The organism is Gottfriedia sp. NPDC057948, assembly GCF_042887255.1.
Lineage (GTDB): Bacteria > Bacillota > Bacilli > Bacillales > Bacillaceae_G > Gottfriedia.
In genome coordinates this window covers 428,114-485,784 of the sequence record NZ_JBHVPN010000001.1, presented here as the reverse complement: position 1 = coordinate 485,784, position 57,671 = coordinate 428,114, and the positions used below count along the sequence as shown (strand labels likewise).

The 57,671-nt window shown below is 31.8% G+C and carries 58 protein-coding genes and 4 pseudogenes (2 of these 62 running past the window's edge); 19 read left to right on the top strand and 43 right to left on the bottom strand.

The genetic code is table 11. The features are described 5' to 3' along the window. From ACFVRR_RS02235 to ACFVRR_RS02220, 4 genes are all read right to left on the bottom strand, one after another. Positions 1-81, bottom strand: the 5' end (the start) of a protein-coding gene (locus ACFVRR_RS02235; RefSeq protein WP_387324927.1) for a dihydrolipoamide acetyltransferase family protein. 1,275 nt of this gene lie to the left of the window's left edge; 81 of the gene's 1,356 nt are visible here — the first part of the coding sequence; it begins with the start codon at positions 79-81; the stop codon falls past the left edge of the window. Positions 82-208: 127 nt separating this feature from the next. Further along, positions 209-1,186 carry an alpha-ketoacid dehydrogenase subunit beta gene (locus ACFVRR_RS02230; protein WP_387324233.1) on the bottom strand — a complete coding sequence of 326 codons (978 nt, stop codon included), beginning with the start codon at positions 1,184-1,186 and terminating at the stop codon, positions 209-211. A 3-nt stretch (positions 1,187-1,189) separates the two neighbouring features. Further along, positions 1,190-2,269 carry a pyruvate dehydrogenase (acetyl-transferring) E1 component subunit alpha gene (pdhA, locus tag ACFVRR_RS02225; protein WP_387324924.1) on the bottom strand — a complete coding sequence of 360 codons (1,080 nt, stop codon included), beginning with the start codon at positions 2,267-2,269 and terminating at the stop codon, positions 1,190-1,192. Positions 2,270-2,734: 465 nt separating this feature from the next. Beyond that, positions 2,735-3,382, bottom strand: coding sequence for a YkyA family protein (locus ACFVRR_RS02220; protein WP_387324230.1), 648 nt, complete (start codon positions 3,380-3,382; stop codon positions 2,735-2,737). A gap of 163 nt (positions 3,383-3,545) precedes the next feature. Here ACFVRR_RS02220 and ACFVRR_RS02215 point away from each other — a divergent pair, with 163 nt between their 5' ends. Next, a complete protein-coding gene (locus ACFVRR_RS02215) occupies positions 3,546-3,701 on the top strand; it encodes a YjcZ family sporulation protein (protein WP_387324227.1) in 156 nt (51 codons plus the stop codon). A gap of 189 nt (positions 3,702-3,890) precedes the next feature. Continuing rightward, positions 3,891-4,448 carry a peptide deformylase gene (gene def / locus ACFVRR_RS02210; protein ID WP_097975703.1) on the top strand — a complete coding sequence of 186 codons (558 nt, stop codon included), beginning with the start codon at positions 3,891-3,893 and terminating at the stop codon, positions 4,446-4,448. 95 nt (positions 4,449-4,543) lie between these two features. Here def and ACFVRR_RS02205 read toward each other — a convergent pair whose 3' ends face one another. Further along, positions 4,544-5,317: a Cof-type HAD-IIB family hydrolase gene (locus ACFVRR_RS02205; protein ID WP_387324224.1), complete on the bottom strand. Its 774-nt coding sequence runs from the start codon at positions 5,315-5,317 to the stop codon at positions 4,544-4,546. 15 nt (positions 5,318-5,332) lie between these two features. After that, entirely contained in the window at positions 5,333-6,241 is a 909-nt protein-coding gene (locus ACFVRR_RS02200; protein ID WP_387324221.1) for a DMT family transporter, read from the bottom strand. 348 nt (positions 6,242-6,589) lie between these two features. Here ACFVRR_RS02200 and ACFVRR_RS02195 point away from each other — a divergent pair, with 348 nt between their 5' ends. After that, positions 6,590-6,802 carry a DNA-dependent RNA polymerase subunit epsilon gene (locus ACFVRR_RS02195; protein ID WP_056468578.1) on the top strand — a complete coding sequence of 71 codons (213 nt, stop codon included), beginning with the start codon at positions 6,590-6,592 and terminating at the stop codon, positions 6,800-6,802. Between the two features lie 3 nt (positions 6,803-6,805). Continuing rightward, positions 6,806-8,473, top strand: a complete 1,668-nt coding sequence (rnjA, locus tag ACFVRR_RS02190) for a ribonuclease J1 (RefSeq protein ID WP_097975708.1) — start codon at positions 6,806-6,808, stop codon at positions 8,471-8,473. A gap of 64 nt (positions 8,474-8,537) precedes the next feature. Here rnjA and ACFVRR_RS02185 read toward each other — a convergent pair whose 3' ends face one another. The 10 genes from ACFVRR_RS02185 to ACFVRR_RS02140 form a co-directional block, all read right to left on the bottom strand. Beyond that, a complete protein-coding gene (locus ACFVRR_RS02185; protein WP_387324216.1) occupies positions 8,538-9,572 on the bottom strand; it encodes a cytochrome d ubiquinol oxidase subunit II in 1,035 nt (344 codons plus the stop codon). A gap of 159 nt (positions 9,573-9,731) precedes the next feature. Next, complete coding sequence (locus ACFVRR_RS02180; protein ID WP_069035534.1) at positions 9,732-10,187, bottom strand: TlpA family protein disulfide reductase; 456 nt, start codon at positions 10,185-10,187, stop codon at positions 9,732-9,734. 204 nt (positions 10,188-10,391) lie between these two features. Further along, positions 10,392-10,934, bottom strand: coding sequence for a peroxiredoxin (locus tag ACFVRR_RS02175; RefSeq protein ID WP_098231953.1), 543 nt, complete (start codon positions 10,932-10,934; stop codon positions 10,392-10,394). A gap of 119 nt (positions 10,935-11,053) precedes the next feature. After that, a complete protein-coding gene (locus ACFVRR_RS02170; protein WP_387324212.1) occupies positions 11,054-12,163 on the bottom strand; it encodes an N-acetyldiaminopimelate deacetylase in 1,110 nt (369 codons plus the stop codon). 241 nt (positions 12,164-12,404) lie between these two features. After that, the gene (dapD, locus tag ACFVRR_RS02165; protein ID WP_387324209.1) at positions 12,405-13,121 is read right to left on the bottom strand and encodes a 2,3,4,5-tetrahydropyridine-2,6-dicarboxylate N-acetyltransferase; all 717 of its coding nucleotides are present in this window, start codon (positions 13,119-13,121) and stop codon (positions 12,405-12,407) included. An 82-nt stretch (positions 13,122-13,203) separates the two neighbouring features. Next, on the bottom strand, positions 13,204-14,073 hold the full coding sequence (locus ACFVRR_RS02160) for a transcriptional regulator CcpC (protein ID WP_387324206.1): 870 nt from the start codon (positions 14,071-14,073) through the stop codon (positions 13,204-13,206). Positions 14,074-14,162: 89 nt separating this feature from the next. Further along, positions 14,163-14,609 carry a cyclic-di-AMP-binding protein CbpB gene (gene cbpB / locus ACFVRR_RS02155; protein WP_056468606.1) on the bottom strand — a complete coding sequence of 149 codons (447 nt, stop codon included), beginning with the start codon at positions 14,607-14,609 and terminating at the stop codon, positions 14,163-14,165. A 296-nt stretch (positions 14,610-14,905) separates the two neighbouring features. Then, positions 14,906-15,097, bottom strand: coding sequence for an antirepressor AbbA (gene abbA / locus ACFVRR_RS02150; RefSeq protein ID WP_097975719.1), 192 nt, complete (start codon positions 15,095-15,097; stop codon positions 14,906-14,908). 53 nt (positions 15,098-15,150) lie between these two features. Then, positions 15,151-15,624, bottom strand: a complete 474-nt coding sequence (locus ACFVRR_RS02145) for a ribonuclease H-like YkuK family protein (protein WP_387324921.1) — start codon at positions 15,622-15,624, stop codon at positions 15,151-15,153. Between the two features lie 178 nt (positions 15,625-15,802). After that, positions 15,803-16,039, bottom strand: coding sequence for a YkuJ family protein (locus ACFVRR_RS02140; protein ID WP_056474223.1), 237 nt, complete (start codon positions 16,037-16,039; stop codon positions 15,803-15,805). Between the two features lie 252 nt (positions 16,040-16,291). On the opposite strand from ACFVRR_RS02140, the gene ACFVRR_RS02135 reads away from it, so the two are divergent. Together ACFVRR_RS02135 and ACFVRR_RS02130 are read left to right on the top strand one after the other, a co-directional pair. Then, entirely contained in the window at positions 16,292-16,525 is a 234-nt protein-coding gene (locus ACFVRR_RS02135; protein ID WP_025568652.1) for a glutaredoxin domain-containing protein, read from the top strand. 505 nt (positions 16,526-17,030) lie between these two features. After that, on the top strand, positions 17,031-17,762 hold the full coding sequence (locus ACFVRR_RS02130) for a class I SAM-dependent methyltransferase (RefSeq protein ID WP_387324200.1): 732 nt from the start codon (positions 17,031-17,033) through the stop codon (positions 17,760-17,762). Between the two features lie 178 nt (positions 17,763-17,940). On the opposite strand, the gene ACFVRR_RS02125 is transcribed toward ACFVRR_RS02130, so the two are convergent. After that, positions 17,941-19,155, bottom strand: a complete 1,215-nt coding sequence (locus ACFVRR_RS02125) for an EAL-associated domain-containing protein (protein ID WP_387324197.1) — start codon at positions 19,153-19,155, stop codon at positions 17,941-17,943. Positions 19,156-19,168: 13 nt separating this feature from the next. After that, positions 19,169-19,933, bottom strand: coding sequence for a 2,4-dienoyl-CoA reductase (gene fadH, locus ACFVRR_RS02120; protein ID WP_097975726.1), 765 nt, complete (start codon positions 19,931-19,933; stop codon positions 19,169-19,171). Between the two features lie 122 nt (positions 19,934-20,055). Between fadH and ACFVRR_RS02115 the strand changes: the two genes are divergently transcribed. From ACFVRR_RS02115 to ACFVRR_RS02095, 5 genes and pseudogenes are all read left to right on the top strand, one after another. After that, positions 20,056-20,889 carry a metallophosphoesterase gene (locus ACFVRR_RS02115; protein WP_387324193.1) on the top strand — a complete coding sequence of 278 codons (834 nt, stop codon included), beginning with the start codon at positions 20,056-20,058 and terminating at the stop codon, positions 20,887-20,889. A 131-nt stretch (positions 20,890-21,020) separates the two neighbouring features. Next, positions 21,021-21,239: pseudogene (locus ACFVRR_RS02110) on the top strand (hypothetical protein); the annotation flags it as partial. 338 nt (positions 21,240-21,577) lie between these two features. Further along, positions 21,578-22,117, top strand: a complete 540-nt coding sequence (locus ACFVRR_RS02105) for a YkyB family protein (protein ID WP_387324190.1) — start codon at positions 21,578-21,580, stop codon at positions 22,115-22,117. A gap of 198 nt (positions 22,118-22,315) precedes the next feature. After that, complete coding sequence (locus ACFVRR_RS02100; protein WP_088013908.1) at positions 22,316-22,579, top strand: phage holin; 264 nt, start codon at positions 22,316-22,318, stop codon at positions 22,577-22,579. Between the two features lie 281 nt (positions 22,580-22,860). Then, positions 22,861-24,168: a DUF3967 domain-containing protein gene (locus ACFVRR_RS02095; RefSeq protein ID WP_387324187.1), complete on the top strand. Its 1,308-nt coding sequence runs from the start codon at positions 22,861-22,863 to the stop codon at positions 24,166-24,168. Positions 24,169-24,252: 84 nt separating this feature from the next. On the opposite strand, the gene ACFVRR_RS02090 is transcribed toward ACFVRR_RS02095, so the two are convergent. Continuing rightward, a complete protein-coding gene (locus ACFVRR_RS02090) occupies positions 24,253-25,569 on the bottom strand; it encodes an ATP-binding protein (RefSeq protein WP_387324184.1) in 1,317 nt (438 codons plus the stop codon). Between the two features lie 164 nt (positions 25,570-25,733). Beyond that, positions 25,734-26,678 carry a magnesium/cobalt transporter CorA gene (gene corA, locus ACFVRR_RS02085; RefSeq protein ID WP_097975733.1) on the bottom strand — a complete coding sequence of 315 codons (945 nt, stop codon included), beginning with the start codon at positions 26,676-26,678 and terminating at the stop codon, positions 25,734-25,736. Positions 26,679-26,823: 145 nt separating this feature from the next. On the opposite strand from corA, the gene ACFVRR_RS02080 reads away from it, so the two are divergent. Continuing rightward, the gene (locus tag ACFVRR_RS02080; RefSeq protein WP_387324181.1) at positions 26,824-27,984 is read left to right on the top strand and encodes an aminotransferase A; all 1,161 of its coding nucleotides are present in this window, start codon (positions 26,824-26,826) and stop codon (positions 27,982-27,984) included. Positions 27,985-28,028: 44 nt separating this feature from the next. On the opposite strand, the gene ACFVRR_RS02075 is transcribed toward ACFVRR_RS02080, so the two are convergent. After that, positions 28,029-28,478, bottom strand: coding sequence for an RDD family protein (locus tag ACFVRR_RS02075; RefSeq protein ID WP_025568640.1), 450 nt, complete (start codon positions 28,476-28,478; stop codon positions 28,029-28,031). A 22-nt stretch (positions 28,479-28,500) separates the two neighbouring features. Next, positions 28,501-29,391, bottom strand: coding sequence for an NAD(P)-dependent oxidoreductase (locus ACFVRR_RS02070; RefSeq protein ID WP_387324918.1), 891 nt, complete (start codon positions 29,389-29,391; stop codon positions 28,501-28,503). 232 nt (positions 29,392-29,623) lie between these two features. Here ACFVRR_RS02070 and ACFVRR_RS02065 point away from each other — a divergent pair, with 232 nt between their 5' ends. Then, on the top strand, positions 29,624-30,238 hold the full coding sequence (locus ACFVRR_RS02065; protein WP_387324177.1) for a nitroreductase family protein: 615 nt from the start codon (positions 29,624-29,626) through the stop codon (positions 30,236-30,238). Between the two features lie 59 nt (positions 30,239-30,297). Here ACFVRR_RS02065 and ACFVRR_RS02060 read toward each other — a convergent pair whose 3' ends face one another. The 5 genes from ACFVRR_RS02060 to glcT form a co-directional block, all read right to left on the bottom strand. Next, complete coding sequence (locus tag ACFVRR_RS02060) at positions 30,298-30,597, bottom strand: ArsR/SmtB family transcription factor (protein WP_387324174.1); 300 nt, start codon at positions 30,595-30,597, stop codon at positions 30,298-30,300. 174 nt (positions 30,598-30,771) lie between these two features. Further along, the gene (gene ptsP, locus ACFVRR_RS02055) at positions 30,772-32,481 is read right to left on the bottom strand and encodes a phosphoenolpyruvate--protein phosphotransferase (protein ID WP_335480572.1); all 1,710 of its coding nucleotides are present in this window, start codon (positions 32,479-32,481) and stop codon (positions 30,772-30,774) included. After that, positions 32,481-32,744, bottom strand: a complete 264-nt coding sequence (locus tag ACFVRR_RS02050; RefSeq protein WP_387324171.1) for a phosphocarrier protein HPr — start codon at positions 32,742-32,744, stop codon at positions 32,481-32,483. Before ACFVRR_RS02050 ends, ptsP begins: the two co-directional genes overlap by 1 nt. Before the next feature lie 142 nt (positions 32,745-32,886). Next, positions 32,887-34,938, bottom strand: a complete 2,052-nt coding sequence (gene ptsG / locus ACFVRR_RS02045; RefSeq protein WP_387324168.1) for a glucose-specific PTS transporter subunit IIBC — start codon at positions 34,936-34,938, stop codon at positions 32,887-32,889. 290 nt (positions 34,939-35,228) lie between these two features. Next, positions 35,229-36,080: a glucose PTS transporter transcription antiterminator GlcT gene (gene glcT / locus ACFVRR_RS02040; protein ID WP_097976180.1), complete on the bottom strand. Its 852-nt coding sequence runs from the start codon at positions 36,078-36,080 to the stop codon at positions 35,229-35,231. Positions 36,081-36,260: 180 nt separating this feature from the next. Between glcT and ACFVRR_RS02035 the strand changes: the two genes are divergently transcribed. Beyond that, a complete protein-coding gene (locus ACFVRR_RS02035; protein WP_387324165.1) occupies positions 36,261-37,043 on the top strand; it encodes a Cof-type HAD-IIB family hydrolase in 783 nt (260 codons plus the stop codon). A 488-nt stretch (positions 37,044-37,531) separates the two neighbouring features. Here the strand turns inward: ACFVRR_RS02035 and ACFVRR_RS02030 are convergent, their stop codons facing one another. The 6 genes from ACFVRR_RS02030 to ACFVRR_RS02005 form a co-directional block, all read right to left on the bottom strand. Beyond that, complete coding sequence (locus tag ACFVRR_RS02030; RefSeq protein WP_098429933.1) at positions 37,532-38,269, bottom strand: GntR family transcriptional regulator; 738 nt, start codon at positions 38,267-38,269, stop codon at positions 37,532-37,534. Beyond that, complete coding sequence (gene nagB, locus ACFVRR_RS02025) at positions 38,269-38,979, bottom strand: glucosamine-6-phosphate deaminase (RefSeq protein WP_387324162.1); 711 nt, start codon at positions 38,977-38,979, stop codon at positions 38,269-38,271. Before nagB ends, ACFVRR_RS02030 begins: the two co-directional genes overlap by 1 nt. Beyond that, the gene (nagA, locus tag ACFVRR_RS02020) at positions 38,976-40,112 is read right to left on the bottom strand and encodes an N-acetylglucosamine-6-phosphate deacetylase (protein ID WP_387324159.1); all 1,137 of its coding nucleotides are present in this window, start codon (positions 40,110-40,112) and stop codon (positions 38,976-38,978) included. The genes nagB and nagA overlap by 4 nt, the downstream gene beginning before the upstream one ends. 247 nt (positions 40,113-40,359) lie before the next feature. Continuing rightward, the gene (locus ACFVRR_RS02015) at positions 40,360-41,247 is read right to left on the bottom strand and encodes a ComEC/Rec2 family competence protein (RefSeq protein ID WP_387324156.1); all 888 of its coding nucleotides are present in this window, start codon (positions 41,245-41,247) and stop codon (positions 40,360-40,362) included. A 180-nt stretch (positions 41,248-41,427) separates the two neighbouring features. Then, positions 41,428-42,249: an HAD family hydrolase gene (locus ACFVRR_RS02010; protein ID WP_387324153.1), complete on the bottom strand. Its 822-nt coding sequence runs from the start codon at positions 42,247-42,249 to the stop codon at positions 41,428-41,430. Between the two features lie 10 nt (positions 42,250-42,259). Next, the gene (locus ACFVRR_RS02005; protein ID WP_387324150.1) at positions 42,260-42,988 is read right to left on the bottom strand and encodes a hypothetical protein; all 729 of its coding nucleotides are present in this window, start codon (positions 42,986-42,988) and stop codon (positions 42,260-42,262) included. Between the two features lie 299 nt (positions 42,989-43,287). On the opposite strand from ACFVRR_RS02005, the gene deoD reads away from it, so the two are divergent. Together deoD and ACFVRR_RS01995 are read left to right on the top strand one after the other, a co-directional pair. Further along, positions 43,288-43,992: a purine-nucleoside phosphorylase gene (gene deoD / locus ACFVRR_RS02000; protein ID WP_097975756.1), complete on the top strand. Its 705-nt coding sequence runs from the start codon at positions 43,288-43,290 to the stop codon at positions 43,990-43,992. A gap of 221 nt (positions 43,993-44,213) precedes the next feature. Further along, positions 44,214-44,627 (top strand): disulfide oxidoreductase, encoded by a 414-nt coding sequence (locus tag ACFVRR_RS01995; RefSeq protein WP_097975758.1) that lies wholly within the window; start codon positions 44,214-44,216, stop codon positions 44,625-44,627. On the opposite strand, the gene ACFVRR_RS01990 is transcribed toward ACFVRR_RS01995, so the two are convergent. Beyond that, on the bottom strand, positions 44,624-45,472 hold the full coding sequence (locus tag ACFVRR_RS01990) for a DUF72 domain-containing protein (protein WP_387324146.1): 849 nt from the start codon (positions 45,470-45,472) through the stop codon (positions 44,624-44,626). The genes ACFVRR_RS01995 and ACFVRR_RS01990 overlap by 4 nt on opposite strands. A gap of 127 nt (positions 45,473-45,599) precedes the next feature. On the opposite strand from ACFVRR_RS01990, the gene ACFVRR_RS01985 reads away from it, so the two are divergent. Next, complete coding sequence (locus tag ACFVRR_RS01985) at positions 45,600-46,823, top strand: two-component system sensor histidine kinase NtrB (protein WP_387324143.1); 1,224 nt, start codon at positions 45,600-45,602, stop codon at positions 46,821-46,823. Between the two features lie 46 nt (positions 46,824-46,869). Here ACFVRR_RS01985 and ACFVRR_RS01980 read toward each other — a convergent pair whose 3' ends face one another. From ACFVRR_RS01980 to ACFVRR_RS01950, 7 genes and pseudogenes are all read right to left on the bottom strand, one after another. Then, positions 46,870-47,838: a quinone oxidoreductase family protein gene (locus ACFVRR_RS01980; protein ID WP_387324140.1), complete on the bottom strand. Its 969-nt coding sequence runs from the start codon at positions 47,836-47,838 to the stop codon at positions 46,870-46,872. 18 nt (positions 47,839-47,856) lie between these two features. Next, positions 47,857-48,825, bottom strand: coding sequence for a class 1b ribonucleoside-diphosphate reductase subunit beta (nrdF, locus tag ACFVRR_RS01975; protein WP_387324137.1), 969 nt, complete (start codon positions 48,823-48,825; stop codon positions 47,857-47,859). 148 nt (positions 48,826-48,973) lie between these two features. Continuing rightward, positions 48,974-49,930, bottom strand: a pseudogene (locus ACFVRR_RS01970) (ribonucleotide reductase large subunit); the annotation flags it as partial. A 452-nt stretch (positions 49,931-50,382) separates the two neighbouring features. Further along, positions 50,383-51,510: pseudogene (locus ACFVRR_RS01965) on the bottom strand (ribonucleotide reductase N-terminal alpha domain-containing protein); the annotation flags it as partial. Next, entirely contained in the window at positions 51,497-51,856 is a 360-nt protein-coding gene (gene nrdI / locus ACFVRR_RS01960) for a class Ib ribonucleoside-diphosphate reductase assembly flavoprotein NrdI (RefSeq protein WP_387324134.1), read from the bottom strand. The gene nrdI and the pseudogene ACFVRR_RS01965, both read right to left, overlap by 14 nt. A 358-nt stretch (positions 51,857-52,214) precedes the next feature. Then, the gene (locus ACFVRR_RS01955) at positions 52,215-52,409 is read right to left on the bottom strand and encodes a hypothetical protein (protein WP_056474133.1); all 195 of its coding nucleotides are present in this window, start codon (positions 52,407-52,409) and stop codon (positions 52,215-52,217) included. A 92-nt stretch (positions 52,410-52,501) separates the two neighbouring features. Further along, the gene (locus tag ACFVRR_RS01950) at positions 52,502-52,810 is read right to left on the bottom strand and encodes a spore germination protein GerW family protein (RefSeq protein ID WP_387324131.1); all 309 of its coding nucleotides are present in this window, start codon (positions 52,808-52,810) and stop codon (positions 52,502-52,504) included. 175 nt (positions 52,811-52,985) lie between these two features. Between ACFVRR_RS01950 and ACFVRR_RS01945 the strand changes: the two genes are divergently transcribed. Beyond that, a complete protein-coding gene (locus ACFVRR_RS01945; protein WP_387324128.1) occupies positions 52,986-53,171 on the top strand; it encodes a YkvS family protein in 186 nt (61 codons plus the stop codon). 214 nt (positions 53,172-53,385) lie between these two features. Here the strand turns inward: ACFVRR_RS01945 and ACFVRR_RS01940 are convergent, their stop codons facing one another. Then, positions 53,386-53,496 (bottom strand): DUF6254 family protein, encoded by a 111-nt coding sequence (locus ACFVRR_RS01940; protein ID WP_286133526.1) that lies wholly within the window; start codon positions 53,494-53,496, stop codon positions 53,386-53,388. Positions 53,497-53,661: 165 nt separating this feature from the next. Here ACFVRR_RS01940 and ACFVRR_RS01935 point away from each other — a divergent pair. After that, a pseudogene (locus tag ACFVRR_RS01935) lies at positions 53,662-56,658 on the top strand (efflux RND transporter permease subunit); the annotation flags it as partial. Positions 56,659-56,806: 148 nt separating this feature from the next. On the opposite strand, the gene ACFVRR_RS01930 reads toward ACFVRR_RS01935, so the two are convergent. Continuing rightward, a protein-coding gene (locus ACFVRR_RS01930) for a M3 family oligoendopeptidase (protein ID WP_387324125.1) crosses the window boundary here: on the bottom strand, positions 56,807-57,671 show its 3' portion. It continues 830 nt past the right edge of the window; 865 of the gene's 1,695 nt are visible here — the last part of the coding sequence; its start codon lies beyond the right edge, outside the window; its stop codon occupies positions 56,807-56,809.

The following is a 57,671-nucleotide window of genomic DNA, read 5'->3' as shown; positions in this document are numbered from 1 at the left end:
TTTAATAAACCATTTTACAATTTCACCTTCGTGAATACCTTCACCGATATCTGGTAATCTAAATTCAAATAGACTTGCCACTGAGTTTGACACAGATTTCTACCTCCGAACAAAGTTAAATTAATTTTTTAATATATTTTATCTAATAATGTAAGAAAGGTATTGATGAATTCATCAAATACCTTTCTCTATTTTTGTTATAAACTGATTAGAAGTTTAAAACTTTTTGAATACCTTCAACTATATCTTTATGGTTTGGTAACCAAACTGTTTCCGCTTCAGGGAATGGGTAAACAGTATCAGCTGCAGTAATACGTACAACTGGTGCTTCTAATGAAAGGATACAACGATCATTAATTTCAGCAACTACATTTGCAGCAATACCAGCTTGTTTTTGTGCTTCTTGTACAACTACTGCACGTCCAGTTTTCTCAACAGACGCAACGATTGCTTCGATATCTAATGGGTGAACAGTACGTAAGTCAACAACTTCTACTGATACGCCATCTTTTTCTAACTCTTCAGCAGCTTTTAATGCAGCGTGAACCATTGCACCGTAAGCAAATACTGATACATCTTTACCTTCACGTTTAACATCCGCTTTACCTAATTCGATAGTGTACTCACCTTCAGGTACATCTTCACGGAATGAACGGTATAATTTCATGTGCTCTAAATAGATAACAGGGTCATTATCACGAATAGATGAAATTAAAAGACCTTTAGCATCTTTAGGTGTTGATGGAATAACTACTTTTAAACCAGGAGTTTGAGCCATTAATCCTTCTAAACTATCCGCGTGCATTTCTGGTGTATGAACACCACCACCAAATGGTGAACGGAAAGTAATTGGTGAAGTAAAACGACCACTTGTACGGTAACGCATACGTGCTGCTTGACCAGCGATTGAGTCCATGATTTCGAATAAGAATCCGAAGAATTGGATTTCTGCTACTGGACGGAAACCTTCAATTCCAAGACCGATTGCTAATCCACCGATACCTGATTCAGCAAGCGGTGTATCGAATATACGTTGCTCACCGAATTCTGCTTGTAAACCTTCAGTTGCACGGAATACACCACCGTTTACTCCAACGTCCTCACCAAATACTACTACAGTAGGATCGTTCTTCATTTCAACGCGTAATGCATCTGTGATAGCTTGAATCATTGTCATTTGCGCCATGACTTACTTCGACTCCTTCTCTTTATAAATTGCATATTGCTCTTCTATATTACTTGTTTTAGTTTCGAACATATTAGCCATTAAATCAGTAACTTTTTGTTTTGGCTCTTGGTCAGCAAGTTTGATCGCATCTTTAATTGCTTCTTTTGCTTCTTCGATAATTGCATTTTCTTCTTCTTCAGTCCAAAGACCTTTTTTCTCTAAAAACTTACGGAAACGAACGATTGGATCTTTTGCTTCCCACTCGTTTTCAGTATCTTTTGTACGGTAACGAGTTGGGTCATCACCAGCCATTGTATGTGGTCCATAACGGAATGTTAATGTTTCAATTAATGTTGGACCTTCGCCATTTACTGCACGTTTACGAGCTTCTGATGTAGCTGCATAAACTGCTAATGGATCCATTCCATCAACTTGAATACCAGCAATACCTACTGCGATTGCTTTTTGAGCAATTGTTCTAGCTTTTGATTGCTTAGAAACTGGAGTTGAGATTGCGTATCTGTTATTTTGAACAACGAAAATCGCAGGAGCATTATAAGCACCAGCAAAGTTCATACCCTCATAGAAATCACCTTGAGAAGATCCACCGTCACCTGTATATGTAATGGCAACAGATTTTTGGCCTTTCAACTTCATACCAAGTGCAACACCTGCAGCTTGAATAATTTGAGCACCAATAATAATTTGTGGGAAGATTGTATTTACATCTTCAGGAATTTGGCTTCCTACTAAATGTCCACGTGACCATAAAAATGCTTTATATAATGGTAGACCGTGCCAGATCATTTGAGGTACATCACGGTAACCAGGTAAGATAAAGTCTTCTTTTTCAAGAGCAAATTGACTTGCTAATTGAGAAGCTTCTTGTCCTGCAGTAGGAGCATAGAAACCTAAACGACCTTGTCTGTTTAATGAAATTGAACGTTGATCAAGAACACGAGTCCATACCATACGTTTCATTAATTCTTTTAATTGCTCATCTGATAAATCAGGCATCGCTGATTCATTAACGATTTCGCCCTCTTCATTTAAAATTTGAAGAGTTCCAACTGAATCACCAAATTGAAGCATTTGATCCATTAATTCAGAAACAGTTTGTGTATTCTTCATTTCTGTTGTTTCCTTTCCAGCTACTTTCTTCGTAGTAGTTGCCACTAAAACCCACACCCTTCTTTAATTATGGAGGATTTATTTTCTTTATCCATCATGTGTATTTTCTTAAGAGTAATTACAAGTAACCATAACTTATAATTAAAATCTGTACTTATACTATTCGTGTATTACACTAGTACAACATTGAACACTAGTACAGTTTATAACACGTTCATAAACTCGTCAAATATTTTGTTGTATTATTTTATTCATGATTTTTCGGAAAATTTGCCATAAAATTTTAACCCTGTACTACCTTTGAAACAGCAACCTGTTATACAATAACAGAAACTCCGTTAAATTATGCTCAAATAGCTAATAACGGATTTTTTTTATCATAAATTCCAAACTGTACTACAACGATTTTTATTTAGTAATTCTAGTCCCAATCTGTTATTTACCATATTTTTCATATATGTCTTTTTGTAAATTATTTAATTTTTGAGTATAAAGATTTAATTGATCATTATATTTAATGACATCTTTATAAATATGATTTGTATCCTTTGTCTCACTCTTTACATTTTTTAAATCAACTTTTTTCTGGGATAATAAGTTATAAATTGAAAGATCCGTTTCCATTGCATCTTTATATTTTGAATTCAATTTATCGTATAACTCAGTTCTTTCTCTCCATGTTTTTATAAAGTTATTAACTTCATTTCGAAACTGTTCATTCTTCGTTTCAATATTTATTGTTTGAAGTTCTTTAATTTTTATGTCTATATCGTGAATTAATTTTGACTCCTCATTGACTCGTACTTTTCGTTTATTTAATAAATTAATTGCTTGTTTTGCTGAATCTTGTCTTTTGTTTACTTCGCTTATTTTATATAAATAAATTTTTTCATAATACTCCAATTCTTTTACTTCCAGTTTTTGAATACGTTCTCCAGCTTTTTGAAATTTCTGTTCCATTTTAGCAATTTCAGCTAGCTGATTTATGACTAAATTCTTTTGTTTTGCTTGAGAAGTACAACCCGAACAAAGGATAAAGAGTATGACTATTACAAGAAATAAGGAATTGAATTTTTTATACATTATTTCACCCAATTTTTTTTCATTATTATTTCCATGTTGCATCTTTTCACACTTTTTATACGTCCTAAAAAATAAAATGGTCACATACCCACACACTTTATGTAGTTTTTCATAATTTGTAGTATCCGCTATATGCGGAAACAGTTTAAAGGGAGGTTATTATATGTACGGTTACGGATACGGTGGAAAAGGTGGATACCCTGGTTATGGTTACGGCGGCGGTTACGGCGGCGGATGCGGTTGCGGTTACGGCGGTTTCGCATTAATCGTTGTTCTATTCATTTTATTAATTATCGTTGGTGCAGCTTTCGTTTTATAATTCACACTAGTAAGCCTCTATTATTAATGTATAACCACAAACTTTAAGGAGCGATATTTTATCGCTCCTTTTTCCATTCTATTGCCCCTGAGACTGACAATTTAAAAAAGATTTGTTAGACTAAATTAATAATACTAGTGAATAGTACATACTTATATTTATGAAATATTAGACAGGAGTGAAATTCATTTGATTACAATGAAAGATATAATTCGAGAAGGCGATCCTAGATTAAGGGCAGTCTCGAGTGAAGTAAGCTTACCTCCATCGGTAGAGGATATTAATTTAGCTAATTCATTATTAGAGTATGTTATAAATAGTCAGAATCCAGAAATATCTGCCGAATACGGTCTACGATCAGGTATCGGATTAGCTGCACCACAAATCGGAATTAATAAAAGAGCAATAGGTGTTCATGTAACTGATTCACAAGATAATTTATATAGTTATGCACTATTAAATCCTAAAATTGTTAGTCATTCTGTTGAACAAGTTTATTTATCAGGTGGTGAAGGTTGCTTATCTGTTGATCGTGATGTTCCTGGATATGTTCCTCGTTACGCAAGAATTACAGTCACTGGCTTCGATACAGAATTGGGAAATGTAAAAATCCGTTTAAAAGGTTTACCAGCAATTTGCTTCCAACATGAAATTGACCATCTAAATGGCGTAATGTTTTATGATCATATTAATAAAACAAATCCTTTTTCTCCTCCAGAAGGTGCTTCACCTTTAGAGAGAAAATAAAAAAGAGCGATTGGAAAACCAATCGCTCTTTTTAGACTGCTGATAAGCGCTTGCAGTCAGTCTAAAATTCATGTTTTTGTAATTTGGCTACATACTTAAAGAAGTCCGACCCATATTAAACCGTTTAAAATTCCATCTTCATCAACATTCGTTGTGATATGATTAGCTAATTTTTTTAGTGGATCCACTGCATTACCCATGGCAATTCCCGTACCAACTTTTTCAATCATTTCTAAATCATTTAATCCGTCACCAAATGCGATTACATTTTGCATATCAAACCCAAGATGGTTTACCATTTGAAGTATTCCATTCGCTTTAGATCCACCTATTGGTAAGACATCTGACGAATACTCATGCCAACGAATAAAATTAAAATCATTAAACCCATCGGTTAAAGATGGCTCTTGATGCTCTTCACAGAACAGTAAGACTTGGTAAATTTCACGATTATGATAAAAATCATGCTGAACTTCAGGGTGTTGCATTCTAATCGATGTCATTGCTTCTCTTATATGAGGATGTGAATCAATTGACGCCCTCATTGTCTCGTTATTTAAATAGATTAGCGGAATACCTAGTTCTTTTGCTTTTTGAGTAAATTGGTGAAGTTGTTCTGGATGTAGGGCATGTTTGTGAATAGCTTCACCTTCAAATTCAGCATATTGTCCATTTAAACTTACAAAACTATTTATATTTAACTCTTCACGAATTTCTTTAAACATGAATGGCGCACGACCAGTTGCAATCGCTACGTGGATCTCTTTATTTTGAAGTTCCGAAATTGCTTTCTTAGTACTTTCCGGAATTACTTTATCATGATTTAAAATCGTTCCATCAATATCAAAAAAAACGATTTGTTTAGTCATATTATTCTCTCCTCACTAAGACGCTGCATTTGCTTTTGAGTTTTTCATTTTTGACTTCTGTTTACTATTCGTAATAAATACTCCTAGAAGTACGATTAACAATCCTAAAATCATTTTGAAAGATAAAGGCTCGTTTAAAAAGAAAAATCCCCAAATAGAAGCAAATACAGGTACTATATAAGTAACCATTGTTGCAAATTCTGCACTTCCCTCTTTAACCATATAATAAAATAATAAATATGCCAACCCCGAACATACAACGCCTAGTCCAAACACACCACTAAAAACTTCAAAATTAACAAATGGTTTTAAAGTGCCCTTCCCCACAACGACCATATAAAAAAAGCCGAATACACCAGAAATACCTAAGGTTAAAAATGAAATAATCATTACATCAATTTGTTGTAAATACTTTTTAGTTAAATGTGAACCAAGCCCATAACAAAAAGTAACAAATAACATTAATATTGAATAAATTATATTATCCGAGAAAATTGTTGATGGATTAAGATTCATCATAATCATAAGTCCAATGATCCCAATCATAAGTCCAATCCATTGTTTCTTATGAATTTTTTGAGAAAAGAAAAAATAGCCAATAATGAGTGTTGCAATTGGCGTAAAAGCATTTAATACTGCCGCTTCATTACTTTGTAGATGGGTCTCACTAAAAGAAAGAAAAAGCCACGGTATAGCATGATTAAATAATGAGATGACAATAATTAAACTTATTTTCGGTAAATTTTTAAAATCAATCTTTACCTTTTTTATTAACATAATAATTAATAATGTCATAGCACCAAAGAAACAGCGATAAAAAACAATTGCTTCTGGCCCTATATCGTTTAAAAGGAGCTTAATAAATAAAAAAGATGTACTCCAAATAATACTTAATAAAAACAAAGCTCCATATAACTTCTTCACATTCTTCTCCCCTTAACTTTAAGATACCCTCTATTTTAACTGTTTTTTGGATTATATTGTATGAAAATGTTTTTTCGTTCAATACTACACATAAATATACTATGTCCGTGTTCTCTACATATAAGTTTAATTTTATGACTAGGAGGTAAAACTAGTGTTACGTAAACTAAGAAAAAAATTAAAAAAACGGCTAAAACAATTATTGAAAAAGAAGAAATATATCTCAATAATTTCAAAATTTTTTTTAAAATGACCGTATTTTAGGTAATCTTCAATAAAAAGAATGAAAATATATAGAAAATCACTTATAATATTGAGAAGATAGTGATTTGACAAGGAGAGATTTAAATGATTTTTAAAGTATACTATCAGGAATTACCTTTAGAGGTACCTGTAAGAGAAAAAACTAAAACAGTTTATGTAGAAGCAGATAGTGAAAGAGAAGTTCGTGCGAAATTATTACCTTTCAATTATAATATTGAACTTGTTCAAGCTTTAACCGGTGCTCATCTTGAATTCGAAAAACAAAGTGAAAGCTTTAAAATTTTGGAGCTAGCGTAATTTATGAAATTTCTTAAAAATGATCAAGCTGCCGTATTCGCACTAGGTGGCTTAGGGGAAATTGGTAAAAATACATACGCAGTACAATATCAAGATGAAATTATATTAATAGATGCCGGAATCAAGTTCCCTGAAGATGAGCTACTAGGGATAGACTATGTGATACCTGATTATTCCTACTTAGTTCGAAATGAGGAAAAAATTAAAGGTTTATTTATCACTCACGGACATGAAGACCACATTGGTGGTATTCCATATTTATTAAGAGAATTAAACATTCCAATTTATGGTGGTAAACTTGCCTTAGCTTTAATCAAAAATAAACTTGAAGAGCACGGTCTATTACGTAAAGCTAAATTAATAGAAATCAAAGAAGATGACATCATCAAATTCAGAAAAACTAGTGTTACATTTTACCGTACTACACATAGTATTCCTGATTGTTATGGTATCGTCGTTAAAACTCCTCAAGGACAAGTTGTCCATACAGGTGATTTTAAATTTGATTTCACACCTGTTGGAGATTCGGCTAATTTAACTAAAATGGCTGAAATAGGAAAAGAAGGTGTCTTATGCTTACTTTCAGATAGTACGAACAGTGAGGTTTCTCACTTTACGATGTCAGAAAGAAAAGTTGGTGACACGATCAGTGAAATTTTCCGTAAGGTTGATGGTCGTATCATTTTTGCTACTTTCGCTTCTAATATTCATCGTCTTCAACAAGTTGTCGAATCTGCTATGGCAACTGGACGTAAAATTGCTGTTTTTGGTAGAAGTATGGAAGCAAATATCGAGATCGGTCATGACTTAGGTTATATTAAATGTCCTAAGGATACATTTATTGATGCATCTCAAATTAATCGTATTCCGGCTAATCAATTAGTCATTTTATGTACAGGTAGTCAAGGTGAGCCAATGGCTGCATTATCACGTATAGCAAATGGTACACATCGTCAAATTCAAATTATTCCTGGAGATACTGTCGTATTTTCTTCTTCACCAATTCCAGGTAATACAATGAGCGTAAACCGTACAATCAACTTACTTTACCGTGCTGGTGCTGAAGTAATTCACGGTTCATTAAATGATATTCATACTAGTGGTCATGGTGGTCAAGAAGAGCAAAAATTAATGCTTAGACTGATGAAACCTAAGTATTTTATGCCTATTCACGGTGAATATAGAATGCAGCGCATGCATGCTAAGCTAGCTATGGACTGTGGGGTACCTGAAGAAAACTGCTTTATCATGGATAATGGTGAGGTTTTAGCTCTTCGTGCAGATGAGGCTATGGTTGCAGGTAAAGTACCTTCTGGTAATGTTTATATTGATGGAAGCGGTATCGGTGATATTGGTAATATCGTTTTAAGAGACCGTCGAATTTTATCTGAAGAAGGTCTTGTAATCGTTGTCGTAAGCATCGATATGAAGGAATTTAAAATCTCGGCAGGACCAGATATCATTTCACGCGGTTTCGTTTATATGAGAGAAAGTGGCGATTTAATAAATGAAGCACAAGCAATGATTTCTACTCATTTAAACAAAATCATGGAACGTAAAACTTCTCAATGGTCTGAGATCAAAAATGAAATTACTGATACATTATCACCTTTCTTATATGAAAAAACAAAACGTAAACCAATGATTCTCCCAATTATTATGGAAGTTTAATCATTAGTACATGATAAAAGGGCGATTTCAAAAGTCAAAATACTTTTGAAATCGCCCTTTTTTATTAATCTTGAAAGTCATTTTTTTCATTACTTTTTAAAAACACTTTCATAAAAAAAGGTTTATTAAGAACTAAAAATATAAAATACACAGTAAATAAGATAAAAAATACAACAAACAGAATAATTAGTACGATTGCTAAACTACTCTTAGCAAAACTTGTTTCGATTCTTAAATATGGATATAAGATAAATGGTAGATGACTTATACCATACCCAAAAAATGCGAAGAAATATTGTAATAATACTAATATAAACGCTAAACCATATCTTTTTCTTTTTATAACAAAATAAATTGCTATACAAAAGCAAATCAAAGAGATCAGAAAGAATTCCCATACATTATGCATTCGATCAAAATGAACTTTATTATGTAATTTCATTGATAAAAATACGATGATACTCGAAATAATAGTTGGCAATGACCAGACTAGTACGTACTTTCTTAATTTAGTTTCCGACTCCGAATCATTGATTAGTTTTGCAGAATAAATTAAAAACATTGCACTAATAAATAATACTGAACATACAGCCAATAGCATAACGGATAAAGAATAAGAATTCGTAATTAATTTAAATGGATAAAATCGTATATCTGTTCCATTCTCGATAATAAATCCACCTTCAGAAATTGTTAAAACAGTAGATAATGTAACAGGTATTAATAGACTTGTCGCGCCATACAAAATTAAAAAGAACTTACTCCTATTTTCTCCATATTGCTGAAAAGTATAAAACGATCCCCTAATTGCTAAAAAAATCATTGCTACACTACCCGGAACTAATAAAGGAACACCATAATAATATGCTACCCTTGGGAATATACCAACTACACCTATAAAGAAAAAAATGAAAAATAATGTAGCAAGTTCCCAAATAGATGAAAGATGTCGATTTATTAAGCCAATTAATTTTGGTTCTTCTTTAGTTGAAATCGCATAAAACGCATAAAATCCTGCACCAAAATCAATTGAAGCAATAATCATGTAGGCATATAAAAACAACCATAAGATAAAGATTGCGATTGTTTGAATCTCCAAACTTTTTTCCTCCTACAGAATAATTCCTTAAACTAAAGATTAGTTTACTTTAATTATACCTATAAAATACACTTTCTACTAGTTTCAAGACGAAGATTAGGAAAATACAAAAAAAGAGACTTTAAAAAAAGTCCCAAAAGTGATGATTGAATCTACAAACTATTCTACTTTTGCTGCTTCATCTAGTACTCGATTAACACGCTTTTCTAACATTGGCATTCCGCCTTCTCCAGCTTGGAAGTGGCGTAATACACCTGTTTTATCAAATACGTAATATGATGGTACATATTTGTTTTCAAAAGCATCTGTAATAGTATGTTGGTTATCAACTAGTATTGTTTGTGTAATGCCGTGTTCGTTTGCAACTTCTTTAATTTTATCAATATCTAAATCATCTTCAGATCTTGGCATATGAACACTTACTACATTTAATCGATCTTTATATTCATCTCTAAAAGCATTAATGTTTGGCATTGCTACTTTACATAAATGGCAACTAACAGACCAAAAATGAATTAATGTTGGTTTGTCACCGATTAAGTTTTCTTTTTGAATTTCTCCATTTAATACTGTTGTTGCACCATCTAATTCAGGCATTGGTGAGCGAAGTCTCATTTTATAGTCCTCCTACTTGTTTTCATTAGCTCTAAGTGAGCTTGTTCTACTTTTAGTTTTTGTCTAGTTATAGGCGTTTGGCCCTCGAGGTCCTTGCCTAATGCTTGTCGGGTCTTTAACAAACGCCTTCCACTTTTCATAATTGTGTTTAAAAAGGCCTAACTATAAGTTAGACCTTTGACATTAATTCTTAATTGTTTAGAATTATAGAGTTGCTTGACCTGGTTTCCAGTTAGCTGGGCAAAGTCCACCAGTTTGTAAAGCTTGAAGTACACGTAAAACTTCATCAACTTCACGACCGATGTTGTTGTGGTGTACTACTTGGTACATTAATTCACCCTCTGGGCTGATGATGAATAATCCACGTAATGCAATACCTTCTTCTTCAATTAATACGCCATAGTCACGAGAAATAGCGTGGTTTGTATCTGCACCTAATGCATATTTTAATTGACCTAAGCCATTATCTTTACGATCAGTGTTGATCCATGCTAAATGAGTGTGAATTGTATCCGTAGAAACACCTACAACTTCTGCATCAAGATCTTCAAACTCGTCGTAACGATCAGAGATTGCTATGATTTCAGTTGGACATACAAATGTGAAGTCCATTGGATAGAAGTATAATACTGTCCATTTATCGTTTTTCATGTTTTCTTCTAAGCTTACTTTACCAAATTCTTTATTTGCTAAAACTGCTTCCATTTCAAAGCGTGGTGCTTGTTTTCCTACTAAACGTTCTGCCATCGTTATTACCTCCAATATTTTTATGTAACTATTTATCATACAAGTGATATTATAGTAAACTGCTTATTTAAAGTCAATATTAATTTATAATTATTATTAACTGAAAATCATTTTCATTGTTATTGTTTCAAAAAGTCCGAAATAAATCGAATCATTAAAGGAATCACATTTTCATCTGGATTTAATTTTTGGTTATGGAGTCCGAATTCTGAATTTACGCCGATCCAAAACATTAGGCCTGGAATTTCTTTGGTCATATAACCAAAATCTTCACCTGTCATCGCAACATTGCAACGGACGGCCTCAATACCGTCATATTGTTTCGCAAAATTAAAGAATTCATTCGTCAACGATTCATCGTTGATTACTCCATAGTAATTACTTCCAAAATCTACTTCTATTTTACACTGAAAACTCTCTTGAAATCCATTCACAAGACTTTCAATTCTATTTTTTAATTTTAGCATTGCTTCTTCACTTAATGCTCGCATCGTACCTTCAATTCGAACATGATCTGCAATAACATTTTGAACTGTACCACCAGTTATTTTTCCAATCGTAATGACAGCACTGTCTAATGGATTAACATTTCTTGATACAACCGATTGTACTTGAGTGATAAAATGACTTGATGCAACGATCATATCGTTCGTTAAATGAGGGAAAGCTGCATGGCCGCTTAAGCCATGAAAATCAATAAAAAGCTCTGATGTATGAGCAAATAACATACCAGGTTTCGTCGCAATTGTACCAACAGGATATTCTGGAGCGATATGTAAACCATAGATTACATCCGGTTTAAATGGTTTAAATTCTTCACTTTTAAGTAAAGGTTCCGCTCCACCAGGACCTTCCTCTGCAGGTTGAAAAATAAAAACGACATCGTCATTTATTGGCTCATTAACAAGGTTAGTAAGAACACCAAGAGCAATACTCATATGTACATCATGACCACAGGCATGCATATTACCTACATGAATCGATGAAAATTCTAAACCTGTGTTTTCTTTCATTGGTAATCCATCAATGTCTGTACGGTAACCAATTGTTCTAGTAGGTTTTAGCCCTTTTACTCGAACGAAAATACCTGTTCTCCAAGTATCAATTACCATTCTTTCTTGATCTAAACTAGATAAATAATCTAGTAAATACGCTTGTGTTTTGAATTCTTGAAATCCAAGTTCGGGGATCAAATGTAAATCCCTTCTAATTTTAATAAATGAATCCATTTTAATTCCTCCAAAAAAAGCGTAGAAATATATTATTCTACGCTTCAGACTGCCCACCAAACACTCGCTTTCTTCGTTGCTTCGCCTGCTGAGCGATGCTCATTACCGTCTAAGGTAACATCACTCCTTATAGACTTCATGCCTCGTAAGTCAAATGCTGTAATCAGTTCTGAACTTATATTTTAATATAATGTCTATAAAGTAAGCGTAGAAAAATAAATTCTACGCTTACTTCTTGTTATTATTGATTTAGTTGTCTTAAAGCCTGAATGATTTCAGTTTTTGAAATTGTTTTATCATCGATATCTTTGATTTTTCTAGCAGGAACACCTGCAACTACAGTGTAAGGAGCAACGTCTTCAGTAACAATTGCACCTGCAGCTACTACTGCGCCTTCCCCTACTTTAATACCTTCTAAAACTACTGCATTAGCACCAATTAATACATTGTCTTCAAGAATAACTGGATTTGCTGATGGTGGCTCAATTACGCCAGCTAAAACAGCTCCAGCACCAACGTGACAGTTTTTACCTGTTGTAGCACGTCCACCAAGTACTGCGTTCATATCGATCATTGTTCCTTCTCCAATTACAGCACCGATGTTAATTACAGCACCCATCATAATAACTGCATTGTCTCCAATTGTAACTTGATCACGAATAAACGCACCTGGCTCGATGCGAGCTTTAATACCTTTAGCATCTAAAAGTGGAATCGCTGAATTACGACGATCTGATTCTACTACATAATCTTCTATGTATTCTTTTTGCGCTTCAAGGATTACTTTAACATCATCCCACTCACCAAATAAAACTCCAGAATTTTGAGAAATAAATGATTGAACTGATTCAGAAATAGTAAGCTTGTCTAATTGACCTTTTACGTAAACCTTTACAGGTGTTTTTTTCGTGCTATTTGCAATAAATGCAATAATTTCATTTGCGTCCATTAATTTCATAATGAATTGCCCCCTTTATTATTATCAATAAGAATACTCTATCAAATCTAGTAAGTAACTAGCAACATTTTGTCGATTAATCTTAATTTTTTTTTCGAATTGATTCTATAAATCCTTCTACTTGTTTTAATTTCAATGCATCTCGATTATAAAGTAAGTATGTATCGCGATATAAGCCTGATTGTTCTTTAGTAAATAAAGGTGTTTTTATAATATTTTCATCAATAACATCATGTAATACCGAGGAAGGTAAGATCGCAAAGCCTAGTCCATTCAATACAAATTGCTTACATGTTTCAATTTGATCGACTACAATTTCATGTTTTGGTAATGAATTAAAATGCTCATACCACCATGACTGGATCAACTGATAATAATTTGAATTACTTTTAAACTGAATAAATGGTCTTTGTATCGTTTTATATTCCTCAAGACTATGTTTTTTTGTATCAACTAATAATAATTCATCAGAAAACAGTAATTCCTTTTCTCCAAACCAATTTTGGTTTCCTCGAACAATTGCTAGATGAACTTCATTTTCATATAAGCGATTTGTGATTTCACTACTCCAACCGGTAAAAAGTGAAACTTGTACTTCTGGATAGCTTGACACATATTTTTTTAAAACTGGCGGTAACCAGTATTGCGCAACAACAGATGAAACGGCAATCTTTAAAGTCCCTGAAATATTGGATTTTAAAATCTGTAACTGCTCTAACATTGTTTGATACGTTTCTTCCATCTTTTTCGCGTAGTTTAATATGATTTCACCAGAGGCCGTAATAATCAAACCTTTTTGAGAGCGAATAAACAATTCACTACCAATCTGCTTCTCTAAATTTTGTAGTCTTTGACTTAAAGCTGGTTGAGAAACAAACAATCTCTCAGCTGCCTTCCTCATATTCCTCTCTTCAGACAAAGTAATTATTAAACGTACATCATCAATTTGCACATAAGCCCCCCTTGCCTTAAACCTATTTCGATCAGACTCTTTAACACTAAAAAAGCAAGTCAATTTGATGATGACTTACTTTTTTATCGTTAATGCTTATTATATCTTCTAACATTTTTATTCAATTGTTTTAAAATCGCTCTACGAGTTAATATACCTTCAAACGTATTATTAGCATCAACCACACATACAAAAGGATGATCAATTACAGATTCAAGCCCTTTAGCGAGTGTATCAGTCGTTTTTAATAATGGTATTTCAGTTCCCATTACCTCTTCAACTTTCATATTGCTTAAACGTTCAAATTCAATTCTTTCTAATCCAAGTATTCCATCTAATATCATAGATGTACTAATCAAACCTAGCAACTGAAACTTTGGATTTAACACTGGAATTGAAGAATATCCAGATTTTGTAAGTACTAATAAGGCATGCTCCAAACTATTACCAATTTGTACATGAGCTACTTTTTCACTTGAAATAATGACTTCTTCTACTTTATGTTCAAAAAATTGTGAACCATCGATACTAATCAAAAACATCGTCCCCCAATAGAAAAGCAAAAGTATTTAAAAAAGGTAGAAATTATCAATTCATAAATAAACATCAAATAAATACACATAAAACTTTGCTCATCATCTGTATAGAAAAAATTCTATACATTATTTTATTCGATTAAGGACTATGTCCCCATCCCTATATTATCAGATTTGTAACCCCTTTCCAATTTAACTTTTCTTAAAAATTTACTCATTTAACTATAACTATTCAAAAAAACAAAAAAACGTTTAGATATATAATTTATTATCTAAACGTTCATCTATATTTGTCTTCATAGCCCTAAATCCCTTAATTTTTGATATAAATGTATTAATCTCTCGTATTGATCCTCGCCTGCAGCCATTAAACCATTTTCTATATCAGTTATCTGTGATGAAATAAGTTCAATTGCATAATTTTGTTTCATCACTGTGTCGACCAATAAAGACAATTCATCTTCTGTGAAATTTTGTTCACTTAACATCCATCATCCCTCCTAATCCTCATTTTAATCAATGTTTATTTAGTTTAAACTTCTTATTTTGTAAATTTATTTGCATAACTAAATGCTGTATAAGAATCAGGTTTTATCTTAGGAATGATGCCCATTGCACTTACTTTAGATGTCATTTCTTGTATAAACTCTTTCGTTAGCCCCATCGTACCAATATCTAGATGAATTTCAAAACTAAAATTATTCGAATTAGCATTTTCATGAAGAGGACTAAAAATCTTTTCTAAATGAAAGGGTGATAATAAAAAAGCTATTTCCTGACTATACATAGTTTCTAGAAATATTTTCTCTTTTAAATTTCGGATTTTCTTGTGATGCCAACAAGTATGTAAACATCCCCAAGCGCCATTACCTACCCGATGCAAGTGAAGTGCTGTAATAAACTTAGTTCCATTACTATGAACTTGAGAATCTGTTCCAATGGAAAGTCGATATTGTTTATTAGGATCACTTTTTACAAAATGATATAGCCGATCAACTACATGATCAAAACTCATATTTCTTTCACTTACATTGTAAAATCGATACTGATCTTTATTCACGTATATGACCTCCCTATTCATAACAATACATAATAATGTATTCATTAAGAATTGGGATTAGCACACCCATACTATTTTGTAATAAAATATTAAAAAAAAAAGAAAAAACAAGCTAAGCTTGTTTTTTCTTTTCTTATGAAATAATTTCGTATATTTCAATTGCTACCATATCGATATTATCGAATGGGAACGTTTGTGGTTTTTCACCTTGTTGAAATACTTCTAATTCAAAAGTTTCATTTTTCTCAGAATACTTAACGCTACACTTTCTTTCACCGTTAACTTCAAAATATCTTTGAGCAACCTCACCGTTCGTAGCTTGTTGTTTTAAACTTTCTAAGCGTTCTAAAATTCCTAATAATAAAGACATATTAGAACTCCTTTCTACCATGTGTCATTCCCTAAATATAGGTTTTACTTTCTTACAATTTCTATCCAAAAAACTTCTGATAGATTTCAGCTATGTAAGTGTCCATTAATAAGAATACTTGTATTTCAAGATAAATTCAAGAAAAATAGTCGTTTCAACTAAAAAACAAATTTCTTTATATACTATATTTTTCTATGTCATAATGGTTTTATACAAATGCTTTAAGAAAAAATAAAAAAAGGATGTCGTTTTATGAAGATCGAATTATTCACACAAGATGGTTGCCCTCCTTGTGAATTTTTGAAAAATTATTTAAAAGAAATGAATGCTTCTTATATTGAATATAACGTATCACAAGATGAAAGTGCTAAAAAAAGAATGATGTTTGAGTTAGATTCATACTCAACACCTACTTTAATAATTGATGATGAAGTTATTAGAGGCGTTCAGATGGAGCAAATTGAAGCAGCATTACAAAAACGTTAATCCATTATCTATCAAATTAAAAACACCTAAATAAACATTCATTTAGGTGTTTTTTATCATTCTATACTAAATTTGTTTTTAAGATTGTTTCAACGACTTGTCCAAAAAATAGTTCCTCATTACCCAACTCCTATAAAATGAAAAACAAAAAACATGACGGACGATGCAAAAAGAACTTTCGAAATAAGTCCTCTCAAATAATATCCTCCTCAGGCTGAACTTTTACTAATCTTATCATTATTATATTGACATATACTATACGAATCGTTCTTATCTTTTTTACATTAGTTGACAGAGAAAAACACTACTTTTAATATAAATAGGCTATTATATATGAATTCGTCGATTTTTGATTAAGATCAACTAAAACCAAATTGCTCCAAATCAAAATTTTTTACTAGGTAATTTCTCCCTTTATCTAGTTCAAATTTAATGTTAAAGTTAGATAATTTGTGTCTACTTTTCAATTTTTTTTAAATTTTTTAAACGGTTAGGGAGTGTTATTATGGAGTACCGTGGTTCAACGGTTTACAATCAAGATGATTTTTTTTCAGAATATATTCGACGAAAAAATAGAGAAGATAGTCCTAATAATGCAATCGAAGGACCAATCATCAATGAACTAATTGGGAAAGTTGATCGAAAAAACATATTAGATTTAGGTTGTGGTGACGCTTCCTTCGGTAATGAACTTCTACTACTTGGAGCTAAAACCTATACAGGTATCGAGGGATCAGAGCACATGATTAAAGCAGCATTGACTAATTTAAAGGATACAGTGGGAACCATCCATCATACTTCAATCGAGGATTATCATTTTCCTACGAATTCATTTGAACTTGTCACTTCTAGATTTGCACTACACTATATTTCAAACATTGAGCTAGTATTTCAAAAAATATTTAACAGTTTAAAAGAAAACGGCCATTTTATATTTAGTGTACAGCATCCATTAACTACTGCCTCCTTTTTAAGCAAACACTCAGGAGATCGACGCGAAAATTGGATTGTAGATGATTACTTTCGAACTGGTGAAAGAAAAGAACCATGGATGAATAAAGTAGTAGTCAAATACCATCGAACAATTGAACAATATTTTAATCTTTTAAGAAAAACTGGTTTCCGGATCGACCAATTACATGAAGGTACTCCAAAACAAATACATTTTAAAAGCGAAGAAGAGTTTTTAAGAAGACAAAGAATACCCATCGTACTTGTCTTTTCTTGTTTTAAATAAAAATTATAAATTGTTGGAGATGCGGGAAGGCTCAAGTCGTCTTCCACTCCAATAAAAAAAGCATCGTGAAATCAACATGACAGTACTTATTTAATTGACAAATTTTTTTGCTATCAAAAAAAATGACTGCCTTTCTTCAAAGACAGTCATTTTCTAATTAAATCTTATAAGAGAGTCGTTAAAAAAGTAACTCATTATGTTTAAATAAAAAATCATAACTTAAGTCAATATATAAATAGCTTCCATTATTCATTGGATAAGAAAACGTTCGAATCTTTTCACCGGTTTCAATATCTCTATACATATCTGATAATTGTCCCTGATCGTTTGATTGCATTTTCAAAACGGTTTCTAAAAAATACGGCCTCCAGCTCCAGTTTCTACCTTTATACTTTTCTTGAAGCTCCCACTGTTCACCATTAATTTTAAATAAGTTAGCTGATTGCTGAAAACCATCCTCATCACAAATATACATCCTAAAACAAAAGGAATTTAATTCACTTGATATATTCATTAAAAATGAATTTATATCCGCTCCTAATTTAAATTTATTAATTGTCGATTCGACTTTTTGTTGAATTAAATTAGTCATATCTCTAAGCGCAATTAATTTGTTCTTTTCGCCTCGAATATATTTTAAGATATCATTCTTTAGTGGCTCACATTCATGATTTAACTGACTAATTGATGGTTGTGGTATAAACAAGTATGCGCCTTGATAGAATCTTCCACCATTCTTCCATGCATTTCTTAATTGAATTGAATCGATTATTCCATCGTAATACATCGATGCCCCTACTTTTCTTGCCACATAAATTACGGAATTTAATAAATCTTGAAATGATGATGTATGAAGTTGTTGAACCATTTTAAAATCGATTTTAATGATATCAGGAGACAAAAACCGAAGTTTTTCTAAGTTAATTAACTTCTCATTTACGCTATTAATCGCAAATTTAATACCATAAGTTTGATAATATGTAATTAAATTTTTTAGTTCTTTCTCAAAACCATAAAACAGTTGATGTTGAAGAATAATGACAATTTTATTTAGTTGTATGCCCTTTTCTTCATATGATTGTAAAATCGATAATAGATTTTCTGGGTCATCTGAAAGAAGCGCTGAAGGGTGGCGATTAATAAAAATACCACCATCGAATTTAAAATGTACAACTTCATCGAGAGCTTGAATTAATATATGATTGTCAACCTCTAATAAGTAGTCATCTGGCACCAAATCATTTGCAAAGAAGAATTCAAGGCTGTGTAAATTTTCAAGTTTTAGTCTACCAACAACCTCTACTCCTACACAATTTTGTGTATCGGCTCCATATATTGGTTGAAAATATGGTACGACTTTATCTAAGTTACTTATTACGTCTAAAGGATCCATTTTGAACCTCCTTCTAGAATGGGTATTGATGTAAGGACTGTCCTCCATCCATTGTAAAACAAGAACCATTAATATAACCAGCCTCATTTGAAAATAAATATGCACAAAGTCCCGCTATTTCTTCTGGAGTACCTAATCTGCCTAGTGGTACACTTTGTATTGTTCTGTTTTCTAATTCCTCAGAAAGCCATAGTTTAGCCGCACCACCTGTCCGCTCAATAGGACCAGGCGCAATCGCATTGACTCTAATTCCATATTTCCTACCCCACTCAACTGCTAAAGTTCTTGTCATAGCAAGAACACCAGCTTTAGCTGATGCAGAATGAATGACTCCAGGCCCCGCATCCCAGGCATATGTAGCTATTATATTTGTAATCGCACCTTTTATTTTATGTTGTATCATATACCGTCCTACTTCAGAACTACAATAAAAGGTTCCATTTAAAACGATATTTATAACCGTATTCCAACCGTTTACAGACAAATCCTCTGCAGCACAAATAAAATTACCAGCCGCATTATTTACTAAGAAATCTATCGTTCCAAATGTTTGATCAACTTCATTTACCATATTTTTAATTAATTCGGGATCCCGTACATCCATAGCTATTGGTAATACTTGACCATCAAATTGTTCAATTTCTTCTTTTGCACTATTTAATTTTTCTATATCTCTTCCCGCAATGACCACTCTTGCACCATCCTTTGCAAAACGCATAGCCATTGCTTTCCCCATACCACTAGAGCCACCAGTAACGATCACAACCTTATCCTTCACTCGTATCACTCCCTTTGTATTCAATAGTTTAACAACATTTTGTTATTTTTAGAATATTTTTAACAATTAAACTATTTAATATAGTATGCAGTATTTATTTCTTTAAAAAGGTCGGGGGACAATTGAAAATAAAACTTACATCATTTTTTTTACTATTAATTTGTACAATCTATTATTCAGTCTATGTTGAGCCAACATCAATTCGAACTAAGCATTTAACATTTTCAGACGATCGGTTAAATTCGAATACTACTATTAAATTAATACAAATCTCTGATACTCACTTTAATAATAAAAAAGATATAGATCGATTTAATATGGTCGTAAAAAATATAAACCAAATGAAGCCTGATTTTATTCTATTTACTGGGGATTTGGTTAGTGATATACGAAAATTTTCTTACAAGAATGAAGTTATTCGGCTTTTAAAAGAACTTAATCCAAAAATAGGAAAGCTTGCAATATACGGTAACCATGATCATGGAGGTTATTTTACTGAACAATACGAAGAGCTGTTAACCGAAAGCAATTTTATTTTATTAAAAAACGAAGAAAAAACTTATTACGTTCAAAAACAAAAAGTTTCATTTATCGGTCTCGATGATTATATGCTAGGAAACAAACAATATAATGACATTTTAGAACGAATTCAAAAAAATAGTTATACAGTTGTTCTAGCTCATGAACCCGACATTGCTGATTTGACGAAAAACTATCCGATTAATCTTCAGCTTTCTGGCCATAGTCATGGCGGACAAATCTATTTACCTTTATATAAGTCCTTTATAATGCCTCCATATGCAAAGAAATACAACCGGGGTGTTTACACCCTATCAAGTAAATATAATAGTCATTTAGTCGTTTCAAATGGAATTGGGACAACTAAACTACCAATTCGCCTATTTACTCCACCTGAAATCGTATCAATTGAAATTATAGGCAAAATAAAAAAATAATAAAAATCAAGAATGATTATTCCTCACAGTTCTCATCCGTACTAGGTTGGTTACCTATTTTTATGGGTACTTGCTCAATTATTTTAGTACTCCATACACTAATATTGAAGACAAGAGAGGAGGTTAAATACATGAATTATCAATATCACCCTAATTTTAATCATTATTATAGAGAAGATCATGCTCCATCCTACTACTATGATCATAACGAACAACGCTTTATTCCTTTTTTCCCAATTTTGCCAATAATAGGAGGATTAGCGGGATTAGCAGGCGGATTCGCGTTAGGTGCATTAGCGTTTAGACCACCTTTTTATCCTCCATACGGACCATATCCTCCGTACGGTGGTGGCTTTGGCGGTGGTGGCTTTGGCAGTGGTTTTGGTGGTGGCTTTGGTGGTGGTTATGGTGGTTATGGTGGTGGCTTCGGTGGCGGGTACCCTGGATACCAACAACCTTACCCACCTGTAAATCCTGGTGCTTATTTACCTAGTAATGCAGGATTAAATTCGCCAGGTAATATAGGACCCTATCCATACTAAATAGATAAAAAAGCTAGTCGCATTAATGAATATTATTTCGATTAGCTTTTTATTATATAACCACTTCTCTAGAATTGATTTGAAAAAATTTAAACAAAAGATATAATATACTCATATCTATTATTTTTTGGAGGTAACCAAGAAGCATGAAATCGAAAGAACCTAGCCTGAATAAACTAAATTTTACAAATGAAGAAATTTTTCAGGCAATATTTGTTGTAAATAAACATGCTAAAACAGCACTTGAACCAAGTGAACTATATTCACTAAAAAGACAAGCTATATTAAAGCTTATTGATAAAGGAATTGCTAAGAAAGTTGGATTACATTTTTCAAATAATCCCAAGTCAAGTAAACAACAATCTGACGTGTTGATTGCTTGTGGAGATTTTTTCTTTCATATACCACCGTTAAAAGAAGACTTTAAACTTCTGCCGCATTTAGGAATATTAGAAAATACTCATCGTAACCCAAAAGTTTCCATGTCATTAAGCTATGCCAAAAAAATACTTCATCATTTCTTAGGTATTCAAAACGTTAAATCTGAAAACAATTTCAAAAACGGATCGAACTTCCAAAGAAATACCCCAGGGCAATTTTTAAGAGCTTCTTCATTTCTAAATAACTCTACATTTACTTTTCCGAGTGAACCAATTCGTAAAAATAAAGGTAAGCAAGAGAAATAAGTTGAAACAATTCTTACTAAAATAACATTAATATAGATTAAATGGGAAGATTATAAGACCTTTTAAATTAAAGGTTTTTTAATTCTTCCCTTTTTTATTTGAATGTACGGAAATTCATTATTTCCCTCTCATATTATAGTAGTTTTGTCTCACCTATTACGTGAGACAAGCATACTATATCAATAGGGGGTGATTGATATGTTCGGTAATAATAACTTACAAGATATTATTCGTTATGTTGCTGGGTTCTTATTTGCACTTCAATTGTTACTAAATTCTTTTGGGTTTAAATTCCTAAATAATGAACAAATTGATGCTGTAATTAATATAATTTCATTCCTTTTTATTTTATATTTCGGTGCTAAGCATAATTATTTAGGTAAAAAAGGACAAGCTCAAAAGGCTGTACTTCAAGAAGCAGGATTAGAAAAAACAAATAAGCAGACAAATTCGGATCAATAGATTACTTTATGTCTACTTTTTAATAGATTAGATTACAAATTTAAAGATTTGGTTTGAGAGTGATTAAACATTGTGTCACTCTCAATTTTTTAGTCGAATTTATGCTACTTTTTAAGTAATATTTTCTATTTTTCACTATTTTTCCTCATATATTGATTTTAATTTTAGTAAACATATGGACTTTGTTATACATTGTAGAATTATTTTAAGTAGATTAGGTAGGAAAATTTTAACTTTGTATTGAATGTTCTAAAAACACATATTTTTCAGGAGGATATCAAATGTCAGTAATTTTTACAAGTAAAGACATTTCAAAGAAATTAAAAATAGGTAAATCTCGTGTAAGAGAAATTAGTAAGGAGCTAGAAAAGAAAGAATATCATTTTACAAAGAACCAAGATACTAGGATCTATAATCAAAACGATTTCGAATTATTCCAAATGATCATTAAAGAGTACCATACGAATGAAAATCTTTTACAATCAGTTGAATATGCATTAAATAACCAATCAGTACAAAATCAATCTGAAGTTCATGTAATTGAAACAACTTCAATTGAGAATGAAATTACAGAAAAAAATACTGAAATGGTTACAAATAACACCCCCAATATTCCTCTAGAAAATAACATACATAAAAATTTTGACATGAAGAATGAAATGGAATTAATTGAAGTAAAGAATGTGATTGTTGAAGAAGCAGATTCCCAAATAGAAACAATTGATTCGGAATTAATCCATCATTCACTTTTACAAGAAGAAGCACCTTTAGAAGCGTCTTTCTCCCAATTAGAATCAATCGAAGTAGTAGAAATCAATCAAACAACTTCACAAGATACAAAGCATTTAGAAGATTCACTTTCTCAACTAGAAACAATTGATGAATGCGTAATGGAGCAATCTTTTTCACAAGATACTGAGAAGTTTGAAGACTCCGTATCACAATTAGAAATAATTGAAGAAGTCGTACTAGAGCAATCTTTACTAAAAAAAGAGACTGTTATAGGATCTGGTGCATTATCAAATCAAACAGATCAAGTTTCTGAGGATGAGGAAGTCCATGAATATCGTTTTGAAGAAATGACTGTTGAACAAGTACTAGAGGAAAATAATAAACTACCTGATGAAGTCGTTCTTTCAACATTAAATGGATCAAACGTAGTAACGGAACCTATCGTTTCGAAAGAGAATGTTACTACTTTTGTACCGACAAATTCTAATCAAATTATGTTTGAAGAGTTTATGTCCCAAATTACGAATCTAGCATATCAAAATGAACAAATCCTAACCCAAAATCAAACATTAATCAAACAGAACTTGGAGAAGGATCAAAAGTTAGAAAAAATTTTATATTCAGTTGAAGAAAAAAGTGAAGAACTTCAAGGATTAGCAACAGTAATTGAAGAAAAAGATGAAAAATTAGAGCAAATGTTTGAAGAAATTAAATCAAAAGAATCTGGTCGAGATGCTCAATTAATGAGGATGATTAGAGAATTACAGGAAACAAAGAAGATGGTAGCTGCCTCAAAAGAAAGAGACTGGAAAAATGCAATTAAATCACTCTTTTTTAAACCTAAGTCAGTAAAATAATTTGTTTATTGTTTAGTACTTTTACTCTATTATGAAATTTAAAGATTTTTAGTTTGAAAAGAGAAGGGTTTTTTTCCCTTCTCTTTATTCTTTCATTGTACACTCTTCACTCTGTTCTTGAAGATAAGCTGGTAAGACAATATGAACTTCAGTCCCTTTGCCTTCTTCACTTAAATATTCAATCGTTCCCTTATGAGCTTCGATAATACTAAAAGTAACCATTAGACCTAGACCTGTTCCTTTTTCTTTTAAAGAATAAAAAGGTTGTCCTAAACGATCCAATTGTGCTTTCGACATACCTACTCCATTATCTTTCACAACAATTCGTATGTACTCTCGATCTCTTACTTTCTCAATATTTGCTTCAATTTTAATATAGCCTTTCGTGTCCTTTATAGCTTCTACGCCATTTTTTAGAACATTAATGATTGCTTGTTTAAGCTTAGCTCGATCTCCGACAGTGTACATATCCTCATTTACATTTACTTGTAAGAAAGCACCTTGCAATGAGGCGTAACTTGACATTAATGTTGTTACTTCATTCAGTTGTTCTGTCATATTGATTATTTTCTTTTCTTCAATTTGAGGTCTAGCTAAGTTTAAATAATCTGAAATGATATTTTCTGCCCGGTCTAGTTCAGCTAATACAAGTTTCATATATTCTCGATTCGTTCCACTTTCTTGATTCTCAATTAACTGAATGAAACCCCTTACAACTGTTAATGGATTTCTAACTTCATGAGCTACACTCGCCGCAAGTTCACTCACCATATTTAATTTCTCTGATTTCTGCATTTGCACACGAATTTCAGCATTTTCAAATAAAAACTCTCTTAAATAAACATGAAACAGCATTGTAATTGTTAAAACAGTAAAAAATATGCACGCCGAAAAAATTGTTTGATCTGATTGGTACTCTTTTATACCGTTTACCGTTGCTTCATAATAAAGCAAACAGACCATACTGAACGAAAATAAAATTGGCATTAATATACTTAAAGCAAATTTCTTCCGTTTAGAAAAACTAACCCAATGTGGTGAAACTATAAATGGTAAGATACACGAAATCACTTCAAATGGAAAAGATTTCAAAGATGCTAAACCATATAGCAAATACACAAAAACTGCTTTCGTTATAATAATAATCGTTCCAATCAATCTTCCACCATATAAAATAGATGAATAGATTAATAAAATACTAAAAGTAATAGCCATGCTTTCACTAATGTGAATTGGGTAAAGCAAGCAAATAAAAATATTAAAAAAAGTTAGCAATCCAACTAATATTCTATTTTGTTTCGGGCTTGTATTGTGGTATCTACTAAGCCAGAACATTTCGTATAAAAAGACCGGAATGATTATGATTGCAAATTGAATTAATAAATCTTTTAATTGCAGCATTAAAGTGTCCTCCACCCCTTCTTTCAACAAATTATAACATAGTTATTTAAACTTCTAATTATTAATACAAAAAATTCAAAAAAAACATTTCTACATAGTAAGACACATTATTACAAAGTATTCTAAAATATAAGAAAAGTCGTCAAGCCTAAGTGCTTAACGACTTAAAACCAACCTTTTCTTTTAAAAAATATGTACATTAGGATCGTAACAAATCCCATTAAAATTAAAATAAATAAGTATCCATATTTCCATGTTAATTCTGGCATATAATGGAAATTCATTCCGTATAAACCTACGATAAAAGTTAGTGGTAAAAAGAAAGATGATATGATTGTTAATGTTTTCATAATATTATTCATTTTTTCTGAGCTTAATGAAAAATAGCTTTCTCGAATATCGGATGCTAAATCTCGATTGGTCTCTATCATATCCGAAAGCTTCATTAAATGATCGTGTATATCTTCAAAATAAATTCGATGTTCAGATATATCTTTAAATCGATTCGAATTAAGGATTCGATATAATAAATCACGAGTTGGTAAAATCGTCCTTCTTAATTTCGATAAATCCGATTTAATATCATATAATCTTTCTACAGCATTATTTACTTGTTTCTTTAAAGGATCAATTTCTAGGTCTGAGAGTTCATCCTCCAAACGATAAATTAATGGAAAATAACTATCAACAAGCTCATCAATAATTCGATGAGTTAAATGAAGTGGACTCTTCGAAGCTCGACGATCTGACACTATATTATCTAAAACTAGTTGTACAGTTGGACTTTTATGGATATGAAATGTGATAACATAATGATCACTTACAAAAATATCTAGTTCCGTCTCCTCTAAGTCTATCTTATTTAATTCATGCAATATTAAAAAATGATATCCTTCATAGTAGTCAAGTTTAGGTCGTTGTACATATTCCAAACAATCTTCAATCGCTAAAGGATGAAAATTGAATTCGGTTGATAAAAGTTGAATCTCATCTTCGGTCGGTTCATCAATATCTACCCAATACCATAAGTAATCATTTGATTTTGCATCTGCAATTGTTATATTACGGTCGATTTCTTTATTTTTAGTTATTCCGATTACTTGTAACAAGTTATTATTCACCTTCTTTAGGCAATCAAATTATTTCACTACTAAATACTTTTTTTATTATATGGTAAAATGAAGAAAATTTCATTGAATAGTTCGATTAAAAAGTTTAATTTTAATATAAAAATAATAAGTAGAGGGATTTAAAATGAACAGATATATAAACGAAAGTGTAAAAGAAATTCAAATCTCCGGTATTAGAAAATTTGCCCAAAAAATTGAAAAATATGATAATGTCATTGCATTAACATTGGGTCAACCAGATTTTCCAACTCCAGCACCTATTAAAGAAGCTGCTATTCATGCAATTAATCAAAATCAAACAGTCTATACTCCTAATGCAGGACTGCCTGCACTTAGAAATGCTGCTTCTAATTTTTTAAAGAAAAAATATTCTTTATCATATGATCCAACGAATGAAGTAATCACAACAGTAGGAGCTAGTCAAGCACTCGATGTTACATTCAGAACAATCCTTAACGATGAATGTGAGGTTATTCTTCCTGCGCCAATCTACCCTGGCTATGCACCAATTATTCAAACATGTGGAGCTAAACCAGTCTTTGTAGACACATCTAATAGTGGTTTTAAAATTACACCTGAATTATTGGAAGAACACATTACTGAAAAAACACGTTGTATTGTTTTACCATATCCAAATAACCCAACAGGCGTCACATTAACGCAAGAGGAACTTGAGAATTTAGCTAACTACTTATCTCAGAAAGACGTATTCATTTTATCAGATGAAATATATAGTGAGCTAACATATGATACGACTCATACCTCAATTGCTAGTTACCCTGGAATGAGAGAAAAGACAATTGTCATAAACGGTCTTAGCAAATCACATTCTATGACTGGTTGGAGAATTGGTTTTATCTATGCACCTGCTTATTTAGCTCAGGAAATCTTAAAAGTGCATCAGTATAACGTATCATGCGCTACATCAATCTCTCAATATGCAGCAATTACAGCATTAACTGATTGCATTGATTCTCCGATTGAAATGGCAAAGGAGTATAAAATAAGACGTAATTATATGATTGATCGTTTAGAAAAGATGGGTCTACCTTGTATTAAGCCAGAAGGTGCATTTTATTTATTCCCATCAATTAAAGAATTCAATATGCCTTCCATGGAGTTCGCACTAAATCTAGTAGAAAAACATAATCTAGCAGTTATTCCAGGAGAAGCTTTTTCTGAATATGGAGATTCATACATTCGATTATCCTATGCTTATTCAATGAAAGAACTAGAAATTGCATGTGATCGATTAGAAGAGTTTGTAACTAGTCTTAGAAATTAAATTAAAAAAGCAGGGGTGGATTTTTTTGATCCTCCCCTGCTTTTTTATCTAGCTTGTATTACTCTTGTTTTAAATAACAAGTCCTGAATTGTTTTATGGTCTTTTCTAAATAACATTAAATAAACATTAACTATTAATGGTACACCTAAAAATAGAACTGATATTCCTGCTATAAAGATAAAACGAATGAAAAATAGTATCATTGTCGTTTCTTCATAGTTATCTTTTATCATCTTAATAGCTAAAAATCTTTGACCAAATGTCATCCCTTTATTAAATTGTGGAACAACTACAAATAATATGATCATAATAATTGAAATAACGATTAAATCGACCGTTGAATTTCCTGATGTAGAATTAAAACGACTTAATATCTTCTCAGGATTCATCGTAATAATAGCGATGATGATCCCATAAGCTACTGAAACGATAAACGTATCGAATAAAAACGCACTTAATCGTTGATAAAACTTTGCAAGTTGAAAATTTTGCACTTGTTAACCTCTATTCATTAAATTATTGAATGTGGTGAGACGGATCGTATAAAGTATAAAGTGCTTGCGTTCCTTTTTCATCTAAACCATTTTTAGACAGTTCATCGTAGCATTTTTTTGCAAGTAATAGTCCTGGCAGATTTAATTCCATCTTCTCAGCTTCTTCAATTGCGATTCCCATATCTTTTATAAAATGTTTAATATAGAACCCCGGCTCGAAATCTCCTTTTAAAACACGTGGTGCTAAATTAGATAATGACCAACTGCCTGCTGCACCTGTAGAAATACTTCCTAATACTTTTTCACCGTCTAATCCTGCTGATTTCGCATATGCAAGGGCTTCACAAACTCCTAACATACCTGAAGCAATTGCAATTTGATTACACATTTTTACATGTTGTCCACTACCAGCATTTCCATGATACGCAATATTTTTTCCTAAAACTTCAAATAATGCGGACATTTTATGAAAAGTTTCTTCTTCTCCACCAACCATTATCGCTAATCTAGCTTCTCTTGCCCCTAAATCTCCACCTGACACTGGTGCATCTAATGATGACATACCTACTGATTTTGTTAGCTCATCAATTTTTTTAGCTAAAGTTGGTGTCGAAGTTGTAAAGTCAATAAAAGTAGTTCCTTTTGAAGCAGATTGGATGATTCCATTATCGCCAAAATATACTTCTTCTAAGTCACTTGGATAGCCAACCATCGTACAAATAACCTGACAATTTGGTGCTAATTCTTTAGGTGCATCATACCAAGTAGCACCTAAATCAATTAGTTCATTTGCTTTTTCTTTTGTACGGTTATAAATATGTAATTTTGCACCTGCATTGATTAAATGCTTTGCCATACTTTTACCCATAACGCCAATTCCGATAAATCCAACTTGTAAATCTTTTAAATTAATTGCTTCCATTTTACACACTCCTCTTTTAATATCCATAAATAAACTAACATAAAAAATATTAATAAAAAAGCCTGAGCTATTCTTATAAAAAAATAAGCAAATTAAACTTTTATTTCAAATTAAATTTAGGTTATTTCAACACTAATTTGTTGACTCTAATAATGGAACTATCTATATTAAAAAAGTACATAAAAATGTATCAAATGCACCTAATTTTTGGAGGAATTTTCATATGAAAAATGAACAATTTTTTGAAATGATTAAAGAACGAAACTCGACTCGAGTATTCGATGCTTCTACTGAAATCAGTAGCAGCGAAATTACTGAACTTCTTGATGCTGCAATGACTGCACCATCTGCTTGGAATTTACAACATTGGAAATTCGTTGTATTCCATGGTGAAAATGCTCAAGGTAAGTTATTACCTGTTGCATACAACCAAGGTCAGATTAAAGATGCTTCATGTGTAATTGCAGTATTAGCCGATACACAATCAGCAAAAAATGTTGACTTAGTTTTCGGACCTGCAGTGGAAGCTGGTTTTATGACTCAAGAAGCAAAAGACAAATTAAAAGCAAACGTTGAAAATGCTTATGCAACAGAGCAACGTAATCGTGAACAAGGTATCTTGAATTCTTCTCTTGCCGGTATGCAATTAATAATGGCTGCATCTGCAAAAGGTTGGAACACTTGTGCAATCGGCGGATTTAACGAACAAGCGTTTAAAGAAACTTTCTTAACTGATGAACGCTATATTCCAACGATGTTGATTGCTATTGGTAAAGAAAAAGTACCAGGACATCATACAACACGTTTTTCTGCAAAAGAAATGTCTATCTGGATTTAATCAAAAGTAAAAGGGATTCTGACAAAAGTCGGAGTCCCTTTTATGTCACTTCAGATTCATTAACAATGTTGTTCAACAGTAATGATTAATTTCTTAAGTAATTCTAGAGAAGAATCAATTGCTAATGAATAATATCTATGTGTGCCTTTTTGCTCAATTTGTACTAATTGATTATCACGCAATATTTTTAAATGATGTGATATAGCCGGTCTAGATAATGAAGTTTTTCCCGTAATTTCATTAACAGTTAGCGCTTCACCTTCTGATAACATTAATATGATATCCTGTCTGTAAGGATCGCTTAACGCTTGGAACAACGGAATACATTCTCTAAATACTTCAATTGCTTCTTTACTCAAATCTTCCACCTACTTTTATTATCCAAGAATAATCTTATTCGTTTAATAATTTAAACATACACTAAATTAAAGAAGCGAATTTGTCAACAGTAGGAATTTTTCGATTCGGTAGATCATCATACAGAATATATATAATCTTAAAAATAAAACAACAGGTCTCCCTGTTGTTTTATTTTAGATGCTATTTACTAAGTTAACAACTTCTTCAGCTGTAGACATAGATAAAGCTTTTTCAGCTAATATCTCCATTTCAGCTTTAGAAAGTTTAGCCATTTGACTACGAGCAGGTAAGATTGAAGTAGCACTCATAGAGAATTCATGTAAGCCTAATCCAACAAGTAAAGGAATAGCTAATGCATCTCCAGCCATCTCTCCACACATTCCAGCCCATTTACCTTCTTTGTTTGCAGCATCGATTACCATTTTAACTAATCTTAAAATAGATGGGTTATATGGTTGATATAAATATGAAACCTGCTCATTCATGCGATCCGCAGCCATTGTATATTGGATTAAATCGTTTGTCCCGATACTAAAGAAATCAACTTCCTTAGCGAATACATCTGCTAAAACAGCAGAAGCTGGGATTTCTACCATCATACCAATTTCGATATTGTCTGAGACTTGAACATTTTCTTTTACTAACTGTTCTTTTTCTTCTAATAAAACAGCCTTTGCAGCTCTGAACTCATCTAAAGTTGCAATCATCGGGAACATAATTTTTAAGTTACCATATACACTCGCACGAAGTAATGCACGTAATTGTGTACGGAATATTTCCTTCTGATCTAAACATAAACGAATTGCTCTGTAGCCTAAGAATGGGTTCATTTCTTTTGGTAAGTGTAAATAAGATAATTCTTTATCTCCACCGATATCTAGTGTTCTTACTACTACCGGCTTATCACCCATACTTTCAAGAACTGATTTGTATGATTCAAACTGCTCTTCTTCTGATGGGAAGTTATCGCGTCCCATATATAGGAACTCAGTACGGTAAAGGCCAACACCTTCACCACCATTATTGATAACGCCTTCTACATCATTTGGTGTACCAATGTTAGCTACTAACTCAACATGATGTCCATCTTTCGTTACAGTTGGCTCATTTTTCAGTTTAGCCCATTCAACTTTTTGAAGCTCGAATTTTTCTTTTTTAGCTTTATACTCTTCTAATTCTTCATTAGAAGGATCTACTATAACATGTCCGTCTAATCCATCAACAATGACCATTACGCCATTTTCGATTTTACTTGTTACTTCTTTTGTTCCTACAACAGCAGGAATTTCAAGTGAACGAGCCATAATCGCTGAGTGAGACGTACGACCACCAATATCAGTTGTAAAACCTAGTGCATATTTACGGTTTAATTGAGCTGTATCAGATGGTGTTAGATCTTCTGCAATAATAATTACTTCTTCAGTAATATTTGCAGGGTTAGAAATCGTAACACCTAAAAGATGCGCCATTACACGTTTCGTAACATCGCGGATATCTGCAGCACGTTCCTTCATATATTCATTATCCATGCTTTCAAACATTTGAACGAACATTGAAGCAACTTCATTCATCGCAAAATCAGCGTTGACACTTTCAGACTTAATTTTATCTTTAACTGGGTTAACTAGCTCTGGATCATTTAAAACTAAGATGTGCGCAGAAAAGATTGCAGCTTTATCTTCACCAAGTTCAGCATTCGCGTGATCACGAATTTTTTCTAATTCAGTGTTAGAAACTTGAATTGCATTGTCAAGTTTAGCAATTTCAGCATCAATATCTGAAATTTGTTTTTTAACAATGTTTAATTCAGGATTTTCTAAGCGAAATGCTTTTGCAATTGCAATTCCACTAGAAGCGGCAATACCTTTAATATGTAAAGACATTATTCGCCTAAACCTTCTTTTTTCATTGTATCATCGATTGCAGCGACCGCTTGTTCTGCATCTTCACCGTTAGCGCTAATTTTGATCTCAGTTCCTTGTTGAATTCCTAAAGACATTACACCCATGATTGATTTTAAGTTAACTGTTTTACCATTATACTCAAGATTGATATCAGAATTAAATTTACCTGCTACATTTACTAATAATGTTGCTGGACGAGCATGGATTCCAGACTCAGCTGTTACTTTAAAAGTTTTTTCCATAATAATTTATCTCCTTTGTGATTAAATCTACATTTTTGGTATAGACGTTTGGCCTACTATAAATATTCTATTAAAAGGGGTGCATAGTGTCAACTATACTACCCCTTATAAAATCAAACATTTTTCGTCTATTTAATTAGATTTATTTAATCTTAATGATGCCTACTACACCTTTTGATTGCTTACCTGGTTTTTCAATTACAACTTGTTGTCCTTCAGCTAAGTTTGTAAATACAATAGGTGTAATTGTAGAAGGTGCATTTTCACGAATAAAGTGTAAATCAATTTTAACTAATTGTTGACCTTTTGTTACTTTCTCACCTTGTGATACCAGTACTTCAAAGCCTTCACCATTTAGTTTTACAGTATCAATCCCAATATGGATTAAGATTTCTTTTCCACCATTAGATAAGATACCAATCGCATGTTTTGTTGGGAATACATTTACGATTTCCCCATCGACTGGAGATACAACTGTACCTTCTGAAGGAATAATCGCAAATCCATCACCCATCATTTTTCCAGAAAATACCTGATCTGGTACTTCTGTAATTGGGATTATTTCACCTTCAATTGGATTAATAATCGCCTCTTCTATAGTAGTATCTACTGCTGAAGCTGTTTCTTTATGTGCTTCTTGACTAACAACTGGTGTTTTTCCAGTCATAATGTCTTTAATTTGTGATTTTAATGTATCTGATTTAGGTCCAAAAATTGCTTGAATATTATTACCGACTTCAAGAACTCCAGCAGCACCTAATGATTTTAAACGATCTTTATTTACTTCATCTTTTGAATTTACTTGTACTCGTAATCGTGTGATACATGCATCTAATGAAGAAATATTACTTTTTCCACCTAATGCTTGTAAAATTTCATATGGTAATTCATTAGCTGGCGTATTACTTGTAGTATCTTCAGCGGTTGCATCTTCACGTCCTGGAGTTTTTAAATTCCATTTTCTAATTGCAAATCGGAAACCGAAGTAGTAAATCACTGCTAATACTAAACCAACGATGATTACCCACCACCAGCCAGTTCTATTCGGTAAAACACCGAATAATAAGTAGTCGATTAAACCACCTGAGAAAGTCATACCAATTTTAACATTTAATAATTGCATGATCATAAATGATAAGCCTGCAAAGATTGCGTGAATTCCAAATAATACTGGTGCAACAAATAAGAATGAGAATTCAATTGGCTCTGTAATACCTGTTAAGAATGAAGTTAATGCTGCTGATGCTAAAATACCACCAGCGATTTTTTTATTTTCAGGTTTTGCTTCATGATACATAGCTAATGCAGCAGCTGGTAAACCAAACATCATGAATGGGAATTTACCTACCATGAATGTACCAGCAGTTAATTTTACTCCGTCTTTTAATTGAGCGAAGAAGATTTTTTGATCCCCGTGTACAACCATACCAGTTTTATCAGTATATGAACCAAACTCAAACCAGAATGGTGCATAGAAGATATGGTGTAAACCAAATGGAATTAATGAACGCTCAATAACACCAAATACGAATGCGGATAATGTTAAATTCGCATCAATCATATTATGTGAGAATGAGTTTAAACCGTGCTGAATTGGCGGCCAAATAAAACACATTAAAATACCAAGTAATACTGAAAACGCCGCTGTGGCAATCGGTACAAATCGCTTACCTGCAAAGAAACCTAAGTATGATGGCAAATCGATTTCATAATATTTATTGTAAGCCCAAGCAGCTAAAATACCGACGATAATCCCACCAAATACACCAGTTTGTAATGTAGGAATCCCTAATACATACGCAAATGATGGATCATCAAATTTGGCAATATTTAATGTTTTATCTAAAACAACATATTGTCCAACATCTTTGAACACACTCATTGTTTTATTCATAATCAGGAATCCAACGATTGCAGCTAGACCTGCAACACCTTCTCCCCCTGCTAAACCAACGGCAACACCTACTGCGAATAATAATGACAGATTACTAAAAATGATGTCACCAGATTGTTCCATAACTTTTGCTACTAGTTGGAACCAGTGCGCGTCAAGAAATGGTAAATACTTTAATGTTTGTGGATTTTGAAATGCATTACCGAATGCAAGTAACAATCCAGCAGCTGGTAAAATTGCAACTGGAAGCATAAGCGCTTTACCAACTTTTTGTAAAACTCCAAAGATTTTCTTAAACATTGTTTTCCTCCTTTTATCCAAACAAAAAAGGCATGAGCAGAAAAAATGAGATTATTGAATCCTGGATATAGTTTCCCCTACCCAAGTATAATAATTCACATTTTTTCAACTCATGCCTGATCGAATCAGTAACACGTTTAATGTGTACAGTATTCAATTATGTTTTTTTTATGATTTCGCTTTCATTATATCTATAGATTTTAAAAATATCAAGCCAAATTACCTATTTTTTTTTAATATTAATTTACTATGTTTAAAAAAGCGCTAAATTGCTATTTAGGCTTATTGAATTATTTATTAATTTTACTCTGAACAAGTCGTTCTAAGTGTAAGGTTAAGTATATTACTTCGGCTTCACTTGCTTTTTTATTTAATGAAGCTTGGATTGACTTTAAGATTTTCCATGCTAAATCATAGCATACCGGGTATTCTTTTTTTAAGATTATGCCCAAAGCTGGTGACTCTTCAGATGAATTACCATGAAATATACGGTCAATTAAAAACCGCAAATGACGAACTAATCTTGAATAATGAATACTTTCTTTATCAATTTCAATTTGTAAATATTCTTCTATATAGATTACTAAATCTTTAATGATCTGAGAGAACTTATTTACATCCGATACAACTTCCATCGATAAATTACTAACGATATGAAGAGTTACAAACCCTACCTCTTCGATCGGTAAATTTATATCTATTTCTTTATTTATCAAATCAATAACTTCTTGTGCAATTTTGAAATACTCTGGATACATTGCTTTCGTTTCTTGTAAGAAAGGATTATCAACATTATAGCCTTCTCTAATACGTTTAATCGCAAATATTAAGTGGTCTGTTAACCCTATATGAATTTGCTCATTTAAAGTACATCCTGTTCTTTCAGAAATCAAATAAATCGCCTGCTGCAGCGTACCCATTAATTTTTCATCCATAAAGTTAATTAATGATTTATATTGTTTTTGTTTTTGTTCATCTTTTAAGATAAACATTTTCTCTACTACACCTTCGGAAATTAAATCTCCTCTAGTTTTATTAAAACCGATGCCTTTACCAAGCAAAACTACTTCGGTATGATCGGGATTTTTCGCTATTAAAACATTATTATTAAGAACTTTTTTAATTGTATAGCATACTGACATCTCTGACATTTTTTTTATCACCCCCAAGTTTAAAAAATCGCTTTTATATCATAACATAATTTTTCTGAAAAAGTTAAAACACGGTTTAAGTTTCATAAATTAATCATATTTTTTTGATTATCTATTATAGTAGGATAGAATATAAAAGTATAAATATAAATTGAGTAGGTGTTTAGAAAAATGATTAAGTTATTTGTAAGTGACCTAGATGGGACGATGTTTCACCAAGGTCAACTATTTGAACATGATGTTGAATCATTAAAAAACCTTTTAGATCGTGGTGTTTTATTATGCTTTGCTTCCGGACGTTTAGATTATGAAATCGTAAAAATTATGGAAAGCTTAGAAGGTAATTTCCATCGTATTAGTATGAATGGAACTTATATTTATTCAAATGATGGCGAAGCATTGTTAGATGCAACATTCCATCCAAGTATTATCGATAAAGTTTACGAAATGATTTCATACGATAAATTTTTAATCTATGTAGCTGATAATTCAACATACTATATCGAAGAGAAAACGGATTTAGTTAGAGAAATTGAAAAGAACTCTAGCATGAATGCAGTTGAATTAAAAACACTAAAAACCGATTTAGGAAAATCGATTACCCCAAAAAAATATGTAGTTTTAGGTGAAGATGAGGACTTACTTGAGCTTCAAAAAGAATTACAAAAAGAACTACCTGAATTTGTAACTTCTTTTATATCTGCTAAAAATTGTTTAGACATCGTTCCAGTTAATGTGAGTAAAGGTTCAGCAATTCAAATATTAATCGATAAATTAGGAATTAAACCTGATGAAATTGCTTGTATCGGTGATGCATACAATGATATCTCAATGTTTGAACTAACTCCTAATAGCTTTGCAATGGAAAATGCTGACGATGAAGTTAAGAAATACGCTTCGTATATCGTTCCTTCTGTAGCCGAAGCAGTTAATATTGTTTTACAAATTAAGTAAGAGGAAAGGGTGCTACTTAAGGCACCCTTTTCTTATTGAAATATAATGTATGGAAGTCACCGTTTATGAGTTAGTATTTTTCTGATTTTCCCTTTTTTACTTACTCATTATCCTTTTATTATTCGTATTTCAAATCATTTTACCGAAATTTCTTCTATTATTGATTCCTTCACTCCATTTCTTCTTAAATGGGGCCTTTTAATTGCAGTTTCCCTAAATTTAATTGCAGATTTACCAATTTTATTTTCAGTTTCGGCTTTCTTAGCCTCTAACAATGAAAAAAAGAGTTCTTAAAAAAGCACTCTTTTTGTAGACAAAGTTCTAAAATTTTGATATTCAGACAGATTGAAAACGCTTGTCTTTCGAGGCGCGAAGTCTGGTGAGGAGCGGCGTTACCTTAGACGGTAATGAGCACCGCAGACAGACGAAGCAACGAAGAAAGCGAGCGTTTGGCGGGCAGTCTGAGAGTGCTTAAAAAAGCACTCTTTTTAACGGTCAATATCAATTGTAAAACGATAGCGATCAGCTCGGTAAATACAGCTTACATATTCAAGTGGTATTCCTTCATTAATAAATGTTACTTGGTGTAATTCTAGTGCAGGAGAATCCTCCGCTACCTCAAGAATTAATGAATCTTTTTCTGTCATTAAAGATGCTTTAATCCATTTTGTGGCTTTTTTAATTGAATAACCTAAAGTAACTTCAAAATATTCATATAAGGAATGATTCAATACTTTTTCATCAATTCGATTTACTAATTTTTTTGGTAGGTATGTTGTTTCAATTGCAATGGGATGATCATTTGCTAAACGACATCTTTCAATTTTAAAAATTTCAGAACCACTTTCAATTGATAACACTTCTGCTAAGTATTCATCAGCTTCAATCGTTGAAAAGCCAAGTAATTTATTTGTAGGGGTCAATCCTATGGATGTAATATCCTCAGAAAAACTCCTTAATGATTTTAATGATTCCTCAACTTCTATCCCATCTTTTACTGATACAAACGTACCAATTCCACGTTTCCGACTTATTAATGATTCCTTTACAAGATTATTTAATGCTTGTCTTATTGTCATCCTGCTTACATTTAACATCTCACTCAATGTCTGCTCAGAGGGAATTCGCTCACCAGGTTTCCATTCTCCTGAGTTAATTTTAAGCTTTAAAATCTCTTGTATTTGAAAATAAATCGGTAACGGTGAATTTTTATCTAGTTTTAACATTATTTATTACAAAGTGAGTATGCTTCTTCATCAACAACAATCGTTACGTTGTTGTGGTTTTGGAGTGCAGTAGCAGGACAGTTAATATCTAATTTTCCATTTAACATTTCATTAACTGCTTCAGCCTTTTTGATGCCTGAAGCTACTAAAATGATTTCTTTAGCTCTCATAATTGAACCAATTCCCATAGTTACTGCATGTGTTGGGACATCTTCTTCGTTCTCAAAATAAATTTTATTGGCGTTACGTGTTGATTCTGTAAGCTCTACAATATGAGTAGGTGTATCGAATGGTGTACCAGGCTCATTAAATGCAATATGGCCATTCTCACCAATTCCTAAAAGTTGTAAATTTACAGGGTGCTTTTGTAATAATTCCTCATAATTTTTACAAGCTTCTTCTAAATTTTTTGTATTTCCATTTGGTAAATGGTTTTCTTTAAAATTTAAATGGTTAAAAAGTTGTTCTGCCATATAAGTGTGGTAGCTTGTTTGATCATCTTCAGCAAGTCCAACATATTCATCAAGATTTACAGTAATGACGTTTGACACATCTGGTTTATGAATACGGAAAAGCTCATAAATACCTAGTGGAGACCCACCTGTAGCTAATCCTAATGTGAATTCCGCCTTTCCTTCAAATGCCTTTACCATTTTTTCATATGCTACTTTTGAAATTTCTTCTGCATTTTTTACTACGATTACGTTCATAATGTCACCTCATTCATATTTTTACCTTGTCTAGTTGTATCAATAACGAAGAAATCAGGAGTCATTTGCACAAAATCAGCGTCTTTACCCGGTTCTAATACGCCCTTATGTTTAAGACCAAATTCTTCAGCTTGGTTGATTGATGTCATTTGTACTGCCTCTTCAGGACTACAGCCAGTAAATGCCATAATGTTTCTAAATGCATCATCCATTTTTAAAATACTACCCGCAAGTGTTCCGTCTTCTAATCTTGCACTTTTATTTTTTACAAATACAGGTTGTCCACCTAATTCATATTTGCCGTCCTCTAACCCTTTTGCTCTCATCGCATCAGTAATTACACTTATTCTTTTAGCACCTTTTAGACGATAAGCAAGTTTTACCATATCAGGATGAATATGAATTCCATCAGGTATCATTTCTACCATTACTCGGTCATCAAGTAATACATGTCCAACTGTTCCTGCTTCGCGATGATGCATAGGTCTCATTTGGTTATACAAATGTGTAGCGTGGAATATATTTCTACCTTCAAAATCTGAACGAATCGCATCAGAGTGACCTACTGTCCCAACTACATTTGTGCGTTCTAGCTCTTTTTCTAATTCTTTTGCACCCTCAACCTCAGGTGCATAAGTAACTAATTTGATTAATCCTCCAGAAGCTTCTTGCCATTCTTTGAATAGTTCAACGTCAGGGTTAATAATGTATTCTAATGGTTGTGCTCCAGCTTTATTTTTATTAACAAACGGTCCTTCTAAATGAATATATTCAAAATGTGCACCAAGTTTTTTAGCCTCGTTTAAATACTTTAAAGCATTTTTAATATTTTCTTTAGATTGTGTCATTGTAGTCGGGAAGAAGGTTGTTACCCCTTCCTTCATCATTTCTTTACTCATTTTTACCATTGAGTTTGGATCAGCATCCATAGCATCGACATCATATGCTCCGTGAATATGGATATCAATCATTCCAGGAATAATAACTGTTCCTTTTCCATCAATTATTTCTTCACCTTCATTTTCGTATCCATTCATATGACCAACAGAAGAAATTTTTTCACCGTATCGAATATAACCATTTTCAATTACTTCTGTACCTGTGTAAATTTTTACATTAATAATTGATTTCATTTACTCTCCTCTTTCCTTTGCTTAAGAAGTCTTCGCCAATACTCCAATATAGAAAGTAGTGTTTACTTAATCATCATTCACATTCATTTAGATAAGTACCTTGATTTCTTCATAACTATTTTATGATATATACTCCTAGTTGTCTATACTACTTATAAGCAATTAACAAAAACGTCACAAATAATGACTGATATAGATACCTAATATCCTCTCTATTTAAAAAAGAAGAAGTTATGGTTATTGTCCTTCAAGGATCTACCAATACTTCTTCTTTTTCAATATATAAATTATGACCATTTGTTGATAATTCGATATCTCCGAATTGGTCCGTTGTATATTGCTTAATTCCTAGATGATTTAACCGCTTCATTACTGACCGATGTGGATGACCAAATAAGTTAAATTTATCATATGAAAGGATTGCGACTGTAGGATTTACAGCAAATAAAAATGCTTCTGAAGTTGATGTTGATGATCCATGATGCGGAATTTTTAGTACTTGAGCATTGATGTCCTCATTTTTAATTAATCTTTTTTCAGTTTTTCTTTCAATATCTCCAGTTAATAAAATTGAAATGTCATTATATTTAACCTTCAATACAATTGAACTGTTATTGTTTGTATACGATTTTTTCCCGCTATTTAAAACAGTAATTTCTACATTAGGGTCAAGCATTACTTTTTCATTTAACCTTGCAACACTAATTGGAATATTCTTCTGATACGCTTCTTTCTTATATAAGTAATAAGAATGTGAATTATATTTTTTCCCACTATCCAGGATTTTTGTTATCTTAACACTATTCATTACTTTTAATAATCCACCAATATGATCGATATCTGGATGTGTACTGACTAATAGATCAATCGAATTTATATGTAGTCGTCTCAGTTTTTTTATAACGACTCCTCCATGTTCAACATCCCCTCCATCGATCAGTACAGTCTTACCATTTGGTAAAATCATAACCATGCTATCTCCTTGACCTACATCAAAAAAGTAAATTAATAACGGGTGAGTAATATAGCCGTAATTAGTCGTTCTTGCTTCACTATTTATGTTATTACTAAAAAATGCAGTAAAAAAAATAAAGATAGAAAATATGAGAGAGTATCGTTTTCGATTTTTGTTCATTCACACTTCCTCCTGACATTATTTTCTCATAGCCATTTCAAAAGTATGTATGATGCCCATAAAAATAAGTTAGAAATTGAGTATACTTCAAATTGGAATTGTAATTCAAATCAGTGTTAAAAATCATACCACTGCATAACAAAAAAAACTGTAAGCAATTTTTCGCTTACAGTTTTTTTGTTACTCAAATACTTCCTCTAGTTTTTTAACTACTAATAGGGATTCACTAACTTGCGTAGTCGTTTGATTTGTAATGTAAACTCCGTGCATACCTAGTTTTAATGCAGGAGAAATTTCATTAATGAAATTATCACCGATTGACACAATTTCATGAGGCATGACATTGAACTTATTCATGATCGTTTTAAAATGGTTTTCTGTTTTTAATGGCTTCTTACCATCCGTAATTTCTAGGTGAAATAATTCATTTAAATTAAGTAACTTCAGTAATCTAGTTACATCTTCTCGATCAGAGTTCGTTAACAATACTAATTTTTTAGAATCCTTATCTTTTTCTAAAGCCTCTTTTAATCCTTTTATATAAGGAATACTAAACTCTTTTGTTGCCATATACTCTTTTGTTTTATCATAACAGTGATATACGTCTCTTGCACCGTAGTGATAACTTGCTACTAAAGGAATCCACCAACCATCACCTACTGGGATATATGGTAATTCATAATGAATTTTTTCAAGATAACTCTCAGGAAGTTCTTCTTTAGAAAGTAGCTGCCCTTCCCAAGTGAATACTTGTATTGGCTTCAATGTAATTGGATCTAATGAAATGATTAAATCATTTTCTGTGTCATAAATTTTTCCAATTGTTAGTGCATGGTCATAATCTTTTATTTTTTTATAATCCTTTAAAAAAGAATCACGCTTTTCAGAACTTATTTCATTAGCTAGTAATTTAGCATAGTAATCGTAGTGCTCAGTACCATCATACAAAGTACCATCTAAATCAAAAACTAATACTTTTGAATTCATTAATAAATTATGCATTTCCTACTCCTTAGCTGTCTTTGTCTTTTACGTCTAAAATAAAATCAAATGATTTTTGATCGTCATTTAATTTAAATTCATAAAATATTTTATACATACCTGCTTCAGGTAAATCAAGTTCATAGTTTACTTTTGAATGATTAGTAGGATTACTAATTAACTTAAAATAGGTTCCTTCTTCATTCATAATATAAAATTGCTGATTTGTAAATTTGGAACGTTTTTTAAATTGATCAAAATCAAATGTAATTTTACTCTTAGTTTTTGGAAGAATTGAAGTATATAGTAGGGAAACTCTATAATCATCAGTCTTTTTCGTTAGAATAGCTGTCGGAAATACTTCTGATTTTTTGTCCTTTTGTTTTTGGAATATCTTAGTATCAAGCGTTTGATTATTTAAAAATATACTAACATAATAAGGAATGTCTTTCTTAAAAGAATACTTAAATGTAAATTGATTACTTCCATTATATACTGGTTCAATGACTTTATAAGATTTTAATTGATCTGTCGTAATAAATATTCTGATTTTTTCCCGTTGTAACACATTCAAAGTTCTAGAGGATACGGTTACTTCTTGTGAATTTTTTTTAGTTGTAAGATTCCATTTTACCTTTTGAACTTTCAGTTGGCTAACCTGACTACCACTTGATAATATACTATGATTAACTAGGCGATTGCTAATTAATAGAATAATTAATATAGCTATACATAGAGCTGCAATAAAACGAAATTTCATAGATCATTCTCCCTTAAATAGGTTAAAATTAATAATTTTTTAGTTATTTCAAGAAAGCTGAAAATCTAATTGTAAACTCTTTCATTATTTTATCACCTGTGCAATAATTAAAATTCGCCATAAATTATCTGTATTGGTTAATTTTGTCTATGAATATTTCTATATTTAATATGTACTACGTCCATCTCACTTTTTCCTTTAAGCGACATACAAATAAGAATGTTTTTTATTTAAATGTAGAAACTAACATACTGATAATGGATGGGCTATTTACACACAGTTTTAAGGAGGATCATTAAATGAGTATACATATCGGTGCCGAACAAGGTGCAATTGCTGATAAAATTTTATTACCTGGTGACCCATTAAGAGCTAAATATATCGCAGAAACATTTTTAGAGGATGTTGTTTGTTATAATGATGTACGTGGAATGCTTGGTTTTACTGGTACATATAAAGGCCAAAGAATTTCCGTTCAAGGTACTGGAATGGGAGTACCTTCAATTGGTATTTATGTAAATGAACTAATTAATAGTTATGGTGTAAAAACTTTAATTCGCGTTGGTACATGTGGTGGACTTCAAAAGGATGTAAAAATTCGTGACGTCATTATTGCGATGACGACTTGTACAGATTCAAATATGAATCGTCAAACATTCCCTGGTTTCGATTATTCTCCATGTGCTAGCTTTGATTTATTAAAGAAAGCGTATGAAGGTGCAGTGAATAAAGGGTTAAATGTTAAAGTAGGAAATATTTTAACTTCAGATCTTTTCTATCGAGACAGTATGGACATGTATGAAAAATTAGCTAATTACGGAGTGCTTGCTGTAGAAATGGAAACGACTGCATTATATACAATCGCAGCAAAATATAATGTAGACGCACTTACTGTTTTAACTGTAAGTGATCATATCTTCACTGGTGAAGAAACATCTGCACAGGAAAGACAAACTACTTTTAATGACATGATTGTCATCGCTTTAGATGCGGCAATCGCTTAAGATATCTTTAAAAAACCTGGGATTATGATCTCAGGTTTTTTAGCTTTTAAAATATTCTATTTATCAAAATCAAAAGAGCCCAGAATAATTTTCCGGGCTCTTTAAAATAACTAAAATTTAAATTTATTAAAAATTAGTGACCAAACGTCGTTTTTATACCACTTTACATCCAATCAAAGGTACAATAGCAATATCGAAAATCAAATTAAGGATGGTAAGGAATGAAGAAACAGCAATCAATATTATTTTTCACCTGGATTGTTAGTATTATTGCAACACTAGGTAGTTTATCATTTTCAGTTATTAATCATTGGACACCTTGTTCATTATGCTGGTACCAGCGAATTTTTATGTATCCAATCGTTTTTATATTAGGAATCGCTTTTTATAAAAATAAAATAAAAGATGTTATTTATGTTTTACCTTTATCATTAATAGGTATGTGTATTTCAATCTATCATATTTTAATTCAAAAAGTTCCTGCACTTAAGGAAACAGCAACACAGTGTGGTCCAGTCCCTTGTACTGGGGATTATTTAAATTGGTTTGGATTCATTACAATTCCAATGCTGGCATTTGTTGCATTCCTACTTATTAATATTTGCTGCATAACTCTGTTACGAAAATCAAATTAAAATAATTCAAGCTGCTCGGTAGAGGATGGTCCAAATTCAATACCTAGCAGCTTCATTAATTGTTTAGCATTATCCGCTGCATCTCCACCAGAGTTATTATTAAACAGTATACAAATTTCTTTTGTGTTTTTTGATAACTGTTCAATTCTTTCTACCCATTCATATAATTCTTCTTCATTATATCGGTATAAATAACGTACCTCACGCCAATTATCTTGTCCATTGTGATTCCATCCATATATATTTCGGCCATGGAAACGGATTAAAGTTAAATTTGGATTCGTAGGATGTAATACTATTGGTATGCTTCCATTACCTGCTTGTGGCTCATCACAAATAGAATGAATCCATCCTTCATCCTCCATAAATTTCAACGTTTGCTCATAAAACTTAGGATAAAACCACGTCTGATTACGAAATTCTAAAATAGCAGGAAGACCTTTAAGTTTACTTTTTAAAGTTCTTAATAATTCAACATTTTCTTTTTTACAATTAAACCATGGTGGAAACTGAAATAATATACCTTTTAATTTATTCGCTTCAATTAAAGGCTGGATTGATTCTAAAAATGGCGTTAACAGTAAAATTTGTTCCTCTTTAGAATAGGTTTGCCTTGAATGACCGGTGATACCGCCATACGCTTTAACGATAAATGAAAAGTCAGCGGTTGTTTGATTTACCCATTTTTGATAGTTTGATTGTGGCATAATACTATAATAGGAAGAATCAATTTCAACAATAGGAAAATGCGTACAATATTGTCTCATTTTTTTTGAAGAGTGAATCCGATCAGGGTATAAACTATCATGATCGCCCCACCCAGTAACTCCAATTTTTATTTCCATACTTCTCTCCCATTAGTTCTTTCATTACTAATTAATTATTTCTAATTTTCATTAAAATAAACGAATTAGTTTGATATAATTGACTACAGTATAATCTTATTTTAGTAGAAATTGGAGTATAGTGTAAATGATTAACGAGACAGTGCGTGAACTAAAAAATAAAATTACCGAGCTTGAAGAAAAAGTAAAATCGTATGAAACAATTTTAAATACAATAACTTCCGGATCTATATTTTCAAATGAAACTCGTGAATTATCAAATTCAAATCATTTAACTAGAAATACAGGTTTATGTAATACAAATAATGAAACACTTCCATTACATACTAAATTCTCTACCTTTTTATCTAATAGTCGAAGAACTTTGCGATCCATCTATGATGCATTACCGCATCACATAGTATTTATCGATAAAGATGGAATCATTACGTTATATAACCAACAAGTTGCGATTGATTTTAAAATTACTAAATACGAATTAATCGGACGGCATATTAGAAATTTATTAAAAATAGACGATAAAGACATTTGTTTACTACAAACACTTTATTCAGGTGAAGAATTTTATAATAAGGAAATTTTAAATATTAATTATGGCATTATCAATACTCGTATAATCCGTGATATAAATGGAGAAATTTCAAGAGTAATTGGTATTTTTCATAATTTAAACGAGGCAAGGGATTCTGAAAAGTTAGCAATGTCTGGTAGAATTGCTGCAGGTATAGCACATGAAGTCCGCAATCCACTTACAACTGTTAGAGGTTATTTACAATTCTTGCAAGAAGAAGCTCCGCCTCAATATAAGCAATTGTTTAATGATTTATTGATTCCAGAATTAGATAGGGCAAATGGAATCATTACTGACTTTTTATCTATTACAAAGAATGCGAACTATAAACCAGAGCCAATTAATATTAATGATTTCTTATCGAATCACATAAAACAACTATTATTTAGCGAGACCGTTTTAAATAATGTTAAAATTGAATACTACCTATCTGAGGAATTAATAGGAGCGCATATTTTCTTTGATAAAAACCAACTTGTACAAGTTATTTTAAATTTATTTCATAATGCATTAGATGCAAAAAAAGAAGGTCTGCTTACAATTATCATTGCAACTTATATTGATAAGGATTTTATTTATATCACATTAAAGGATGATGGATCAGGAATTCCACCTTCAGATTTACCATATATATTTGATCCGTTCTTCTCAACTAAAGATGACGGTACTGGACTCGGTTTATCTTTAACTAAAAAACTAATCCAAAATCATAACGGTACTATATGCGTAAAAAGCGATAATAATGGAACTACTTTTACAATTACATTACCAATTAAATAGCTTTATTCAAAAAAAGACCAAAACATCAAAGTTTTGGTCTTTTTTATTAAACAGATAATATGATTTTTCCGGTTGATTTTCTACTTTCTAATAGATCGTGAGCAAGTTTACCTTCTTTTAAAGGAAACACAGTAGGTTGTTGTACGATTAATTGTTTAGTTGCAATCCAATTAAATAGCTCTTTACTTCTACGTAGTCTCTCTTCTTTCGAAATTAGCACATTCCACAAGTCTCCACCAGTTAGTGTTTTTGAAGTATCCATTAACATTCTTGGATCAATATGAACTGGATCCCCTCCAGCCATTCCATAAAATACAACTGTACCGTGAACTTTTGTTGCTTCAAAGCTATCCATTATTGTAGATCCTACTGATTCATATACAACATCTACACCATTTTTTTCTTTTGTAAACTCTCTTATTTGTGAAACCCAATTATCACTATATAAAAATACTTCTTTGGCACCGATTGATAAAGCTTTTTCTCTTTTTTCTTGTGATGAGGTTAATCCGATTACCTCTCCACCTTTTAAAAGAATCATTTGAGTCAATAATTGGCCAACACCACCTGCTACTGCATGAACAAGTGCAATATCACCAGCTTTTATTTTATAACTATCATTAATTAAATAATGTGCAGTTAACCCTTGTAGCATAATAGACGCAGCAATTTCAAAATTAATTTCATCTGGAATTGGTACAATATGAGATTCCTTCGCAGCAACATACTCTGCATTCGAAAAAGGAACATCAGCAAACGCTACGCGATCTCCTACTTTATAGTCTTTTACATCAGAACCGACTTCGGTAATAATTCCAGAGCCTTCATACCCTAAAATATACGGAGGATCACCTGCTAAATGATAATTTCCTTTACGACGGTAGATATCTGCAAAATTAATACCTACAGCTTTCATTTCAACTAATACTTCATCATTTGAAATTTTAGGTGTTGCTATTTCTTCATATTTCAATACGTCTGATTGACCAAATTCTCTAAAAACAAGTGCTTTCATTTACATACTTCCTTACATTTAAAATTCAAAAACAAAATCCTCATCTGTTAATTTTTCCACTGTAACTGCTTTTACATACCCATTCCCTTTAACAGAGAAGAAATCATGATTTTTTGTATCCGTTTTTAAACCATTTAAAACAATTGGATTAATATCTTCTTCATCAAAATAAGTATCAAAACCTAAGTTCATTAACGCTTTGTTTGCATTATATCGAATAAACTTATTAACTTCATCTACTAAACCTATTGAAGAATAAATTTCTTCAGTATATTGTAACTCAATTTCATATAATTGAACTAATAATGACATTGTTTCATTGTAAAGTCGAGTTTTTTGTTCATCAGTAAATTGGTCATAAATTTGTTGCGCTAATAGTCCAACAAATACACCGTGAATACTTTCATCTCGTAAAATTAGATTAATAATCTCACCACTAGCAGTCATTTTACCTTGACCGGCTAAGTATAACGGGAAGAAAAATCCACTATAAAATAAGTAACTTTCTAAAAATACACTTGCAACCATTGCCATGTATAACTCTTCATCCGAAACATCACGCTTTAATAAATTTAGATAATAAGAGGAAATTAATTCCGATTTTTTTGTTAAAATTGGATGGTCGTCCACCCATTTAAACAAATCTTCAATTTCATCTTCTGTAGCTAGGGTTGTAAAAATATGCGAATAGCTTTTAGCATGTACTTCTTCCATCGCACCCATGAACGCTAGTACACTTTTTGCTTGTAAATTTTTAAGATGAACTAAGATTAAAGGCATACCTTCTCCGCCTTGCTTAGTATCTAATAATGTTAGACCGCCTAAAACCTTTTTAAAGGCTGATTGTTCCTCTTTTGATAATGTATTCCAAGTATTTTTATCAGATGAAACGACAATTTCTTCTTCAGTCCAAAACTGTGATAGATTTTGCTTCCAAAATACTAAACTAAACTCATCTTCTTTTTTATTCCAGTTAACAGCTTTCATTCATATTTCCCCCTAATCATAAAGAAAGCTCGATGATATAGAACAATATGCATAAAGCATTCTATATTCGAGCTTTTCATTTTAGATCATTAAGTAATTTAATTTAGACTATTGAACTCTTTATATACTAAAGTTCAATACTACTTTTTTATACTGAACAACTTATACATTCTTCTACACTCAATTTACGAGTACGTGTGTAATATAAACTCTTTAAACCCTTTTTATTAGCATAAATATAGTATCTAGCAAGCTCTCGCGTTGAGATATCACTGTTTACATAAAGAATAGTACTAATACCTTGATCGACATGCTGCTGAATTTCAGCAATTAAGTCGATTAACTTAAATTGGTTAATATCATAAGCTGATTTATAATACCAGAAACTATTTTTTGATAAATATGGCATCGGATAATAAGTTGTTGAATTTGCGTAAGTTCTAGACTCTATAACATTTACAATCGGCATAACCGATGAAGTAGCATTTTGAATGTAACTAATCGATTGTGTAGGCGCGATTGCTAAACGATAGCTGTTATATAATCCATACGCTTGTACTTGCTTACTTAATGTAACCCAGTCAAATTCATTTGGAATATAGATTCCATTAAATAATTCCTTTACCTTATCTGTTTTAGGTTCAAATGATTTTGAAGTATACTTTTCGAAATAAGTTCCTTTAGCGTATTCACTCTTTTCAAAATCCTTAAACGTTTTACCAGTATCTTTCGCGATTAGCATACTTTTTTCAATAGAATAATAGTTTACCATCATAAAGAATGTATTCGCAAAATCCTTAGCCTCAGCACTTTCATATGAAATTCCATTTTTCGCTAAAAATCCATGCAAATTCATTGCACCTAGACCAACCGAATGAAGTTCTTCATTTGCCTTTTTCACTGTAGGTGCATTCTCTATTTCCGTCATATCTGTTACAGCTGTTAATGCTTCAATTCCAACATGTACAGATTCTCTGATCGCTTTATTTTCCATTACATTTACAATGTTTAATGATCCTAAATTACAATTCACATCACGTTTGATCTGATCTTCTTCACCATAGTTATTGATGACTGATGTTTCTTGTAGTTGAAAAATTTCTGTCTCATATATTCAATCAGGCCCGCTACAACCTAACCCGTTCTCTTATGAACTGCTACATGTCACCATGCAGGATAGACTATATCATCACCTTCAGCTCAACCTGGTAAGGTGCTCTGCTTTTCCACTCGCTTTTAAGTGTACTCTACTCGCTTCTTCACTGGAGTTTTTCATCCAGCTATGCTTTCGATAGTCGTTAGGCATTTACTTATCTTAATCTTTCAGAAAGTCTCTTATAGGTAGGAAATTATTACGATCCTGATTTGGTTTCTTCAGACATTCCTAAATATTATGTTACATCTTGATTATTGAAATTAATAACACTTAATACCTATAAGACACTTACTATAAAACCAATTAAGATAAGATTTAGCACGGTAGATTACCTATTATAAGGCTTCTCCCGTTTAACAGAGTTTTCGACTAGAATTTCTTCTAGAAGGTGCTAGCTATTAACACAAATTAGACATTTTAATTTCGCCAATATCCTTTAATGCATGCTGCTGATTAGCATTACTTTTATACATCAAATATGGATAACCAGATTCTAACTGAATCGCAGCAATTTTTACTAAAAGATCACGTGCAGTTAAATCAAGTTTTTTCTTTTTAACTCGCTCATTATTTACTAACTCTTCATATCTTTCATCTATATCAAAATCATCTAAATGAATGCCATACTCTTTATACACTGTATAAGGTGCAAATACATAGAATGGTTCATTTTTTTCTGCTAATTCAAAGAATTTATTTGGAACAATTAAACCGATTGATAGTGATTGAATTCTACTTTTCTCATCGGCATTGATTTTTTTTGTATCAAGAAATTCAACTACGTCCCAGTGGAAAATATTTAAATAGGTTGCACCAGCACCTTTACGTTGTCCTAGCTGGTTAGCGTATGAAAATGAATCTTCTAATAGCTTCATAACAGGAACAACACCACTTGCAGCGTTATCAATTTCCTTAATTTGCTCTCCACGAGCTCTAAGTTTTGATAGATTTAATGCAACACCACCGCCGATTTTTGATAGTTGCATTGCCGTATTAATTTGAAATCCTATTGAATTTAAACTATCGTCCATTTCTAATAAGAAACATGACACCAATTCGCCTCTTCTACTTCTTCCAGCATTTAAGAAAGTTGGAGTAGCTGGCTGATAGTTTTGTTGAATCATCATTTTTGCTAATTTCAATGCTTTTTCAATATTGCCTCTTCCTAAATATAGTGCAACGATCGCAATTCGATCTTCATATCCTTCTAAATAATGCTTTCCATCATTAGTTTTTAATGCGTAATCCTTAAAGAATTTTGATGCGGCCATATATGATTGAAAAGTGAATCCTGCATTGTATACTAACTCATATAATTTTTCTATTTCATCAAAGGAGTAATCCAACTCAACATTATAATAGTAGTTTTCTTGAATCATATAGTTTAAGCGTTCTTTTAAAGAAGAAAACTGAATCTTTTTATCTTCAACTTCCTTTAGGAAACAAAGAAGCGCTTCTTTATCTTTTGCGAGATCAAAAAAACCATCTTTTTTAATCGTCAATTCATTATTCAGCTCAATATGTCTCAAGCTTTTCCACTCCCTCAATAAAATATTGTACATCTCGACTTGTCCCTGACAGTTCAAACTTTGATAACACTGGAACTTGATAGTCTGATGCTATTTTATCTGCACTTGCTGCAAAAGAATCTCCCCAGTTTTTATTACCACTTGCACTGACTGCTTTTAAATACTTCGAATTACTCTCCAAAAAAGTATTTACGTTTTCAGGTACGTTACCAAATCCTGTAGTATAGGTTACGAGAATATACGGTACTTCAATTTTTAGTCCATCTTTTATTTGGATTGACGGCATTCTAACTTTATTGACAAATCGCTTAACATTGCCAGTCATTGAACTGTAAACTATCACCATATTATCACCCTCGTTAATATGTAAGAATATTGAAAATACTTATATTATATACCTACATATTGTATTACCTTTTTAGAACAAACACAACATATAGGTACTGAATTTAGAAAATAAACATTTCGACAATATGTCTCGAAATAAAACAATATATGAAATTTAACAAATTATGGAGAAGAGTGCAATAAAGTGTAAAACGATTTTTTTGTCAAATGAGGTCATAACATTTTCACAAAAAAAGTACTCATTAACACCTTGCGAAATAAGAAAAAAAGCTAAAAAAACTTTTTTTTTTCGCAAACTTTTAATGAGTACACGATTAAAATAATATTATTATGACTTTAGATTTTAACAAAAACAGTTAACTTCTAGCTTCTTCCAAGTAAGTATAAATTGCATGGCCACCATGCTGAGCGATTCCTCGAAAGTGCTTAAAATCCTCTCGATTAACGATTATTTGTCTAAATGTTAAAAAATCATCTTTTGTAACGCTAATTTCTGAAATCTCACCTTTAACTAGCTGATCAATCAAATTGATAAATTCATTTTGTTCCATATAATCACCCTTTATTATTTTGATCGTTTTTTTGATGGCTACAAGAAATAAACTTCAATCCTAACATTAACAAAGAATGTACTTAATGGAAACTAAATCGTTACATCAAGAATTTTTTCTGTAACAGCTAAATTCATATTTTTATTATTTACTAAAATTACTTCAGTTTTTCCATCTTTTAAAACTAAAAATGCTTTAGGAATTACTTCTACTCCTGTTCCAATACTCGCAAACTCGTATGATGAATGAGCTTCGCCTAGCGCTAAAATCATCTCAAAAAATGGTACTAAAATAATGTTTTCAAAAAATAAAATCGGATCACCTATTAGCGTATTACTACTAACCAAATTTATAATTTCATTTGAAATTTCTACTTCAAACTCTTCAAACCATTCTTTCAACAAACTAACCTCCTGAAAGTGCTACAACCATTTTTGCCTTTCAAAAGGTTTTTAAACATAATTTCTTATGAAAAAAGACAAAATTGTAAAAAAATTTAAATTTTCTCTTTACCTTTAAACCGTTTTCATGCATTATAGAAGGTGTCAAATCAAAACTTTGTTAGGAGATACGCTCATGAAAATTGCAGAAGCAGGAAATATCATTGAGTTTAAACAGGGGTTGAAAGGTAGAGTACAAAAAGTTAATAAAAATTCTGTCATTGTTGACATATCCATAATGGAAAACTTCAGAGATTTAGAAATGGAACCGCTAACAGTCGTAAACCATAAAAATTATATAATACTAAGAACAGCTGAATAGTTTAAAAATAGTAGATTCTGCTTATATTCATATTTTAAAAGGTTCAAACTACATATATTTCGATTCTATTAAAATTTAATTAGAATTCTTTACCAAATCAGTCTCAGGTCCCGTGTATATCACGGGACTTTTTTTTATGATAACAAATAAAAATGTGATAAGTGATCTTCACGAAAAAAATCTGGTACCAATCACTCTTTAGTAAAGGAGATGGCTATTTTGTTTCTTTGTCCAATTCTTTAAACGATTTTACTTTATCATGTGGCTGTTGGTTCGACTTTCTTTCATTCCAAAATCGTTCCTTTTCTTTTTTTGATTTTGACATTTTCATACCTCCTAAAATTAATCAATTTTCTTGCCATCTTATCATTTCACAAAAAATGAAAATCTATGTTAATTATTTTTAGAAGGATTGAGCATGAAAATCGTATAAAATTTTAAGTTCTTTCTCTTGGATTTTAAAACGAGCATCCTAGAGCTGAAATGAACATATTCCTATTCAAAATTAAAAGTTGAAGAGCTTCCAAATATTGAATTTCCAGCAATCTCTGTTCAAGTTGTTTACCCTGGTACAGCACCAGATGATATAAATGAGCAGATTACAACAAAACTTGAAAATTCATTTAAATCAATCGAAGGAATTAAGACTCTTTCAAGTTCTTCATTCGAAAGCGTTTCTGTTATTAATTTAGAATTTCCTTTTAATACGGATATGGATAAAGTTGAACAACAAGTAAATACGACTTTAAAGGACGCTGGCTTACCTGAGAATGTAACAACAAAGGTAGACCTTTTTTCGTTCGGATCAGTCCCTATTTATTACATCTCTATGTTTTCAAAAGATAGTTCAAATATTGAATCAACTTTAAATGAAGAAATTGTACCAGCTTTAAATAAAATTGAAGGTGTAAACAGTGTTTCGATAGGTGGAGGAAAATCTACTTCCTTAACGATCGAAGTTGATAAGCAAAAAATTGCAAACTTAGGGCTTTCTTTAACAAGTATTAAAGATCAAATTAATGCAAAATTCCTATCCTTCCCGGCTGGAAAAATAACTGATGGCGATATTAAAATTCCAATTCGAGTCGAAGAAAAATTAGATACACTTCAAAAACTAAAAGATTTAGAATTACAACCTGCATCATTTACTTCTACCGAACCAAATCAAAATGCTCAAACTCCGAAAGTTTTATTAGGAGAAATCGCTAAAATTGAATCAGTAGACTCTAAAGATGAATTAATTCGTTATAACGAAAACGATGCTATTTCAATGGCGATAACGAAGAATCAAGATGCAAATACAGTTGAAGTAGCCGACAAAGTAATAAACGTACTAAATAAGTACAAAAATGAAATTTCATATAAAGTCGGTTATAGTTCTGCTGAAGGCGTAAAGTCATCTGTTAAATCTTTAATTAAAGAAGGTTTATTAGGCGCATTATTCGCCTCATTAGCAGTATTGATTTTCTTACGTAATTTCAGAGCTACATTTATTGCTATTATATCGATCCCTTTATCATTATTAATTACATCGATTTTCTTGCTTAAATTAGATATAACGTTAAATATCATGACCCTTGGTGGTATGGCAGTTGCAGTAGGACGTGTAGTGGACGATAGTATCGTTGTAATTGAAAATATTTTCCGAAGAATACGTAAATCAAAAGATGGCATTTCAAATAATTTAATTTTATCTTCAACAAAAGAAATATTAAAAGCAGTTACATCTTCTACTATTACAACTATTGTAGTTTTCTTACCTTTAGGTGTTGTAGGTGGATTTACTAGTAAAATATTCCTACCTTTTGCTTTAACAATTTTTTTTTCTTTACTTGCTTCATTATTAGTTTCGATAACAATCGTACCAATTTTAGGTCGCTATGCATTTAAAAAAGTGCCACCTGAAGAAAAAGAAGAAAAAATTCAAGTTTGGTACGGAAAAGTGATCGAAAAATCTTTAAATCGTAAATGGATTATCATTGTACTAGCAATTGTATTACTTGCAGGTTCTTTCTCTTTAGTAGGTAGACTTGGTTTCACATTTATTCCAAATGAATCTTCACGATCAATTATTGCTTCTTTAGAATTGCCATCATCAACATCATTAGAAAAAACAAATGATGTTTCATTAAAAATGGAAAAGATGTTCTTAAATATGAAGCAAGTGAAAGAAGTTTCTACTGGTGTTGGTAGCCGGGACTTTATGACTGGCCTAAAAACTGAGAATAAAGCTAGCTATTTTATTAATTTAAAACAAAGTGCAGATGTTGATCAATTTATTAAAGATACAAAAAGTAAAATGGCGAAAGTAGCAGCTTCAGAAGTTCAAGGTGCTAAAGTAGGATTGCAAGAAAACTCTTCTGGTGGTCCACCTTCAAATAATAATGTTGACATCAATTTATATTCTAATAACTTAGTTGCACTTCAAGAAAGTGCAAAAAAAGTTGAAGATTACATGAAAAAGAATGATCACCTAAAATATGTTACGAATAATTTTTCTGAAAAACAAAAACAAGTTATTGTTTCAGTTGATGAGAAAAAAGTTTCTGAAAATGGCCTCTCCGCTGGCATGATCTTAGGCTTAGTTGCAGACCAAACAAACCCAGTCAATATGGGAACATTAAAAATTGATGGTAAAGACCAAAATGTGCAATTAACTTATAATAAAGAACTCTAATCTGTAGAGGATATTAAAAATATTAAATTGCTTGGTAAATTAGGACCCATTAAATTATCAGATGTAGCCGAAGTAAAAGCAGTTGAAACATATTCTGCAATTCAAAAATTAGATGGAAAAGTATTTGCGAAGGTTTCAGCTCAAATAAAGGGAAAAGACATTGCAAAAGTAACAAATGAAGTAATCAATGATGTAAAAAAAGATATAGACTTACCATCTGATGTAACTTTAAAAGGTGGCGGCGGTAGTGATGATACTACTCAAACATTTAAAGACTTAGGTGTTGCGATGGGAGTTGCAATCGGATTAGTCTATTTAACGATGTTAATTACTTTTGGAAAAGCTCGCATTCCATTTATTATTTTATCCGCATTAGTATTTGTACCAATTGGTTCATTTGTTGCACTATTCCTAGCAGGCGAACCGCTTTCGATTAGTGTAATGATTGGTTTACTTATGTTAATTGGGATCGTTACAACAAATGCAATCGTACTAGTCGATCGAATCGGACAAAATATAGAGCAAAAAAGATTACCTCTTCGCCAAGCAATAATCGAAGGAGGTAAAACACGTCTAAGACCTATTTTAATGACCGCATTTGCCACAATAGCTGCATTACTACCTTTAGCATTAACAAAGTCTAGTGGTACACTTATTTCCAAAGGTTTAGCTATTACAGTAATTGGTGGTTTGACTTCATCGACTTTATTAACGGTAGTATTTATTCCGGTTGTATATGAACTGTTCTTTACTAAAAGAACAAAGAAGCATGCTAATTCTGAGGAAACTGCTAAAGTAGTTAATCATTAAATTTGATAAATAGTAAAAGAGAAAGGTAATAATCCAATCCTTTCTCTTTTTGCTTTCATCTTTAATAAATAGTACTTCATCGGCATAAGAATCATTTCTTTTCTAAACCAAATAAAAACTCCGACTATTAAAAAGTCGGAGTAATTCCTTATAAATTTTGATCGTTAACTCCTGCTAGCCATTTTCTAACAGGTTCTAGTGTCTCCTCAATACAGCCATCATTAAATGGAGATTCAAGTTTAGCCTCTTTAACTAAGCCTAAAAATGATTTACTTCCACCTAATTGGCATAGTCCAACATAATCGGACCAAGCTGAATTTCGGTCTTCATGCATTTTATTCCAAAATTGTAATGCACAAATTTGAGCTAATGTATAGTCAATATAATAGAATGGTGATTGGTAAATATGCCCCTGTCTTTGCCATAAACCACCCTTTTCTAAATAACTATTTCCATCATTTGCTCGATGTGGTAAGTATTTTTCTTCTATGCTTTTCCAAAGTCCGTGACGTTCCTCAGGTGTTAAATCAGGATTTGCGTAGATTTCATGCTGGAATTCATCTACTGCCACACCATAACCAATAAAAGTAATTGCACTACTTAAATGTGTAAAATAATATTTTTGTGTATCTTCCTTAAAGAATTCTTCTTGCCAAGGCCATGTGAAAAATTCCATACTCATTGAATGAATCTCACACGCCTCAAAAGTTGGCCAGTTATACTCAGGTGTTTCAAATTTACGACTTTCATAAACCTGGAATGCATGACCAGCTTCATGTGTTAATACGTCAATGTCACCAGATGTTCCGTTGAAATTCGAGAAAATAAAAGGAGCTTTATAGTTTGGAATATAAGTACAATATCCCCCACCTTGTTTCCCTTCCTTAGCAACTAAGTCTAGTAAGTTTTCCTTTAACATAAAATTGAAAAATTCACTTGTTTCTTTTGATAATTCATCATACATTTTTTTACCATTCTCAATAATCCACTCAGGATCACCTTTAGGTGTTGCA

Bases quoted from the DNA above. Each gene is read 5' to 3' on its own strand.
- glcT (WP_097976180.1), bottom strand. From the start codon at position 36,080: ATGTCAGTATGCTATACAATTAAAAAAGTTCTTAATAATAATGTTTTA.
- ACFVRR_RS02030 (WP_098429933.1), bottom strand. From the start codon at position 38,269: ATGTTAAAACTAGATAAAAATTCACCGTTACCGATTTATTTTCAAATA.
- ACFVRR_RS02050 (WP_387324171.1), bottom strand. From the start codon at position 32,744: ATGGAAAAAACTTTTAAAGTAACAGCTGAGTCTGGAATCCATGCTCGT.
- ptsP (WP_335480572.1), bottom strand. From the start codon at position 32,481: ATGTCTTTACATATTAAAGGTATTGCCGCTTCTAGTGGAATTGCAATT.
- ACFVRR_RS02090 (WP_387324184.1), bottom strand. From the start codon at position 25,569: ATGCTGCAATTAAAAGATTTATTAATTCAATTTGCAATCATAATCATT.
- ACFVRR_RS01990 (WP_387324146.1), bottom strand. From the start codon at position 45,472: ATGGAAATAAAAATTGGAGTTACTGGGTGGGGCGATCATGATAGTTTA.
- ACFVRR_RS02175 (WP_098231953.1), bottom strand. From the start codon at position 10,934: ATGGCAGAACGTTTAGTAGGAAAACAAGCACCACGCTTTGAAATGGAA.
- nagB (WP_387324162.1), bottom strand. From the start codon at position 38,979: ATGAACGTAATCGTAGTAAAAAATGCAGAAGAAATTTCAAAAGTAGCA.
- ACFVRR_RS02130 (WP_387324200.1), top strand. From the start codon at position 17,031: ATGGAGTACCGTGGTTCAACGGTTTACAATCAAGATGATTTTTTTTCA.
- ACFVRR_RS02145 (WP_387324921.1), bottom strand. From the start codon at position 15,624: ATGAGTTTTGATCATGTAGTTGATCGGCTATATCATTTTGTAAAAAGT.
- deoD (WP_097975756.1), top strand. From the start codon at position 43,288: ATGAGTATACATATCGGTGCCGAACAAGGTGCAATTGCTGATAAAATT.
- ACFVRR_RS02125 (WP_387324197.1), bottom strand. From the start codon at position 19,155: ATGGATCCTTTAGACGTAATAAGTAACTTAGATAAAGTCGTACCATAT.
- ACFVRR_RS02220 (WP_387324230.1), bottom strand. From the start codon at position 3,382: ATGTATAAAAAATTCAATTCCTTATTTCTTGTAATAGTCATACTCTTT.
- ACFVRR_RS02105 (WP_387324190.1), top strand. From the start codon at position 21,578: ATGAAATCGAAAGAACCTAGCCTGAATAAACTAAATTTTACAAATGAA.
- ACFVRR_RS02215 (WP_387324227.1), top strand. From the start codon at position 3,546: ATGTACGGTTACGGATACGGTGGAAAAGGTGGATACCCTGGTTATGGT.
- ptsG (WP_387324168.1), bottom strand. From the start codon at position 34,938: ATGTTTAAGAAAATCTTTGGAGTTTTACAAAAAGTTGGTAAAGCGCTT.
- ACFVRR_RS02065 (WP_387324177.1), top strand. From the start codon at position 29,624: ATGAAAAATGAACAATTTTTTGAAATGATTAAAGAACGAAACTCGACT.
- dapD (WP_387324209.1), bottom strand. From the start codon at position 13,121: ATGAAATTAATGGACGCAAATGAAATTATTGCATTTATTGCAAATAGC.
- ACFVRR_RS02095 (WP_387324187.1), top strand. From the start codon at position 22,861: ATGTCAGTAATTTTTACAAGTAAAGACATTTCAAAGAAATTAAAAATA.
- ACFVRR_RS01955 (WP_056474133.1), bottom strand. From the start codon at position 52,409: ATGGAACAAAATGAATTTATCAATTTGATTGATCAGCTAGTTAAAGGT.
- nrdF (WP_387324137.1), bottom strand. From the start codon at position 48,825: ATGAAAGCTGTTAACTGGAATAAAAAAGAAGATGAGTTTAGTTTAGTA.
- ACFVRR_RS01985 (WP_387324143.1), top strand. From the start codon at position 45,600: ATGATTAACGAGACAGTGCGTGAACTAAAAAATAAAATTACCGAGCTT.
- ACFVRR_RS02230 (WP_387324233.1), bottom strand. From the start codon at position 1,186: ATGGCGCAAATGACAATGATTCAAGCTATCACAGATGCATTACGCGTT.
- abbA (WP_097975719.1), bottom strand. From the start codon at position 15,097: ATGTTAAGTGAACAAAATTTCACAGAAGATGAATTGTCTTTATTGGTC.
- ACFVRR_RS02015 (WP_387324156.1), bottom strand. From the start codon at position 41,247: ATGAACAAAAATCGAAAACGATACTCTCTCATATTTTCTATCTTTATT.
- ACFVRR_RS02180 (WP_069035534.1), bottom strand. From the start codon at position 10,187: ATGAGACTTCGCTCACCAATGCCTGAATTAGATGGTGCAACAACAGTA.
- ACFVRR_RS01980 (WP_387324140.1), bottom strand. From the start codon at position 47,838: ATGAAAGCACTTGTTTTTAGAGAATTTGGTCAATCAGACGTATTGAAA.
- ACFVRR_RS02195 (WP_056468578.1), top strand. From the start codon at position 6,590: ATGATTTTTAAAGTATACTATCAGGAATTACCTTTAGAGGTACCTGTA.
- ACFVRR_RS02100 (WP_088013908.1), top strand. From the start codon at position 22,316: ATGTTCGGTAATAATAACTTACAAGATATTATTCGTTATGTTGCTGGG.
- ACFVRR_RS02135 (WP_025568652.1), top strand. From the start codon at position 16,292: ATGAAGATCGAATTATTCACACAAGATGGTTGCCCTCCTTGTGAATTT.
- ACFVRR_RS02080 (WP_387324181.1), top strand. From the start codon at position 26,824: ATGAACAGATATATAAACGAAAGTGTAAAAGAAATTCAAATCTCCGGT.
- ACFVRR_RS02140 (WP_056474223.1), bottom strand. From the start codon at position 16,039: ATGTCTTTATTATTAGGAATTTTAGAACGCTTAGAAAGTTTAAAACAA.
- ACFVRR_RS02170 (WP_387324212.1), bottom strand. From the start codon at position 12,163: ATGGATTCATTTATTAAAATTAGAAGGGATTTACATTTGATCCCCGAA.
- ACFVRR_RS01995 (WP_097975758.1), top strand. From the start codon at position 44,214: ATGAAGAAACAGCAATCAATATTATTTTTCACCTGGATTGTTAGTATT.
- nrdI (WP_387324134.1), bottom strand. From the start codon at position 51,856: ATGGTGATAGTTTACAGTTCAATGACTGGCAATGTTAAGCGATTTGTC.
- nagA (WP_387324159.1), bottom strand. From the start codon at position 40,112: ATGAAATCAATTATTAATGTAAAAATTTACACAGGTACAGAAGTAATT.
- ACFVRR_RS02010 (WP_387324153.1), bottom strand. From the start codon at position 42,249: ATGCATAATTTATTAATGAATTCAAAAGTATTAGTTTTTGATTTAGAT.
- ACFVRR_RS02205 (WP_387324224.1), bottom strand. From the start codon at position 5,317: ATGACTAAACAAATCGTTTTTTTTGATATTGATGGAACGATTTTAAAT.
- ACFVRR_RS02035 (WP_387324165.1), top strand. From the start codon at position 36,261: ATGATTAAGTTATTTGTAAGTGACCTAGATGGGACGATGTTTCACCAA.
- pdhA (WP_387324924.1), bottom strand. From the start codon at position 2,269: ATGGATCAAATGCTTCAATTTGGTGATTCAGTTGGAACTCTTCAAATT.
- ACFVRR_RS01940 (WP_286133526.1), bottom strand. From the start codon at position 53,496: ATGTCAAAATCAAAAAAAGAAAAGGAACGATTTTGGAATGAAAGAAAG.
- ACFVRR_RS02005 (WP_387324150.1), bottom strand. From the start codon at position 42,988: ATGAAATTTCGTTTTATTGCAGCTCTATGTATAGCTATATTAATTATT.
- rnjA (WP_097975708.1), top strand. From the start codon at position 6,806: ATGAAATTTCTTAAAAATGATCAAGCTGCCGTATTCGCACTAGGTGGC.
- ACFVRR_RS01945 (WP_387324128.1), top strand. From the start codon at position 52,986: ATGAAAATTGCAGAAGCAGGAAATATCATTGAGTTTAAACAGGGGTTG.